Source organism: Nocardia heshunensis (assembly GCF_054782115.1).
In genome coordinates this window covers 56,209-113,064 of sequence record NZ_BAAGTC010000004.1, presented here as the reverse complement: position 1 = coordinate 113,064, position 56,856 = coordinate 56,209, and the positions used below count along the sequence as shown (strand labels likewise).

At 68.5% G+C, this 56,856-nt stretch carries 52 protein-coding genes and 1 riboswitch (1 of these 53 only partly in view); of the genes, 32 read left to right on the top strand and 20 right to left on the bottom strand.

Annotated elements, in window-relative coordinates; genetic code table 11:
- Nucleotides 1–19: 19 nt before the first annotated feature.
- Entirely contained in the window at nt 20–802 is a 783-nt protein-coding gene (locus ACYVN4_RS13180) for a site-2 protease family protein (protein WP_460720772.1), read from the bottom strand.
- A 58-nt stretch (nt 803–860) separates the two neighbouring features.
- A complete protein-coding gene (locus ACYVN4_RS13175; protein WP_460720771.1) occupies nt 861–1,520 on the bottom strand; it encodes a hypothetical protein in 660 nt (219 codons plus the stop codon).
- Between the two features lie 325 nt (nt 1,521–1,845).
- Between ACYVN4_RS13175 and ACYVN4_RS13170 the strand changes: the two genes are divergently transcribed.
- Complete coding sequence (locus ACYVN4_RS13170; protein WP_452399556.1) at nt 1,846–3,135, top strand: adenylosuccinate synthase; 1,290 nt, start codon at nt 1,846–1,848, stop codon at nt 3,133–3,135.
- 81 nt (nt 3,136–3,216) lie between these two features.
- On the opposite strand, the gene yczR is transcribed toward ACYVN4_RS13170, so the two are convergent.
- Nucleotides 3,217–4,704, bottom strand: a complete 1,488-nt coding sequence (yczR, locus tag ACYVN4_RS13165; RefSeq protein WP_460720769.1) for a MocR-like transcription factor YczR — start codon at nt 4,702–4,704, stop codon at nt 3,217–3,219.
- A gap of 62 nt (nt 4,705–4,766) precedes the next feature.
- Between yczR and ACYVN4_RS13160 the strand changes: the two genes are divergently transcribed.
- Entirely contained in the window at nt 4,767–5,069 is a 303-nt protein-coding gene (locus ACYVN4_RS13160) for a hypothetical protein (RefSeq protein ID WP_460720767.1), read from the top strand.
- A gap of 52 nt (nt 5,070–5,121) precedes the next feature.
- Nucleotides 5,122–5,682, top strand: coding sequence for a methylated-DNA--[protein]-cysteine S-methyltransferase (locus tag ACYVN4_RS13155; protein ID WP_460720765.1), 561 nt, complete (start codon nt 5,122–5,124; stop codon nt 5,680–5,682).
- A gap of 66 nt (nt 5,683–5,748) precedes the next feature.
- On the opposite strand, the gene ACYVN4_RS13150 is transcribed toward ACYVN4_RS13155, so the two are convergent.
- The 5 genes from ACYVN4_RS13150 to ACYVN4_RS13130 form a co-directional block, all read right to left on the bottom strand.
- Nucleotides 5,749–6,108, bottom strand: a complete 360-nt coding sequence (locus ACYVN4_RS13150; RefSeq protein WP_379358524.1) for a hypothetical protein — start codon at nt 6,106–6,108, stop codon at nt 5,749–5,751.
- An 82-nt stretch (nt 6,109–6,190) separates the two neighbouring features.
- Nucleotides 6,191–7,201: a hypothetical protein gene (locus ACYVN4_RS13145; protein ID WP_460720763.1), complete on the bottom strand. Its 1,011-nt coding sequence runs from the start codon at nt 7,199–7,201 to the stop codon at nt 6,191–6,193.
- A 301-nt stretch (nt 7,202–7,502) separates the two neighbouring features.
- Nucleotides 7,503–8,405, bottom strand: coding sequence for a hypothetical protein (locus ACYVN4_RS13140; RefSeq protein ID WP_460720761.1), 903 nt, complete (start codon nt 8,403–8,405; stop codon nt 7,503–7,505).
- A 212-nt stretch (nt 8,406–8,617) separates the two neighbouring features.
- Nucleotides 8,618–11,233, bottom strand: a complete 2,616-nt coding sequence (locus ACYVN4_RS13135; protein WP_460720759.1) for a helix-turn-helix transcriptional regulator — start codon at nt 11,231–11,233, stop codon at nt 8,618–8,620.
- 65 nt (nt 11,234–11,298) lie between these two features.
- Nucleotides 11,299–12,120: an MmyB family transcriptional regulator gene (locus ACYVN4_RS13130; protein WP_460720757.1), complete on the bottom strand. Its 822-nt coding sequence runs from the start codon at nt 12,118–12,120 to the stop codon at nt 11,299–11,301.
- Between the two features lie 101 nt (nt 12,121–12,221).
- On the opposite strand from ACYVN4_RS13130, the gene ACYVN4_RS13125 reads away from it, so the two are divergent.
- Nucleotides 12,222–12,764 (top strand): YceI family protein, encoded by a 543-nt coding sequence (locus ACYVN4_RS13125; RefSeq protein WP_460720755.1) that lies wholly within the window; start codon nt 12,222–12,224, stop codon nt 12,762–12,764.
- A 69-nt stretch (nt 12,765–12,833) separates the two neighbouring features.
- Here ACYVN4_RS13125 and ACYVN4_RS13120 read toward each other — a convergent pair whose 3' ends face one another.
- From ACYVN4_RS13120 to ACYVN4_RS13110, 3 genes are all read right to left on the bottom strand, one after another.
- Complete coding sequence (locus tag ACYVN4_RS13120; RefSeq protein ID WP_460720753.1) at nt 12,834–13,931, bottom strand: CaiB/BaiF CoA transferase family protein; 1,098 nt, start codon at nt 13,929–13,931, stop codon at nt 12,834–12,836.
- Nucleotides 13,932–14,030: 99 nt separating this feature from the next.
- Nucleotides 14,031–14,897 carry an amidohydrolase family protein gene (locus ACYVN4_RS13115; protein ID WP_460720751.1) on the bottom strand — a complete coding sequence of 289 codons (867 nt, stop codon included), beginning with the start codon at nt 14,895–14,897 and terminating at the stop codon, nt 14,031–14,033.
- Nucleotides 14,898–15,025: 128 nt separating this feature from the next.
- Nucleotides 15,026–16,432: an FAD-dependent oxidoreductase gene (locus tag ACYVN4_RS13110; protein ID WP_460720749.1), complete on the bottom strand. Its 1,407-nt coding sequence runs from the start codon at nt 16,430–16,432 to the stop codon at nt 15,026–15,028.
- A 221-nt stretch (nt 16,433–16,653) separates the two neighbouring features.
- Between ACYVN4_RS13110 and ACYVN4_RS13105 the strand changes: the two genes are divergently transcribed.
- From ACYVN4_RS13105 to ACYVN4_RS13085, 5 genes are all read left to right on the top strand, one after another.
- Complete coding sequence (locus ACYVN4_RS13105; protein WP_460720747.1) at nt 16,654–17,097, top strand: Rv0361 family membrane protein; 444 nt, start codon at nt 16,654–16,656, stop codon at nt 17,095–17,097.
- A gap of 62 nt (nt 17,098–17,159) precedes the next feature.
- Nucleotides 17,160–17,275: riboswitch (SAM riboswitch) on the top strand.
- Between the two features lie 14 nt (nt 17,276–17,289).
- The gene (locus ACYVN4_RS13100; protein ID WP_379358504.1) at nt 17,290–17,712 is read left to right on the top strand and encodes a rhodanese-like domain-containing protein; all 423 of its coding nucleotides are present in this window, start codon (nt 17,290–17,292) and stop codon (nt 17,710–17,712) included.
- Nucleotides 17,709–18,923, top strand: a complete 1,215-nt coding sequence (locus ACYVN4_RS13095) for an O-succinylhomoserine sulfhydrylase (RefSeq protein ID WP_460720745.1) — start codon at nt 17,709–17,711, stop codon at nt 18,921–18,923. The genes ACYVN4_RS13100 and ACYVN4_RS13095 overlap by 4 nt, the downstream gene beginning before the upstream one ends.
- A 101-nt stretch (nt 18,924–19,024) precedes the next feature.
- Nucleotides 19,025–19,669, top strand: a complete 645-nt coding sequence (locus ACYVN4_RS13090; protein WP_460720743.1) for a type 1 glutamine amidotransferase family protein — start codon at nt 19,025–19,027, stop codon at nt 19,667–19,669.
- Complete coding sequence (locus tag ACYVN4_RS13085) at nt 19,666–20,121, top strand: MarR family winged helix-turn-helix transcriptional regulator (protein ID WP_460720741.1); 456 nt, start codon at nt 19,666–19,668, stop codon at nt 20,119–20,121. Before ACYVN4_RS13090 ends, ACYVN4_RS13085 begins: the two co-directional genes overlap by 4 nt.
- On the opposite strand, the gene ACYVN4_RS13080 is transcribed toward ACYVN4_RS13085, so the two are convergent.
- Nucleotides 20,118–20,876, bottom strand: coding sequence for an HAD-IIA family hydrolase (locus ACYVN4_RS13080; RefSeq protein WP_379359575.1), 759 nt, complete (start codon nt 20,874–20,876; stop codon nt 20,118–20,120). The two genes, ACYVN4_RS13085 and ACYVN4_RS13080, sit on opposite strands and share 4 nt — an antisense overlap.
- Before the next feature lie 299 nt (nt 20,877–21,175).
- Between ACYVN4_RS13080 and fgd the strand changes: the two genes are divergently transcribed.
- From fgd to ACYVN4_RS13065, 3 genes are all read left to right on the top strand, one after another.
- Nucleotides 21,176–22,183, top strand: coding sequence for a glucose-6-phosphate dehydrogenase (coenzyme-F420) (fgd, locus tag ACYVN4_RS13075; protein ID WP_460720739.1), 1,008 nt, complete (start codon nt 21,176–21,178; stop codon nt 22,181–22,183).
- 297 nt (nt 22,184–22,480) lie between these two features.
- Nucleotides 22,481–24,562 (top strand): phosphate acetyltransferase, encoded by a 2,082-nt coding sequence (pta, locus tag ACYVN4_RS13070; protein ID WP_460720737.1) that lies wholly within the window; start codon nt 22,481–22,483, stop codon nt 24,560–24,562.
- Nucleotides 24,559–25,755 (top strand): acetate kinase, encoded by a 1,197-nt coding sequence (locus tag ACYVN4_RS13065; protein WP_460720735.1) that lies wholly within the window; start codon nt 24,559–24,561, stop codon nt 25,753–25,755. The genes pta and ACYVN4_RS13065 overlap by 4 nt, the downstream gene beginning before the upstream one ends.
- A 288-nt stretch (nt 25,756–26,043) precedes the next feature.
- Here the strand turns inward: ACYVN4_RS13065 and ACYVN4_RS13060 are convergent, their stop codons facing one another.
- The 3 genes from ACYVN4_RS13060 to ACYVN4_RS13050 all read right to left on the bottom strand — a co-directional run bounded on the left by ACYVN4_RS13060 (nt 26,044) and on the right by ACYVN4_RS13050 (nt 30,892).
- Complete coding sequence (locus tag ACYVN4_RS13060) at nt 26,044–28,473, bottom strand: serine/threonine-protein kinase (RefSeq protein WP_460722614.1); 2,430 nt, start codon at nt 28,471–28,473, stop codon at nt 26,044–26,046.
- 104 nt (nt 28,474–28,577) lie between these two features.
- Nucleotides 28,578–29,564 carry a glutamate ABC transporter substrate-binding protein gene (locus ACYVN4_RS13055; protein WP_460720733.1) on the bottom strand — a complete coding sequence of 329 codons (987 nt, stop codon included), beginning with the start codon at nt 29,562–29,564 and terminating at the stop codon, nt 28,578–28,580.
- Complete coding sequence (locus ACYVN4_RS13050; RefSeq protein ID WP_460720730.1) at nt 29,561–30,892, bottom strand: hypothetical protein; 1,332 nt, start codon at nt 30,890–30,892, stop codon at nt 29,561–29,563. Before ACYVN4_RS13050 ends, ACYVN4_RS13055 begins: the two co-directional genes overlap by 4 nt.
- 156 nt (nt 30,893–31,048) lie before the next feature.
- Between ACYVN4_RS13050 and ACYVN4_RS13045 the strand changes: the two genes are divergently transcribed.
- Nucleotides 31,049–31,738, top strand: a complete 690-nt coding sequence (locus tag ACYVN4_RS13045) for an NUDIX domain-containing protein (RefSeq protein WP_460720728.1) — start codon at nt 31,049–31,051, stop codon at nt 31,736–31,738.
- Between the two features lie 4 nt (nt 31,739–31,742).
- Nucleotides 31,743–33,926, top strand: coding sequence for a molybdopterin-containing oxidoreductase family protein (locus tag ACYVN4_RS13040; RefSeq protein WP_460720726.1), 2,184 nt, complete (start codon nt 31,743–31,745; stop codon nt 33,924–33,926).
- 141 nt (nt 33,927–34,067) lie between these two features.
- Here the strand turns inward: ACYVN4_RS13040 and thiE are convergent, their stop codons facing one another.
- Nucleotides 34,068–34,769 (bottom strand): thiamine phosphate synthase, encoded by a 702-nt coding sequence (gene thiE, locus ACYVN4_RS13035; RefSeq protein WP_460720724.1) that lies wholly within the window; start codon nt 34,767–34,769, stop codon nt 34,068–34,070.
- Between the two features lie 153 nt (nt 34,770–34,922).
- On the opposite strand from thiE, the gene ACYVN4_RS13030 reads away from it, so the two are divergent.
- The 6 genes from ACYVN4_RS13030 (at nt 34,923) to ACYVN4_RS13005 (ending at nt 40,280) form a co-directional block, all read left to right on the top strand.
- A complete protein-coding gene (locus ACYVN4_RS13030; RefSeq protein WP_460720722.1) occupies nt 34,923–36,113 on the top strand; it encodes an FAD-dependent oxidoreductase in 1,191 nt (396 codons plus the stop codon).
- Nucleotides 36,110–36,322, top strand: a complete 213-nt coding sequence (thiS, locus tag ACYVN4_RS13025; protein ID WP_460720720.1) for a sulfur carrier protein ThiS — start codon at nt 36,110–36,112, stop codon at nt 36,320–36,322. The genes ACYVN4_RS13030 and thiS overlap by 4 nt, the downstream gene beginning before the upstream one ends.
- Nucleotides 36,315–37,079, top strand: a complete 765-nt coding sequence (thiG, locus tag ACYVN4_RS13020; RefSeq protein ID WP_379358474.1) for a thiazole synthase — start codon at nt 36,315–36,317, stop codon at nt 37,077–37,079. The genes thiS and thiG overlap by 8 nt, the downstream gene beginning before the upstream one ends.
- A gap of 128 nt (nt 37,080–37,207) precedes the next feature.
- Nucleotides 37,208–38,152 carry an ABC transporter ATP-binding protein gene (locus ACYVN4_RS13015; RefSeq protein WP_460720718.1) on the top strand — a complete coding sequence of 315 codons (945 nt, stop codon included), beginning with the start codon at nt 37,208–37,210 and terminating at the stop codon, nt 38,150–38,152.
- Nucleotides 38,152–38,967 carry an ABC transporter permease gene (locus tag ACYVN4_RS13010; protein WP_460720716.1) on the top strand — a complete coding sequence of 272 codons (816 nt, stop codon included), beginning with the start codon at nt 38,152–38,154 and terminating at the stop codon, nt 38,965–38,967. The genes ACYVN4_RS13015 and ACYVN4_RS13010 overlap by 1 nt, the downstream gene beginning before the upstream one ends.
- 314 nt (nt 38,968–39,281) lie before the next feature.
- Nucleotides 39,282–40,280, top strand: coding sequence for an adenylate/guanylate cyclase domain-containing protein (locus ACYVN4_RS13005; RefSeq protein WP_460720714.1), 999 nt, complete (start codon nt 39,282–39,284; stop codon nt 40,278–40,280).
- Here ACYVN4_RS13005 and ACYVN4_RS13000 read toward each other — a convergent pair whose 3' ends face one another.
- Nucleotides 40,281–40,439 carry a hypothetical protein gene (locus tag ACYVN4_RS13000; RefSeq protein WP_452398639.1) on the bottom strand — a complete coding sequence of 53 codons (159 nt, stop codon included), beginning with the start codon at nt 40,437–40,439 and terminating at the stop codon, nt 40,281–40,283.
- Between the two features lie 146 nt (nt 40,440–40,585).
- Here ACYVN4_RS13000 and ACYVN4_RS12995 point away from each other — a divergent pair, with 146 nt between their 5' ends.
- From ACYVN4_RS12995 to ACYVN4_RS12965, 7 genes are read left to right on the top strand one after another with little or no spacing between them, the layout of a single operon-like run.
- A complete protein-coding gene (locus ACYVN4_RS12995) occupies nt 40,586–42,301 on the top strand; it encodes an acyclic terpene utilization AtuA family protein (protein ID WP_460720713.1) in 1,716 nt (571 codons plus the stop codon).
- Nucleotides 42,302–42,312: 11 nt separating this feature from the next.
- Nucleotides 42,313–43,461 carry an acyl-CoA dehydrogenase family protein gene (locus tag ACYVN4_RS12990; RefSeq protein ID WP_460722612.1) on the top strand — a complete coding sequence of 383 codons (1,149 nt, stop codon included), beginning with the start codon at nt 42,313–42,315 and terminating at the stop codon, nt 43,459–43,461.
- Complete coding sequence (locus ACYVN4_RS12985; protein ID WP_460720711.1) at nt 43,458–45,062, top strand: acyl-CoA carboxylase subunit beta; 1,605 nt, start codon at nt 43,458–43,460, stop codon at nt 45,060–45,062. Before ACYVN4_RS12990 ends, ACYVN4_RS12985 begins: the two co-directional genes overlap by 4 nt.
- Before the next feature lie 8 nt (nt 45,063–45,070).
- A complete protein-coding gene (locus tag ACYVN4_RS12980; RefSeq protein WP_460720708.1) occupies nt 45,071–47,059 on the top strand; it encodes an acetyl/propionyl/methylcrotonyl-CoA carboxylase subunit alpha in 1,989 nt (662 codons plus the stop codon).
- 3 nt (nt 47,060–47,062) lie between these two features.
- Entirely contained in the window at nt 47,063–48,226 is a 1,164-nt protein-coding gene (locus ACYVN4_RS12975) for an acyl-CoA dehydrogenase family protein (RefSeq protein WP_460720706.1), read from the top strand.
- Nucleotides 48,226–49,008 carry an enoyl-CoA hydratase family protein gene (locus tag ACYVN4_RS12970; protein ID WP_460720704.1) on the top strand — a complete coding sequence of 261 codons (783 nt, stop codon included), beginning with the start codon at nt 48,226–48,228 and terminating at the stop codon, nt 49,006–49,008. Before ACYVN4_RS12975 ends, ACYVN4_RS12970 begins: the two co-directional genes overlap by 1 nt.
- A 23-nt stretch (nt 49,009–49,031) precedes the next feature.
- Nucleotides 49,032–49,646, top strand: a complete 615-nt coding sequence (locus tag ACYVN4_RS12965) for a TetR/AcrR family transcriptional regulator (RefSeq protein WP_460720702.1) — start codon at nt 49,032–49,034, stop codon at nt 49,644–49,646.
- On the opposite strand, the gene ACYVN4_RS12960 is transcribed toward ACYVN4_RS12965, so the two are convergent.
- Nucleotides 49,564–50,010 (bottom strand): DUF4345 domain-containing protein, encoded by a 447-nt coding sequence (locus ACYVN4_RS12960; RefSeq protein ID WP_460720700.1) that lies wholly within the window; start codon nt 50,008–50,010, stop codon nt 49,564–49,566. The two genes, ACYVN4_RS12965 and ACYVN4_RS12960, sit on opposite strands and share 83 nt — an antisense overlap.
- 102 nt (nt 50,011–50,112) lie before the next feature.
- Between ACYVN4_RS12960 and ACYVN4_RS12955 the strand changes: the two genes are divergently transcribed.
- Nucleotides 50,113–50,688, top strand: a complete 576-nt coding sequence (locus ACYVN4_RS12955; protein ID WP_460720698.1) for a TetR/AcrR family transcriptional regulator — start codon at nt 50,113–50,115, stop codon at nt 50,686–50,688.
- A 4-nt stretch (nt 50,689–50,692) separates the two neighbouring features.
- Here ACYVN4_RS12955 and ACYVN4_RS12950 read toward each other — a convergent pair whose 3' ends face one another.
- Complete coding sequence (locus ACYVN4_RS12950; RefSeq protein ID WP_460720696.1) at nt 50,693–51,829, bottom strand: GTP-binding protein; 1,137 nt, start codon at nt 51,827–51,829, stop codon at nt 50,693–50,695.
- A 71-nt stretch (nt 51,830–51,900) separates the two neighbouring features.
- On the opposite strand from ACYVN4_RS12950, the gene thiD reads away from it, so the two are divergent.
- From thiD to ACYVN4_RS12930, 4 genes are all read left to right on the top strand, one after another.
- Entirely contained in the window at nt 51,901–52,752 is an 852-nt protein-coding gene (thiD, locus tag ACYVN4_RS12945) for a bifunctional hydroxymethylpyrimidine kinase/phosphomethylpyrimidine kinase (RefSeq protein ID WP_460720694.1), read from the top strand.
- A gap of 76 nt (nt 52,753–52,828) precedes the next feature.
- Nucleotides 52,829–54,073, top strand: coding sequence for a bifunctional glycosyltransferase family 2/GtrA family protein (locus tag ACYVN4_RS12940; protein ID WP_460720692.1), 1,245 nt, complete (start codon nt 52,829–52,831; stop codon nt 54,071–54,073).
- Nucleotides 54,074–54,239: 166 nt separating this feature from the next.
- Nucleotides 54,240–56,258, top strand: coding sequence for an ArnT family glycosyltransferase (locus tag ACYVN4_RS12935; protein ID WP_460720690.1), 2,019 nt, complete (start codon nt 54,240–54,242; stop codon nt 56,256–56,258).
- Nucleotides 56,259–56,424: 166 nt separating this feature from the next.
- Nucleotides 56,425–56,577 (top strand): hypothetical protein, encoded by a 153-nt coding sequence (locus ACYVN4_RS12930; RefSeq protein WP_460720688.1) that lies wholly within the window; start codon nt 56,425–56,427, stop codon nt 56,575–56,577.
- On the opposite strand, the gene ACYVN4_RS12925 is transcribed toward ACYVN4_RS12930, so the two are convergent.
- Nucleotides 56,574–56,856, bottom strand: partial view of an alpha/beta fold hydrolase gene (locus tag ACYVN4_RS12925; RefSeq protein WP_460720686.1) — the 3' portion only. 506 nt of this gene lie beyond the right edge of the window; only the last 283 of its 789 coding nucleotides appear in the window; its start codon lies beyond the right edge, outside the window — the gene reads right to left on this strand; its stop codon occupies nt 56,574–56,576. The two genes, ACYVN4_RS12930 and ACYVN4_RS12925, sit on opposite strands and share 4 nt — an antisense overlap.

The following is a 56,856-nucleotide window of genomic DNA, read 5'->3' as shown; positions in this document are numbered from 1 at the left end:
CGGCCCATCCACCAGATCCTCAGGACCAGAAGCGAACCAGCCAGTAGCCGTTCGACCACCAGTGCTCCGACAGTCCGGACAGGTCGTACAGGCTGCTGACCCCGTTGAAGAAAGCGTCGCGGACCTGCGGGGTGAACAGCAGCGCAAACAGGATCAGAATGCCGTACGGCTTGATCTGATCCAGTGACCGCCGCGTCTGATAGCTCAGCGACGGCTCCAGGATTCCGTAGCCGTCGGTCCCCGGAATCGGAATGAGGTTCAACACGGTCGCCGTAATCTGCAGGAACGCAAGGTAACTCAGTCCGTACCAGAACGCCGAGTGGTGGAATTCATTGCCCCACAGCCGCACGACCACCAGCAGCACGATCGCGCAGACCGCGTTCACGGCCGGACCGGCGCCACTGAGAATCCGCTGCGTGCGCGGACTGAAGTTGTGCGACTGCACGTACACCGCGCCACCCGGCAGCGCGAAGCCACCGATGGCGATGAACACCAGTGGCAGGCCGATCGACAACAGCGGATGGCTGTACTTGAGCGGATTCAGCGTAAGGTACCCGCGCATCTCCACCTCGCGGTCCCCGGCCCGCCACGCCACGTACGCGTGCGCGAACTCGTGCAGGCACACCGACACGATCCAGCCGGCCACGACCAGCAGGAAGACCCCGAATTTCGACAGCGTCGAATCGTATTCGGCGTCCCAGGCCAGCGCTCCGCCCGCCAGCGTGATCGCCACGACCAGCAGAAACACGGGACTCGGCCGGATCGCTCCGGTCGCCCGTCCCACTGCGCGCGGGTAATTCACCTCGGTACTCCCAACTGGTCGGCTCGTTCGTTCCGCCGACTCCCATTCTGGGGGTGAATCAGCGAACCAGCAGCCAAGGCTCGTGGTGTCGATAGAACGTGGAGCGCTTCACCACCCGCTCGCCGGTGATCCCGTCGCGGGTGACGATCGCGCCGCTGGTGCCCAGCTGCATGGCCCGGCCCTCCACCCAGCGCTTCTTGCGCAGTCCGCGCTGCACCGTGGCGTGCAGGCCCGGCATCTCCAGCATCGGCGAAACCTGCAGTGCCGCGACCTTTCCCGTGAACAGTCGGGTGTCGTCGACGTACGCCTCGCCCTCGAGTTTCGCGCCCGCCTCGCCGACGATGGTGGCGCGGCCGATCAGCACGGTGCCGGTGTCGTCGCGAATCAGCGGGGTCTCGCGCGGCTTGCCTTCCAGCGCGCGCTTGGCGGCGGCCGAGCCGGTGCCGGTGTCGTAGGCGCGGGATCCGTAGGTGCGGTCGATGGGCACGTAACCGATTTCGACGCCGAGGCGTTCGGTGCGCATCAGGTGGGTCAGCACGGCGGCCAGGCCGGCGTCCTCACCGAGCACGATGAGCCGCGGCAGGCTGTCGGCCGCCATCACCGGCAGCAGCTCGTCCAGGGTGTTCGTGTCCGGGATGGCCGCGGTCTGGGTGAGTGGAAGAGAGGCCAGCGCAATGGGTACGGGCGCGCCGTCGCAGCGGAGAACATGGGTACTCAACTGCCGAACACCCTCCTCAGGCCTGCCAACACGTGTACCCCTCAGTGCGATCCGTCGGACCCCCGTCGTCCCTCTCCCCGTGCCACCATAGCTCTGTCCCAACAGCCACGCTGTCCCCGCTGCGCATCCGTTACCGTGCCCGATTTGTCCCGGGCTGTGCCGCCTCGCTCGGCAGGTCCACACCGGGCGCTGCCGCGAACTGCGGGTATGCCCTTCCGGGTGACATGTGACCCATCCCGTAAAGTGTCCCTACGGCCACCGCCTTCTGACGGCGGGTGCTGCAGCAACAGAGGTGCTGCGCGTCGAACCCGTAGGAGACACTCACATGCCGGCAATCGTGCTGATCGGCGCCCAGTGGGGCGACGAGGGCAAGGGCAAGGCAACCGATCTGCTCGGCGATCGGGTCCAGTGGGTAGTTCGATACCAGGGCGGCAACAACGCGGGACACACCGTGGTGCTGCCCAATGGTGAGAGCTTCGCCCTGCACCTGATTCCGTCCGGAATCCTCACTCCCGATGTGACCAACGTCATCGGCAATGGCGTCGTGGTCGATCCGGGCGTGCTGCTGGCCGAACTCGCCGGTCTGGAAGAGCGCGGTGTGGACACCTCCCGCCTGCTGCTCTCGGCCGACGCGCATCTGATCATGCCGTACCACGTGGCCATCGATAAGGTCACCGAACGCTTCTTGGGCAACAAGAAGATCGGCACCACCGGTCGCGGCATCGGCCCCTGCTACCAGGACAAGGTCGCCCGCGTCGGCGTCCGGGTTGCGGACGTGCTGGACGAGAAGATCCTCACCCAGAAGGTCGAGGCCGCACTGGAATTCAAGAACCAGGTGCTGGTGAAGATCTACAACCGCCGCGCGCTGGATCCCCAGCAGGTGGTGGACGAGGTGCTGGAGAAGGCCGAGGGCTTCAAGCACCGCATCGCCGACTCGCGCCTGCTGCTCAACCAGGCGCTGGAGCGCGATGAGATTGTGCTGCTGGAGGGTTCGCAGGGCACCCTGCTGGACGTCGACCACGGCACCTACCCGTACGTGACCTCGTCCAACCCGACCGCCGGTGGCGCGGCCGTGGGCGCGGGCGTCGGCCCGAACAAGATCACCACGGTGCTCGGCATCCTGAAGGCGTACACCACCCGCGTCGGCTCCGGCCCGTTCCCGACCGAACTCTTCGACGAGTCCGGCACCTACCTGGCCAAGACCGGCGGCGAGGTCGGCGTCACCACCGGCCGTGCCCGTCGCACCGGCTGGTTCGACGCCGTGATCGCCCGCTACGCCACCCGCGTCAACGGCATCACCGACTACTTCCTCACCAAGCTGGACGTGCTCTCCAGCCTGGACACCGTCCCGATCTGCGTGGCCTACGAGATCGACGGCGAACGCGTCGAGCAGATGCCCACCACCCAGACCGACTTCCACCACGCCCGCCCCATCTACGAAGAGATGCCCGGCTGGTGGGAAGACATCTCGGGTTGCCGCACCTTCGAGGAGCTCCCGGCCAACGCCCAGGCGTACGTCAAGCGCCTGGAAGAGCTGTCCGGCGCCCGCGTTTCGTGCATCGGCGTCGGCCCGGGCCGCGACCAGACCATCGTCCGCCACGACATCATCGGCTGAGTGAGCCGGTCGTACTGAGGCGCTGAACAATTCGGCCCCACCGCGTATGACGCGGTGGGGCCGAACCTATTCCGAGGCGTATCAGTACGTGATGAGCGGGGCCAGGGGGTCGGCCGCGTGCGGGGTCAGGCCGTTGTACGCGGCGGCGATGGACTTCACGGCGAGGCGGATGTCGGGTTCCTCGTGGGTGAAGGGGAGGCGGATGAAGCGTTCGAACGCGCCCTGGACACCGAAACGTGGTCCGGCGGCGAGCAATACGCCGTGATTGGGGGCGGTGGCGGCGAGGGCCGTGGAGACCGGGGTCGGGAGTTGCGCCCACAGGGACATGCCGCCGGTGCCCTCGTTGACGCGCCAGTCGGGGAGTTCCTCGGCGAGGGATTCCAGCAGGACCGCGCGGCGGGAGCGGAGTTGGGCGCGGCGGGTGGTGAGGATCTCGTCGGCGTGGCGGAGCAGGTGGACGGTGGCCAACTGATCCATGACCGGGGTGCCGAGGTCGACGGTGGAGCGGGTGCCCAGGAGCTTGGTGATAAGGGCCTGATTGGCACGCACCCAGCCGACCCGCAGGCCACCCCAGAAGGACTTGGAGGCCGAACCGATGGTGACGATCTCCGAGCCGCGCGCGAAAGCGGCTGCCGGGGGCGGGGATTCGATATCGGACAGGTTCAGGTCGACCATGGATTCGTCGACGATCACCGTCATGCGCGTCTCGCGGGCGATGGCGGCCAGTTCGGCGCGGCCCTCGGCGTCGAGCAGGTGGCCGGTGGGGTTGTTGAAGTCCGGGATCAGGTAGGCGACGCTCGCGGCGGTTTGCCGTGCGGCACTGCGGATTCCGTCCAGGTCCCAGCCGTCGGGGCGCATCGGCACCGGCACCGGGCGAGCGCCGACATCGCGGATGGCCTCGATCGCGTTCGGATACGTGGGGTGCTCGATCAGCACCCGTTCGGCCGGAGTCGTGAGCACATTGAGCAGCAGGCGCAGACCGTGCTGCGCGCCGAGGGTGATCAGGATCTGATCCGGTTCGGTGGGCAGGCCGCGATCGGTGTAGCGGCGGGCCAGCGCCTCCCGCAGCATGAGCACGCCCACCGGGTCCATGCCGTGCGTGCCCAGATAGGTCGGCAGGCCCTGCAGCGCAAAGGAATACGCCTCGGTCATCTGCGGTGGGGCGGCCATGGCGGCATAGGTCATGTCGACGGTGGCCAGTTCCGGCTGCGCCATCATGGCCAGAATGCTGCGCGCCGGTTTCGCGCCGTCGTGCACCACGGTCGGCGGCAGCGCCACTGTGCTGCGCGAACCCTGCCGGCTGATCAGGTAGCCGTGCTCGCGCAGCAGCGTGTACGCCGAGGTGACGGTGGTGCGGCTGACCTCGAGGGTGGTGGCCAGATCCCGTTCGCTGGGTAGCGCCACGCCCAGTGGCGCGCGACCGTCGTGGATGAGCAGCCGGATGCTCTCGGCCAGTGCCACGTATGCGGGCCGCGTCGCGCGCTTGTTGTCGGTGGCCGCGGCTTCGTCGTTCCGCCACCGGCCCAGGTCGCGCGTCAGGCTGGCCGCGCCGATCACTCGTGTCGCCATAAAGGCCAGTATTAGGGCACTGGATATTTTATTCAAGTCCAGGGGGAGGCCACTATGGGCCTATGGTCGCTCTGCTCGTCTCCCTCCTGGTTGTCGCCGCCTTCGCCGGTCTGGTGTACCGGTATGCGCCCAAGTCCGATGAGCGCTGGGGCATCCTGCTCGAGCGCTATCGCCCGCATGGCCCGATGTCGGACTGGTCGGTCGCCGAATACGAAGCGTCCCGCCAATATTCGGACCTGGCCGCCATCGCCACCCAGCGCCCCGACCACTGCCCGCCGACCCCGGTCCGCCGCTTCCGGCGCGCCGCCCCCGCGGTCGCGGCCCTGTCCACCATTCCCTGCCGCGGCGAGTCGGTCCAGTTCTAGCGAACTGGCCTGGATTTCGAAAAGTGTCGGTGCCACCGTGCACACTGGCCCTATGTCCGCCCCGGCCCGCCCCCAGGCGTCGGCGTCGCTCTTCGACACCGCGATCGGCATCTGCGCCATCGCCTGGAGCGCCACCGGCGTCCTGCGCTTCGCCCTCCCCGACCCCGACCCGGCGACCACCCGCACCTACATCCTGCGCAATCACCGCCTGGTCGAAATCCACGAGGCCGACCCCACCCCCGACATCGCCGAGGCCATCACCCGAATCCAGGCCCACCTCACCGGCGACCTCGACGACCTCCGCTGGATTGCCCTGGACACCACCCGCTTCAACGATTTCGACCGAGCCGTCTACGAAGTCACCCGAGCCATCGATCCGGGCCACACCCTCAACTACGGCGCGGTAGCCAACGCCATCGGCGCACCTGGCGGAGCCCAAGCCGTAGGCCAATCCTTGGGCCGCAACCCGATTCCCCTGATCATCCCCTGCCACCGAGTCCTAGCCGCCGACCACGCCCTTCACGGCTTCTCCGCCCCCGGCGGCATCACCACCAAACAACACCTACTCGAAATAGAACGCACCCCCGGCTTCGGCGAACCCACCCTGTTCTGAGCATGGACGCATACGAAAACGCCCGCCCCGACAAGATCGGTGCGGGCGTCCTCACGAAATCAGCGGTCAGTTCTCGGTTCTGATGACGTGGTTCCAGTCCAGCTCCGGGTGAACCAGGACGTTGAGGTCCAGCGGCATGACCCAGGACCGAGTGCAGAACACCCACACGTCCGAGCCGGGGGTGAAGGTCATCCGCCCCGTGACCGGTCCCCGCAGGACGCCGCTCGTCGGCGCGCTGTTGACGAAGGGCGGTTGCAGACTCCAGCCGCCGCAGGTCCACGACTCGTCGGGTGCGATGTCGGCGCGGATAACGCCGCCCGGCTCGGTCGAGATGACCGGCGCGGTGGCGGAGGCGGCCTGGGTGGCGAGCCCGCCGCCCGCGACCATGGCCCCGGCGATCGCGGCCATGCGTAGTGCTGTCCTCATGAGATTCCTTGTGTTCGTGGATCGTTGCAGGTCTCGGACGGGCGGTGCGGCGAAAGCTGTTTCACCGCACCACATCCGTCAGCTACAGGGCGCCGCCGAGGAAGCCGCCGACTGCGCCACCAGCGACGCCACCGGCCAGGCCGCCGGCCGCGGCGGCGGGGAGACCTGCCACGGCCGCACCGGCCGCGGCGCCGACGCCGCCGCCGATGAGCGCGCCGCCGATCATGCCGCCGGGGATGTCGATCGCCGCGAGTCCCGGCGCGACCACCACGGCGGCCGAGCCGAGCCCGAAGCCGATGGCGGTGCCGATGACAGCACCGGCCGTGCCGCCGACGGCCGCGCCGACCAGCGCCGCCGGGACGCCCGCGCCGACCGCGCCGAGGCCCGCGCCGATGGCTGCGCCGCCGAGGGTGCCCGCGGCGATCTTGTCGGAGCGGCTCGGGTTGACGCCGATGGAGTTGAGGCCGGTGGCCAGGCCCGCTTCGGTGTTGGCGGCGAGGCCGTTGGCGCCATCGAGGATGTTGTCGGGGACCTGATCCGGTGCGGGGGTGGAGAATTCGCCGATGCGCAGGGTGCGCGGGGGCGGGGCGATCGGCAGGACCGGGGTCACCGTGGTGGGGGCGTGCAGGGTTTGGAAGTCGACCGCCGGGGCCGCCTGGACATTGGGGACCGGGCGGAAGTTGGCGGGGATCGGGTAGTCCGCCTGCGGCTGCGGCTGGGGCTGTGCCTGCGGCTGATTCGGCGCCGTGACGCCCGGCTGCACCGAGTTCGGGCGAGAGCCCGGGTGGTCACCGGCCGGGGCGGCGACGCCAGGCTGGATGGCGCTCGGGCGCTGGCCGGGGAAGGGCGAGTCGGCGACGGCGCCGGTACCCGCCCCCGGGGCGATGCCCGAGTCGGCGGAACCGGTGCCGGGCTGCGGATTGCCCTCGGGGGCGGTGGCATTGCCAGGCTGCTGGGTGGGGCTCGCCTGCGGGGCGGCCGACTGGGTCGCGCCGCCTGCCACCTTGGCGGGCTGATCATTCGAGCTGGAGCAGGCCACGGCCAGGGTCATGGCCAAGGGGATGGTGCCCGCGACGATCGCCCGTCGAGCCACGCTGCTGTGCATTCCACGATGCCGACGCGTCACGCCGAAACACCAACCTTCCGAACATATTTCGCTTACCGGCCCGAGGGCCGACCTTTCATGCCGGTGATTCGCTCCGGCTGCGGGGCGCGGCGTGCTCACCGCGCCAACGTTTTCGGTTCTCGCAGGTCAGACCACCGGAACGGGGGTGCGAAGTTGTGCGCCGGGGTAACCGGCCCAGTCCGTCGGACACTCGTGCCCGGTCGGTGATTCGCCCCAGGCCGCGTCGGTACGGCAGCTCAGGCGGTGAGGCTCCTGTTCGCTGCCGGTATCAGGGCGCGACGTTCATGTCGGCGCCGCCGATGGCCGCACCGGCGATGCCGCCGCCGACCGCGCCCAGCACCGCCATCGGAATGCCGACCGCGGCCGCGCCGATCACGCCGCCCGCAACCGCGCCGACGGCCGCGCCCACGCCCAGTCCGATCAGCGCGCCACCGCCGATGACCGGCACGGCGGTGGGTGCCGCGATGGCCGCACCGAGTCCCGCGGTGGCGGTGCCCGCGGCAATGGCGGTGCCCGCGACGATGGCGGTGCCGATACCGGCCCCGATGCCCGCGCCCACGCCGGCGCCGATGAGGCCGCCGCCGACTGCTCCACCGGCGGCACCGCCGATCGCGGCGGGGATACCCAGCAGCGCCGCACCGGTGACGGCACCGGCCGCGGTCATGGCCGCGATCTTGTCGGAGCGTGACGGGTTGACGCCGACCGACTGCAGCGCGGTGGACAGTCCGGCCTCGGTGTTGGCGGAGAAGTCGTTGACCGGGTTCAGGATCTCGTCCGGCAGCTGATCGGGAGCCGGGGTGTAGAAGTCGCCGATGCGCACCGTGCGCGGCGGGGGAGCGATGGGCTCGACCGGTGCGACGGGCTCGGGCGCGTGCAGCGACTGCCAGTCGATGGCGGGGGCGGGCTCGGTTTCGGCCGGGACCGGGCGATGGTTCTGCGGCACAACGTAATCGGCCTGCGGGGCGGGCTGCGGGGCCGGTTGGGGTGCGGCCGGGGTGACGGTGGTGCCGGGCTGGCGCGAGTTCGAGTCGGCGGGCGCGGACTGGCCGGGGCTGGTTGTCACGCCGGGCTGCGGGACGGCCTGGGCGGCCGACGCGCAGGCGATGGCGATGGCCAGTGGCAGGATGCCGACGGCGGGACGGATGGCGTGGCGGAGCACGCCGGTATTCATTTCTCGATGCCGACGGATCACGCCAGAACACCACCCTCATCAGATTGTTTCGACCCCCGTGTGACCCTCGACGGGCTCACACTGTGCCGGATGTTAACTGATTGAGAGTTGGTTGCTCTAGTCCGAACTTTTGCCTGGATAGCGTGACGGTGGACGGCGAGACATATCGCACAATTTGCAGGTAGAAAGGTTTCTATGGCAACCGGCGGGGATCACGCCTCTGATTTGCCGGAAGATGTCCCGCCGCGCATCAATTCGGCCAAAGCCTCCCGATCGGTGACATCGAGCTTGATGCATGCCCGGTAGAGATGCCCCTCCACGGTCCGCACCGACACCGTCAGCCGGTCCGCGATCTGCCGGTTCGACAGCCCCGCCACCACCAGATTCGCGATCTCCCGTTCGCGCGCGGTGAGCGGCAACGGCTGCGCGGACTCCCGCAGCGCCGGGGTCGAGGCCCCACCGCAGGCGGCGGCCAGCCGGTTGGCGGTGGCCGCGGATTCCAGCAGCCGCCGCCGGTCCCCGGCCCGCTCGTGCGCGGAAGCCGCCTGCGCGGCCGCGTCGGCCGCCGAGAGCAATGCCCCGATCGATTCGAATTCCGCTGCGGCGGCATCCAATCCGGGCCCGTCGTGGGCCGCCACCGCGACCGCGTGCCGGGCCTGCACCTGGACCAACCGGCCGTCGATGCGGGCGGCGAGGTCCGCGAGCCGTCCGGCCACGGTGTGATCGCCGAAGCGGGCGGCGGTGTGCAATGCCATGGCCTCGACCGCATGCTGATGCGACCGAGCCGCCTGGTCGGCGGCCCCGATGGCGAGCCGGATGGCGGGTGTCGCGGTGCCTTCGGCGGCGGCCTGCATGGCCTTCGCCAATTCCATCAGCGCCCCGTAGACGGCGCTGTGCCGGCCACCCCGGAAGGTCGCCGCCGCAATGGCTTCCGCGGCATCGGCGGGCCGCCCGATCGCCGAATACGCCTCGGCCAACCGCAGTTGCGCGGGGAACATCCAGGCCGCCGCGCCCTCCGCGGTGAGCGCGGCGAGCGCCTGTTCGAGATTGTCGATGCCCTGCGGGAATTGGCCCTGCGCCACATCCACGGTGCCCTGCAGGATCTTGGCCATGCCCCAGGCCAGATATTGGCCGGGCGAGGAGAACGGATAGGGCGTACTGGCGCACCGGCGGGCGGCGTCCAGCTCACCGGTGAAGGTGAGGGCCAGCACTTCCGCGTGCGCGAACATGAAGCGGTTCAGGCCGTCGATGTGCGATTCGATGGCGTGTCCGCGGGCCGCGTATTGCCGGGCGGCGTCACCGCGACCCATCAATGCCAGCGACAGCCCGCCGCCGAACGCGGCCCAGAACACCGCCCAGGGCGGTGCGTCCGGCATGGACATGACGGGTTCGGAGAGATTGAACGCCTCTTCGATCCGGTTCTCGTTGACCGCGCACGCGGAGGCCAGACCATCGAGTGTCGCAATGATTTTCGGGTGCTTGACTCGGGTGCGCACGGATTCCAGCACCTCGTCGGCCCGGTCGGCGTCGCCCATGGACCACAGCAGGTTGGCCACCCGGGTGCTGCCCCAGCGCGCGAGCTGCACCTCGTTCATCTGGTCGGGATCGAATCCGGCCAGGGTGCGCTCGGCCTCGATGCGATGCCCTTGCCACAGCAGCGCCCGCGCCAGCAGATCCGCGGCCTCGACCCCGCCGCGTCTTTCCACGGCCGCCCGCGCGAATCGTTCTCCCAGGGGCAGATTCGCCAGGGCGATAGCGTCGGCGGCCGCCGCCTCGAACAGTTCCAGATCCGCGGATTTGTCGCTGTCCAAGGCCAATTCGGCCAGCCGGATGCGCTCGTAGGAGGAGTTGATGGGCCGATCCTTCAACGCCGAGTACAGCCGCCCGCGCAGTCGCCGCGCCGACGCAATGCCCAGCCGCCGTCGGATCACCTCACCGAACAGCGGATGGTTGTAGCGCACCAGCAGCTGGTGACTGTTCTCGACAATCCTGATGAGACCACGGGTTTCGGCGGATTCGACGGCTTCCTCGCCCGCGATCTCCGACAGCACGTCCAGGTCGATGGGCTCGCAGAAGGTGAGCAGTTCCAGTACCCGCAGCACGCTGTCGGGCATCTGTTCCACCCGATCCTCCAGCAGCGCAGCCAATTCCGAGGTGACCGCCGCGCGCCCGCGCAACTGCCACACCCCGTTGACCTGCCGCAGCGTCCCCGCCTCGAGCGCGCCTTCGACCAGGTGTCGTAGGAAAAGCGCGTTGCCGCCGGAGGATTCCCACATCAGGTTGGCGGTGAAGCCTTCGAGCTGCCCGCCCAGCATGGATTCCACCAATTCCACGCTCTGCCTTTGCGTGAACGGTTTCAGGTCCAGCCGCAGCAGGTGCCCGTCCTTCCACAGCGAGGTCACCGCGTCGGGCACCTGCACTCCGCTGCGCACGGTGCACACGATGTGGGCGGCCCGGTCGATGGCCAGTTGCAGCAGCAGGGTGGCCGAGAGTTGATCGAGCAGATGCGCGTCGTCGACGCCGATGATGGTGTGCCCGTCGGCGAGCAGCGCCTCGCGCGCCGCGGCCATGAAGGTCACCGGATCGTGGGCGGTGTACACCCCCACCATGTGCGCGAAGACGCCGAGCGGAATGCTCCGGGCGGATTCCGTCCCCGCGACCCATCGAATGTTTCCCCCGACGGCGGCGGTGGCCTGCCGCGCCAAGGTGGTTTTGCCGACCCCCGCGTCACCGGTGAGAACCGCCCCGACGAGGTCGTCGCCGGTGAGCGCCGCCCTGATCGATTCGAGCTCGTTCTCCCGTTCGACCATCGGCCAATTCCGAGCCATGGGTCAACTGTAGTGCGCCCACGCTGCCCGAGCAGGGTTTACGAAGGGCCCGGCACCTGCGGTTTTTATTCGTTGACCAGCCGTAATCCGGGGGTGCGGGCCTGTCGGCGGTCGACCAGCCAGATGGCGACGGTCTGGTCGGCGGCCGGATCCAGGGTCTCCACCTCGACCTCGACCTCGCCCCGCAGTGGGTGCTGAATCTTCAGCACGACGGTCCGGAAGTCGGTGAGCCGGTGTTCGCGCCAGCGTTGCTCGAACTCCGGATGGCGGCTCAGGGTGGTAACCACGGCCTGGACGGACTGGTCGTCCGGGAAGCGGGTGGCGGCCGCGCGCAGCGCCGAGGCGGCCATATCGGCGACCGTATCCCAGTTCTGGAAGACCTTTCTGGCGGTCGGATGCGCGAAGACGTAGATGGCGAAGTTGCCGTGCGCCTCCTCCTCGAACATGCCGAGCGGTTCGGCGAAATCGCGGAAGGAGGGGTTGCCGTGCAGCAGGTTGAGCCAGCGTCCGAGCACGAAGGCGGGTGTCGGCTGCAGCGCGTCGACGACCGCCTGGATGGTTTCCGAGACCTGTTCGCGGGCCTGTCCCGCCGACGGGCAGTTGGCCTTCTGTTCCAGGCCCAGGGCCAGCTTGCCGAAGTGGTGCTTCTCGATCTCGTTGAGCCGCAAGGCATCCGCGAGTGCGGCCAGCACGGCGGTGGAGGGGTTGCTGTCGCGTCCCTGTTCGAGCCGGGCCAGGTAGTCTGCGCTGACGCCCGCGAGCGCGGCGACCTCTTCGCGCCGCAGTCCGGGCGTGCGCCGCCGGCGACCGGACGGCAGCCCGACCTCCTCGGGCTGCAGCGCGGCGCGGCGCGCGATCAGGAACTCGGCGAATTCGGTACGGGACACCTCTCCATAGTGCCTGGTCCTGGTTCCGTTATCCCAGCCCTGCCAGTCCCCGGATAACCACGGCCTGGCTAAGCGGACCGCAGTCCACTTAATCTCATGGCATGACGACTTCCGAGCAGACCACCCTCGCCCCCGGCGCCTGGACCCTCGACGCCAACCACTCCTCGGTCAACTTCACCGTGAAGCACCTGGGCATCTCCAAGGTTCGCGGCCGCTTCAACCGCTTCGAGACCGGTTTCGTCGTGAACGACGCCGGCGAGGCGGCCATCGAGGCCACCATCTACTTCGACTCCTTCGACACCGGCAACGAGATGCGCGACGGCCACGTCCGCAGCGCCGACATCCTCGATATCGCCAACCGCCCGCACCTGACCTTCCGGGTCCCCGAGGCCGTCGCCCTCTCCCCGGAGTTCGAGGTCACCGGTGAGGCCACCATCGGCGGCGTCACCAAGCCGGTCACCCTCGACGTCGAGTGGGGCGGCGTGCAGGTCTTCCCGCAGGACAACAAGGAGCACGCCGGTTTCACCGCGTCGGGTTCCATCAAGCGCAGCGACTTCGGTGTCGCCCCCGGCATGCCGAACGCCATGCTGAGCGACAAGATCGCCATCGAGCTCGACATCCAGCTGGTTGCCCCCGGGGCCTGATCCCTCCGCTTCGGAAAGTCAACGCCCCCTGTGGAATCCACAGGGGGCGCTCGGCTGTCTCGGGAAAGATCAGTCGGCCCAGACGGTTTCGATCGGGGTGCCCGCGTTCGGCGGCGGGGTCGGCACGGCCGCCGGGGTGCGCGAGAAGCGCGGGGCCGGGGCGTGCTGCACGACCCCGTCGATCTCGACCAGCCCGGTCCGGGCCTGGATGTGCGGATTCTGTTCCGCCTCGGTGAAAGTCAGCACGGGGGTGGTGCAGGCGTCGGTGTTCTCGAAGATCGCCCACCACTCGTCGCGGGTCTTGGTCTTGAACTTCTCGGTGAACAGCTTGCGCAGCTGATCCTGGCCCGCCGGGTCGAGCTGGTGCGGCAGCCCCTCCGGCGAGATCTCCAGGCCGACAAGCAGTTCCGCGTAGAACTGCGGTTCGATGCAGCCCACCGCCATGTATTTGCCGTCGGAGGTCTCGTAGGTGTCGTAGAAGGCCATGCCGGTGTCGAGCAGATTGGTGCCGCGCTCATCCGACCACAGGCCCATGCCCTTCATGCCCCAGATCATGTGCGAGAGGGCCAGCGCCCCATCGATCATGGCCGAGTCGATGACCTGGCCCTTGCCGGAGTTCTGCCGCTCCACCAGCGCGGCCAGAATGCCGAAGACCAGGAACATGGAGCCGCCGCCGAAGTCGCCGACCATGTTCAGCGGCGGCACCGGCCGTTCGCCCTTGCGGCCGATGGCATTCAGCACGCCGGTCAGCGAGATGTAGTTGATGTCGTGCCCGGCGCGGTCGGCCAGCGGACCGTACTGGCCCCAGCCGGTCATGCGGCCGTAGACCAGGCGCGGATTGCGTTCCAGCGCGGCGTCGGGCCCCAGTCCCATGCGCTCGGTGACGCCGGGCCGGAAGCCCTCGATGAGCACGTCGGCCTTCTCGATGAGCCCGAGCACCTTCTCGATGTCGGCCGGATCCTTGAGATTGGCCTCGACGATGGTGCGGCCGCGCCACTGCGGGCGTTCCATGAATCCGGGGAACTGTCCCGGCCGCTGCACCCGCACCACGTCCGCGCCGAGATCGGCGAGCAGCAGTGCCGCGTGCGGACCGGGGCCGATGCCGGCCAGTTCAACAACCCGGACGCCCGCGAGCGGGCCCTGCTTGGCGGTGGATGGAGTGCTCACGCCCTACCTCGGTTCATCGTCGAATCCAGTGCACCGGGCCACCTGGCCGGTGTTGACGTACTGACAATAACGCGGAACCGGGGAACGGCCGAGGGGGGATCAGTGATCCACGATGGGGAGCGGGAGGGTGTCCGGGGGCGGGAGTTTGGGCAGCTCCGAGCGCGGCAGCCGCAGCGTCGGCAGCTCACCGGCGGCCATCCGCATGGTCGGGTCCTCGAGCGCGCGCTCCTTGGCGGGCAGCCCGTAGAAGGTCCGGGCGTTGTCCTCGAGCACCCGATGCAGGTCCGAGCCGACGGCATCGCCGAGCACCGAGAGGTCGGTGTCGCGGAACGGCCGTCCCGCGCGGGTGCCGGGCAGGTCGGTGCCGAACATCAGCGCCTCGGGATTGACGGTGTGGATCTTGCGCAGCGCCGAGCCCACATTCATCGACACCCGCCCGAAGCCGGACGCCTTCACCTTCGCGCCTCGATCGACCAGGTTGAGCAGGTACGGCAGGCAGTCGTCGGACATGCCCAGATGGTCGATGGACAGCTTGGGCAGTTTGGTGATGACCGGTTCCAGCGAACCCAGCATGGTTCCGTCGATATAGAGCTCCACATGCCAACCGGCCAGTTCGTAGGCCCGCAGCGCCAGCATGGTGAGCCCGACGATGTCCCCGCCGGCGCGCTTGAGGTTGAACCGGATGGCTCGCACCCCGGCCCGGTTCAGGTCGATGATCTGCTGGTCGGGGGCGTCCACCGGGAGCATGGTGACGCCCACCCAGCCCTCGCCGAGCGCGTCCAGCGCCGCCAATAGATAGCTCTGATCGGTGCCCTGGAAGGACCCGCTGACCACGGCACCACCGTCGATATCGAAGCGGGACATGCGCTTGCGATAGTCGGCGATGGTGTACGGGTCGGGCAGGTAGCCCTCGTTCTCGACCAGCGGGAACCGCGGATCGAAGATGTGGAGATGGGCATCGAACACGTGATCAGCATGCCTCAGAACGGTGACATGTGTGGACAACCTTGTCCGACAAGCGGATTCGCGCTGGTCAGGGCATCCTGTCCAGCGCTGATCCGGAAATCCCGACGGGTCGGGAAACCTTGTCGGGCTCAGAGCACCTTGTCGGGCTCGGAGGCGGCGAGCATCTCGTCGCGCTCGACGACCTTGACCCGCTCGCGGCCCTGCGGCTCGCCCAGCGCGCGCTCGTGCGCGTCGAGGCGGTACCAGCCGGCCCAGGTGGTGAACGGAATGCCCTTGCCCTCGAGGAACTCGGTGACGGCCTCACGCTCCGGCCGCGGGGCCGGGACGAAGTTCGCGGCATCGTCGAGCAGGCAGGCGATGGTCTCGTTGGCGTCGCCCTTGGTGTGGCCGATGAGGCCGACCGGGCCGCGCTTGATCCAGCCGGTCACGTAGGTGGCGGGCGCATAGCGATCCGCGCCGTCCGCGTCCTCGTCGACCAGAACGCGGCCGGCCTCGTTGGGGACGGTTCCGGCCTGGTCGTCGAAGGGCAGGGCCGGGATGTTCTGCGACAGGTAGCCGACCGCGCGGTACACGGCCTGGATGTCCCAGTCCTTGAACTCGCCGGTGCCCTTGCAGTTTCCGGTGCCGTCGAGCTGGGTGCGCTCGGTGCGCAGGCCCACGACCTTGCCGTCCTCGCCCAGGATCTCCGAGGGGTTCTCGAAGAAGTGCAGGAACAGCTTGTGCGGGCGGTTGCCGACATCGCGAATGGCCCACTGCTCCAACGTGTTGCAGATCATGTCGACCTGCTTGGAGTGCCGGCGGGCGGCCTCGGAGCCCTCGTCGTAGTCGATGTCCTCGGGATCGACGATGACCTCGATGGTCGGCGAGTGGTCGAGTTCGCGCAGCTCGAGCGGGGTGAACTTGGCCTGCGCGGGACCACGACGGCCGAAGACGTGGACCTCGAGCGCCTTGTTGGCCAGTAGGCCCTCGTAGACGTTCGGCGGGATCTCGGTCGGCAGCAGCTCGTCACCGGTCTTGGCCAGCACGCGTGCCACATCCAGGGCGACATTGCCGACGCCGAGCACGGCGACCTTCTCCGCCTCCAGCGGCCAGGTGCGCGGCACGTCCGGGTGGCCGTCGTACCAGGACACGAAGTCCGCGGCGCCGAAGGAGCCGTCGAGCTCGATGCCCGGAACCTCCAGGGCGCGGTCGGCATTGGCGCCGGTGGAGAAGATGACCGCGTCGTAGAACTGACGCAGGTCCTCGAGGGTGATGTCGACGCCGTAGTCGATATTGCCCAGCAGGCGCACCTGGTCCTTGTCGAGGACCTTGTGCAGCGCGGTGATGATGCCCTTGATGCGCGGGTGGTCGGGTGCCACGCCGTAGCGGATCAGGCCGAAGGGCGCGGGCATGCGCTCGTACAGATCGATGCTGACCCCGTCGAACCCGGCGGGTGCGTCGGACTTCATCAAGGCATCGGCGGCATAGATACCGGCCGGTCCTGCGCCCACGATCGCAATGCGTAGCGGGCGGGTCGCTGCACTCTGTTCGGTCATTTTTCCGCGCACCCTTTGGGTCGAAACTAACTTGCCGTCAAAACTTAGCCGTCGTTCTTAGCTTAGGCTAAGTTGACGCCCTGGCTTCGGTGACCATCGTCGGCCCCCGACGCTGCAGCGTTGCTGCGTTGTCCTGCTATTCCCGCGCCTGGGGCGGAAATTCTGCTGATTCTATGCGATGGCTTTCCGGGTCCCTCGCACCGACCAGGCATGATCTACCCATGAGCGACGCCGAGGAGACAGCCGAGGAGACAGTCCAGTTCGATCAGAACGAGACGCGGAGCATGTGGCCGTTCCTGGTCGCGGCCGGTCTCATCGCGTTCGTGATCCTGGGCATCGTGATCGCCACGCTGGTGTCGCCGGTTGAGAAGAATGTCACAGATACCGATCGGCTCTCGGCGCCCGCGGGCAACTTCATCAAGTACCGCAGCGACAACGGCAAGTACGAACCGAGCTTGGCCTGCAAGGGATTCGACGAGAACACCTCGCCGCTCAAGATCGCCGTCGAGACCGGCGGCCCGATCAGCTTCGACGCGCTGAAGGATCCCGTCATCGACGGCGACAAGGCCACAGCGCAGGTCAGTTTCAGCGCCGGTGGCGCCCAGACCACCTCGACCTGGCACTTCACCAAAGAGAATTCTCGCTGGTTGGTCTGCAGTTCGTGACAAGGTCCGAAGTCCGGCGAAGCGTTTGACACGAGTGCCGGTTTTTCGGCACTCTCATCCCAGGTCATGAGTATCAGCGCCAAGCCCCGGCTCGCTGATCGGCAACCCTCCTCCGCGGTGGGGTGCTCCGGGTGACGACCTGGCCACGCACCGAGCAGCGGTGCGGCAAGTGCGGATTCACAGGAGGTACAGGTGAACTACGCGGGTGACATCACGCCGAAGCAAGCGTGGGAGTTGTTGCGCGACAATCCGGATGCGGTGCTGGTGGATGTCCGCACCGAGGCGGAATGGCGTTTCGTCGGGGTGCCCGACACCAATGGCATCGGCCGGCCGACCGCGCTGATCGAATGGGTGGACGCCACCGGCGCGCCCAACGCACGGTTCGTGGACCAGTTGCGGCAGGCGCTCGCCGCCCGCCCGCAGGATTCGGACGCACCGGTCCTGTTCATCTGCCGCTCGGGTCAGCGCTCCATCGGCGCGGCCACCGCGGCCACCACCGTCGGCATCTCCCCGTCCTTCAATGTGGTCGACGGGTTCGAGGGTGCGCTCGACGGTCAGGGTCATCGCGGCAGCACCGGCTGGCGCGCCGACGGACTTCCGTGGAGGCAGTCATGATCACCGGCGGTTCCTTCGACAAGCCGCTCCCCGAGGGCGTCGGCCCGGCCACGCAGGCCGTGCGCGGCGGCACCCGGCGTTCCGGCTTCGACGAGACCTCCGAGGCGCTGTTCCTCAATTCGGGTTTCGTCTACGAGAGCGCCGAGGCGGCCGAAGCCTCGTTCACCGGCGATATCCAGCACTTCGTCTACTCCCGCTACGGCAACCCGACGGTCGCCATGTTCGAGGAGCGGCTGCGCCTGATCGACGGCGCCGAAGCCTGTTTCGCGACCGCCTCGGGCATGTCCGCGGTGTTCACCGCGCTGGGTGCGCTGGTGGGCGCCGGTGACCGGCTGGTCGCGGCGCGCAGCCTGTTCGGCTCCTGCTTCGTGGTGGCCAACGAGATCCTGCCGCGCTGGGGCGTGGAGACCGTCTTCGTCGACGGCGAGGATCTGGACCAGTGGGAGCAGGCGCTGTCGGTGCCGACCACCGCGGTCTTCTTCGAGACCCCGTCGAACCCGATGCAGACCCTTACCGATGTGCGCGCGGTCTCCGATCTCGCGCACGCGGCGGGCGCGAAGGTGGTGCTGGACAACGTCTTCGCCACCCCGCTGCTGCAGCGCGGCTTCGATCTGGGCGCGGACATCACCGTCTACTCGGGCACCAAGCACATCGACGGCCAGGGCCGGGTGCTCGGCGGCGCGATCCTGGGACCGCAGGACTACATCGACGGCCCGGTCAAAAACCTTATGCGCCACACCGGTCCGGCGCTGAGCCCGTTCAATGCCTGGACGCTGCTCAAGGGCCTCGAGACCATGCCGCTGCGGCTGCGTCAGTCGGTGGATTCGGCGCTGAAGATCGCGCAGTTCCTGGAGGATCACCCGGCCGTGGCGTGGGTGAAGTACCCCTTCCTGTCTTCGCACCCGCAGTACGAGCTGGCCAAGCGGCAGATGTCGGGCGGCGGCACGGTGATCACCTTCGAGCTGAAGGCTCCCGAGAACGAGGCCAAGAAACGCGCTTTCGAGGTGCTCAACCGCTTGCGCATCATCGACATCTCCAACAACCTCGGTGACGCGAAGACCCTGATCACCCACCCGGCCACCACCACGCACCGCGCGATGGGCCCGGAAGGCCGTGCGGCCGTGGGCATTACTGACGGGGTCGTGCGCATCTCCATCGGCCTGGAAGACGTTGAAGACCTGCTGGGCGACCTGGACCACGCCCTGAGCTGACGAATATCGACATGGCCGGAACCCAGCGGGTTCCGGCCATTTGTCGTTTCCGGGGGGCCCAACCATTGACAGTATGCTGTCAAATATGACAGCATACTGTCATGATAAAAACAGTTCACATGGCCGTGTACGACACCTTCTCGGACTGGGAGGTCGGGCACGCCACCGCGCACATCAACCGCGAGCTGTGGCACCGTGAGCCCGGCACGTGGCAGGTGAAAACCGTTGGGGTCAGCGCTGATCCGGTCACCTCGATGGGCGGCATGCGGATCCTGCCCGACGTCGTCCTGGCGGATCTGCAGCCCGCCGACAGCGCGATGCTGATCCTGCCCGGCCTCGCGACCGAGTTCGATCCGGCGAGTCCGATCACGGCTTTCGCGGCCAAGGCCCGGGAGTTGCTGGCCGCCGGGGTCCCGGTCGCGGCCATCTGCGGCGCGACCTTCGGGCTGGCGCGCGCGGGCCTGCTCGACGATCGGCCCCACACCAGCAATGACCCGGGATACCTTGCCGCCAGCGGGTATTCGGGTGGCGCGCACTACGTCCCCGAACCGGCCGTGACCGACGGCGATCTCATCACCGCGACGGGCACGAAGCCGGTGGAGTTCGCCCGGGAGATCTTCGCCCGCCTGGACATCTACGAGCCCGAGGTGCTCGCGGCCTGGTACAAGCTGTACGGAAACAATGATCCCGCCGGGTTCTACGAGCTGTTCGAATACGAGCAGCGTCGCGCGGCGGCGGGGCGATGACTCGCACCGATCAGCAACTCTTCGCCACCGCGGCGGTCACCTCGTTCAAGTTGAACGGCCAATTCCTCGCGGTCGCCGAGGAATTGGCCAAACCCGCGGGGATCACCGTGGCGTGGTGGCAGGTGCTGGGCGCGGTGATCCGCGAGCCCTTGCCGGTTGCGGGCATCGCGCGCGAGATGGGCATCACCCGCCAGAGCGTGCAGCGGGTGGCGGATCTGCTGGTGGACAAGGGATTCGCCGAGTATCGGCCGAATCCGGCGCATCGCCGGGCCAAGCTGGTGGCCATCACCGATGCGGGGTACGGCGCGGTGCGGCAGATCGATCCCCAGCATGCGGCCTTCGCGAAACGACTGGTGGCGCAGGTCGGTTCGGAGGAGCTGGCGCGCATCGTGGACGCGCTGACGACCCTGTCGGTCGCCCTCGAAGCGCTCGAGGGCGACCGCACGGATTAGGGCGCGAACGGGTCCTTGGTCTTGCCGACCAGGGCGGCGACCGACGGCAGGATGGTGGTCGGGCGGTAGGGGAACTGCTCGACCAGGGCGGGGGTGGAGATGCCGGTGGTGACGAGGATGGTGCGCATGCCCGCTTCGAGGCCGGCGATGACGTCGGTGTCCATCCGGTCGCCGATCATGACGGTGGACAGCGAGTGTGCACCGATGCGGCGCAGCGCCGAACGCATCATCAGCGGGTTGGGCTTGCCGACGTAGTAGGGCTTGCGGCCGGTGGCCTGGGTGATGAGGGCCGCGACCGAGCCGGTGGCGGGCAGGATGCCCTCGCGGGAGGGGCCGGTGGCGTCCGGATTGGTGGCGATGAAGCGCGCGCCCGCCGCGACCAGCCGAATAGCGGTGGTGATGGCTTCGAAAGAATAGGTGCGGGTTTCGCCGAGCACCACGTAGTCCGGCTCGGAATCGGTGAGGATGTAACCGATTTCGTGCAGTGCGGTGGTGAGGCCGGATTCGCCGACCACGTAGGCGGTGCCGCCGGGGCGCTGGTCGTTGAGGAAGGTGGCGGTCGCCAGCGCGGAGGTCCAGATCGACTCGACGGGGATCTCGAGGCCGGTGTGCTTGAGCCGGGCCTGGAGGTCGCGCGCGGTGTAGATCGAGTTGTTGGTGAGCACCAGGAACGGAATGTCGTTGTCGCGCAATTCGGCGAGGAACTTGTCGGCTCCCGGAACCATGTGATTCTCGTGTACGAGGACGCCGTCCATGTCCGTGAGATAGCTGAGGATCGGTTCTGCGCTCGAGTTGGTCACGTGCGTATTCTCCGCTATCCCCGGACCGAACGCTCATATATTCCTGCTCTGATTGACCGGACGACCGGTCTCATCCCCGGAATACGGTCCCCCGACCCGGGGTTCGAGGACTTGGGTGTGACCCCTGCCGCACCGCCTCCCACCACGGGACCTAGGGTGCGAGGTAAGTCCGTTTGCGGCGTCATGAGTCGCAGGCGACCGGCGGGAGGTTGGCCCGCACAACCCAAGCGCAGCAAGGCGACAGGAGTGCCCAGGTGAAAGACCTCAAGCTCGGTTACAAGGCGTCCGCGGAGCAGTTCGGCCCGCGCGAACTGGTGGAGCTCGCGGTGGAGGCGGAGGCGCACGGCCTCGACTCCGCGACCGTCTCCGACCATTTCCAGCCCTGGCGGCACAATGGCGGCCACGCCCCGTTCTCGCTGGCCTGGATGACCGCGGTGGGCGAGCGCACCAACCGTATTCAACTCGGCACCTCGGTGCTGACCCCGACCTTCCGCTACAACCCGGCGGTCGTCGCACAAGCCTTCGCGACCATGGGCTGCCTGTACCCGGACCGGATCATGCTGGGCGTGGGCTCGGGCGAGGCGCTCAACGAGATCGCGACCGGCTACATCGGCGAATGGCCGGAGTTCAAGGAGCGTTTCGCGCGCCTGCGCGAATCCGTGGATCTCATGCGGGCCCTGTGGACCGGTGAGCGCGTGGACTGGGAAGGCCAGTACTACAAGACCGTCGGCGCTTCCATCTACGACGTGCCCAAGAACGGCATCCCGGTCTACATCGCGGCCGGCGGCCCGCTGGTGGCCCGCTACGCCGGTCGCGCCGGTGACGGTTTCATCTGCACCTCCGGCAAGGGCATGGACCTCTACACCGAGAAGCTGATGCCCGCCGTCGCCGAGGGCGCGGCGAAGGTCGGCCGCACGGTCGACGATATCGACCGGATGATCGAGATCAAGATCTCCTACGACACCGATCCCGTTCTGGCGCTGGAGAACACGCGCTTCTGGGCCCCGCTGTCGCTGACCGCCGAGCAGAAGCACTCCATCACCGACCCGATCGAGATGGAGGCCGCCGCGGACGCGCTGCCGATCGAGCAGATCGCCAAGCGCTGGATCGTGGCCAGCGATCCGGACCAGGCCGTCGAGCAGATCAAGCCGTACCTGGACGCGGGCCTCAATCACCTGGTCTTCCACGCGCCGGGTCACGACCAGCGTCGCTTCCTGGATCTGTTCCAGAGCGATCTGGCCCCGCGCCTGCGCGCGCTGTGACCCACCTCGTCATCCCGGCACGTTTTTGGCCGGGATCCACACCCGCGGCGCATCAGCCTCGTCGTGTGGATTCCGGCCAAAAGCACGCCGGAATGACGAGGTAAATCCGGCCTCCGAGCGGGACATATGTCATGTGATTGCAGTCTCCCGCGCCCGGGGCGAGGCATGGGCGCGGCGGGAAACGGCCGGTAGAACGGGTCTTGACGAACTGATAGCGAATGTGCATAACCAAACGCGCTTGACGTGTTGCCACGCCGACGCGGAAATCGGCCAATAACGGTCGGTAGGCTTTCGCTCATGGCTGCCACACCGGTTTCCAGTGTGTACATCGCGTCCCCCGAGGGCGACACCGGCAAGTCGACGGTGGCGCTCGGTGTCCTTCAGGCGCTCGCCGCGACCACCCCCCGCGTGGGCGTGTTCCGGCCGATCACCCGTTCCGCGAGCGGACGCGATTACATCCTCGAACTCCTCCTCGAACATTCCACCTCCGATGTCGACTACGACCAGGCGGTCGGGGTGACTTACGAACAGGTGCACGAGGATCCGGACGCTGCGATCAGCGAGATCGTGATGCGCTATCACGCCGTCGCCAAGCAGTGCGACGCCGTGCTCATCGTCGGCTCCGACTACACCGATGTCGCCAGCCCCTCCGAACTGCGCTACAACGCGCGCATCGCGGTCAACCTCGGCGCGCCCGTGCTGCTGGTGGTGCGCGGAATCGGCCGCACCTCCGACGAATTGGGGCAACTGGTCGAGCTGTGCCGCGGCGAACTGAACGCCGAGCACGCCAAGCTGGTGGCCGTCATCGCCAACCGCTGCGAGCCCGAGCAGATCGAGGCAGACGCCGAAGTCCTGAAAAAGGTTGCGGCCGTACCGTCCTGGGCGCTGCCCGAGGTGCCGCTGCTGCAGGCCCCGACCATGGAGGAGCTGCGCGACGCGATCGGCGGCGAACTCTACAGCGGCGACCCGGAACTCATGCAGCGCGAGGCCCTCGATGTGATCGTCGGCGGCATGACCGCCGAACACATTCTCGAGCGCCTCACCGACGGCGTCGCCGTGATCACTCCGGGCGACCGCTCCGACGTGCTGCTCGCCCTGGTGAACGCCCATGAGGCGGAAGGCTTCCCGTCGCTGGCGGGCATCATCATGAACGGCGGCATGCTGCCCGAGCCGTCCATTGCCCGGCTGATGGCGGGCCTCAAGCCCAAGCTGCCGATCCTGTCCACCGATCTGGGCACCTTCGAGACCGCCAAGGCCACCGCTCTCACCCGCGGCCGGGTCTCGCTCTCCAGCATCCGCAAGGTGGACACCGCGCTGGCGGTGATGGAGGAGCGGGTCGATCCGCGAGAACTGCTGCGGCAGATCGAGGTTCCGATCCCGAACATCGTCACCCCGCAGATGTTCGAGTACCAGCTCATCGAGCGGGCCCGCAATGATCGCAAGCGCATCGTGCTGCCCGAGGGCGACGACGACCGCATCCTGCGGGCCGCCGGCCGCGTGCTGCAGCGCAAGATCGCCGATCTGACCATCCTCGGCGAGGAGGCCGCGATTCGCGGTCGCGCCGCCGAACTCGGCGTGGATATCGACGCCGCCGAGGTGCTCGACCCCAAGACCTGCCCGCTGCGTGACGAATTCGCCGAGGAATACGCCCGGCTGCGCTCGCACAAGGGCATGACGGTGGACCGCGCCCGCGAATTCATGGCCGACATCTCGTATTTCGGCACCATGATGGTGCACATGGGGGTCGCCGACGGCATGGTGTCGGGTGCGGCGCACACCACCGCGCACACCATCCGGCCGTCGTTCGAGATCATCAAGACGACGCCGGGCGTGTCCACGGTGTCGAGCGTCTTCCTCATGTGTCTCGCGGATCGGGTTCTGGTGTACGGCGATTGCGCCGTGGTGCCGGATCCGACCCAGGAGCAGCTGGCGGATATCGCGGTCTCCTCCGCGCTCACCGCCGCCCAGTTCGGCATCGACCCGCGGGTCGCCATGCTGTCGTACTCGACCGGTGAATCCGGCTCCGGCGCGGATGTGGACAAGGTCCGCGCCGCCACCCACCTGGTGCACGAGCGTGCCCCGGAGTTGTTGGTGGAGGGCCCGATTCAGTACGACGCCGCCATCGAACCGGCGGTCGCCAAGACCAAGCTGCCCAATTCCGAGGTGGCCGGTCAGGCTACGGTCTTCATCTTCCCGGACCTCAATACCGGGAACAACACCTATAAAGCGGTGCAGCGCAGCGCCGGAGCCGTGGCCATCGGGCCCGTGCTGCAGGGTCTGCGCAAGCCGGTCAACGACCTCTCGCGCGGCGCTCTCGTCGCGGACATCGTCAACACCGTTGCCATCACCGCCATTCAAGCCCAACAGGAGGCGCAATGAAGGTACTGGTGATCAACTCCGGTTCCTCGTCCATCAAATACCAGCTGCTGGAACCCGAGTCGGCCGACGTGGTCGCCTCCGGCGTCGTGCAGCGCATCGGTGAGGACGTCGAGAGCGACGTCGTGACCGTCGAACACAAGTGCGGCGGAGAGACTTTCGAGTACCGGGGCCCGCTCGCCGATCACGCGGCGGGGCTGCACGTGGTGTTCGATCTGTTCAGCGCCTCGGGCCAGGATCTGGCGCACGCCGATCTGGGCGCGGTCGGGCACCGGGTGGTGCACGGCGGCGAGGTCTTCTACCGGCCCACGCTGATCGACGACGACGTGGTCAAGGCCATCATCGACCTGTCTTCGCTGGCCCCGCTGCACAATCCGCCGAACGTCATCGGTATCGAGTCCGCGCGGGCGCTGCTGCCGGACGTGCCGCAGGTCGCGGTGTTCGACACCGCCTTCTTCCACGAGCTGCCCGCCGCCGCCAAGACCTACGCCATCGACGCGGAAACCGCTGCCGCGCACGGCATTCGCAAGTACGGCTTCCACGGCACCTCGCACGACTACGTGTCCGCGCAGGCCGCCGCGTTCCTCGGCAAGGACCGCTCCGAGCTGAACCAGATCGTGCTGCACCTCGGCAACGGCGCGTCGGCCTCGGCCATTCGCGCGGGCAAGGCGGTGGACACCACCATGGGTCTGACCCCGCTGGAGGGCCTGGTCATGGGCACCCGGTCCGGGGATCTGGATCCGGGCATCATCTTCCACCTGATCCGTACCGCGGGCATAGGGGTGGACGAGGTGGACGCCCTGCTCAACCGGCATTCCGGCATCAAGGGCATCTCCGGGGTGAACGACTTCCGGGAGCTGGGGCAGCTCATCGAAACCGGCCATCCCACCGCGACTTTGGCGTTCGACGTCTACATCCACCGGCTGCGCCGCTACCTCGGCGCATATCTGATCGACCTGGGCAAGGTGGATGCCATCACCTTCACCGCCGGTGTCGGCGAGAACGACGCCAAGGTCCGCGCGGCCGCGCTGGCGGGGCTGGAGAACTACGGCATCAAGATCGACACGGCCCGCAATACCGCGAAAGATCGCTCGGCCCGGCGCATTTCGACTGACGATTCCGCGATCGAGGTGCTGGTCGTGCCGACGAATGAGGAGCTCGCGATCGCCCGGGCCTCCGCCGAACTGGTCGGCTAGGAAGTCCCCGTCATTCCGGCGTGCTTTTGGCCGGAATCCACCACTGTGAGCGTTGGATCCCGGCCAAGAACATGCCGGGATGACGGGGCTGGTGGCCTTCACGAAAACATCACGATGCGATTGGCATTGTGAGAGCCGGACCTGGGAACCTCCCCCGGTCCACCCAACCGGAACCCGTGTCGCACCACGCACAACTGCGGTAGGGATCGTCAATTCCCTCGCCGATCCCGCCGTTCTCAGGCTGCCCCCGAGATCACCGCAGGCGACACGGGACTCCTCCGGTTTCTTCTAGAACCAGGATTTGGCGCGCACCGCGTTGGCCAGATCGACCAGCGCGTAGCGATGCGTGCGCGCGGGCGCGGAGCGCGCCAGCCCACGCAGCCCGGTCTCGATGCCGCGCCGCAGATCCCGCTCGGTGAACGGCGACCCGAACAGCTTGGAGCTGGGGGATTTCGGCCGCTTCCCGGCCTGCACCCAGCCCAGCGCGATGCCCAGCGTGAGAATCCGCAACTGCGCCGCGCGCCCCTCCCCGGGCGGCAGATTCTGCACTCGCGCCGCCGCCACCTGCAGCGTCGACTCGTCCAGATCCGCGGCGGGCGCGCAGGTCAGCAGCATGAGAATGGCCGTCATGCGGGCTTCGGAGTAATGGCGTGAGGCGGGCGGCACCTGATCGAGCGCGTGTACGGCCGCGGTGATGTTCCCCGCCGCCGCCAGCTGCCGCGCCAGTCCGAAGGCCGCGCTCACCACACCCCGGTCGGTGCGCCACACCGTGGCGTAGTAGTTCTCGGCGTAGGCCCGCCACTCCTCGGGATCGGGTGAATCCCAGTGCTGCAGAATGAGTTCCGCGGTGGCGGCCAAGGCCAGCTTGGGTGCGATCTCGCCGGGCAGCGCCTCGAGCACCGAGTTGAAGCGGGCGAAGGCTCGCTCGTATTCCAGTTCCAGCAGCTCGGTCATGCCCAAATACCAGTCGATCCGCCAGTCCGGGGCTGGTGGCTGCGGCTCGTCGCCGAGCCGGTCCAGCAGCATGCGGGCGGCCGCGGGCTCGTTCAGGTCCAGGTGAGCGCGGGCCTCGGCCAGCGTCACCTCCATCTCGAAGGTCTCGGGCGCGCCGCCGGGTTCGGCCGCCGCGCGCTGCCGGGCGTGCCGCAGTTCGTCGAGGGCGTGCCGGGGTTCGGGGTGGGCCGCGCCCGCCAGCAGCGGCGCGGACGGATCCCCGGAATCGATGATCGGCACCGGCAGCGCCGCCACCACGTCACCGGGCTGCAGCAGGGTGTCGCGGGGGATGCCGTCGATGATGCCGTCCGTCTGCGCGATCAGCTCGCCGGTGCCGAAACTGGTGCGTGGCGGGCTGAACAGGGTCGACAGCTGCGGATGCTCGTTGCCGGTCTCGACGGCCAGGATCTCGCGCAGCACGCCGGTGAGCTGGGTGCCCAGCAGCCGCGCGGACGCGAAGCGGCGCTCCGGGTCCGGGTGGGTGGCGCGCAGCAGCAGTCGGTAGAGGAACTGGTGCCGGGCCAGCACCGGCTCGTCCTTGGGGTCGGGGATGCCGTCGGTGTACGCGCCGCGCTCCATCGGCAGCTGCAGGGTGAGCACGGCCAGGGTGCGCCCGGCGGTGTAGATGTCGGAGGCCACCGTGGGTCCGGTGTGCGCGATCTCCGGCGCCTGATATCCCCTGGTGCCGTACAGGTTTCCGTACGCCTCGAACTGGCTGACCGCACCCATGTCGATGAGTTCCACCCGATCGGTGGTGATCATGATGTTGTCGGGCTTGAGATCGTTGTAGGCCAGCCCCACCGAATGCAGATAGTCCAGGGCCGGAAGGATTTCCAGCAGGTACGCGATGGCCTCGGTGACCGGCATCCGGTCGGGCGCATAGTGATCGAGCAGATCGCGCAGCGAATGCCCGCCCACGTACTCCATCACGATGAATCCGATGGGCGTCCCATCCGCGCTCGCGTGTTCCACGAAATTGTGGATCTTCACGATGCTCGGGTGCGCCACCTCGGCCAGGAACTGCCGCTCGGCCACCGCGACCGCCTGGGCCTCGGCGTCACCGGCGTGCAACAGGCCCTTGAGCACCACCCAGCGGTCGCTGACATTGCGGTCGATGGCCAGATAGATCCAGCCCAGCCCGCCGTGCGCAATGCAGCCCTGGATCTCGTACTGCCCCGCGACGCGTTCGCTGGGATGCAGCGAGGGTCGGAAATCGTAAGGCGCACCGCAGGTTTGGCAGGTGCCCGCGGTCGTCGACGGCCGGGTCGGCGTGGCCCGCCCGACCGGTTTGCCGCAGCGCCAGCAGAACCGCCGACCCTCGGCCACCACCGGATCGTCGAGCACCGCCGCTTCCGGATCCACCGGTTCGACCGTGGGAATCGGCACCAGCCCGGCGCCCAGCCGCCGCACCACCGGCCGCGGTCGCGTCATCCGTGCGGTCCGCTGGGACGGCCGGGTGGGCGTGCGCGGTTCGCCCTCCGCACCCGGGGCCGCCGCCGCATTGCTCGAAATGTCCGGCAGACCAGCAGGTTCGGCGACCGCTGGCGGCCTCTCCGCCTCGCGCGGGGTCATCTCGGTGCGCTGCGTGGCCTCGGTTTGCTCGGCTTCCGTGCTGTCACCGGCGGGTTCGGGCCGCGTCGTGATCTCGGTGCGCACCGGCCAGTGCGGGCCCGCGGCCTCGGTCCGGGCGACCGCCTGGGTGCCATCCGAATGCGGGCGCGGCATCGACGAAGTCGCCTGTGCCGCATCGTCCTGCGCCAGTTCCTCGCGCGTGGTGGCGCGGGTGTCGGCGGGTTCGGGTGGGGTCGGATCGGACGGTGTGGTCATCGTCAGTCCTGATACCTCGGGGGCGGCGGAATGGCGGCGTCACCCAGTTCGGTGGACAGCCAGCGCCGGTAGAGCCGATTCCAGGTGCCGTCGGCGCGAATGCGTTCCAGCGTGCCGTTCACGAAACGGACCAGATCGTCGGCGCCCTTGGAGATACCGATGCCGTACTGCTCGGTGCTCAGGTTCGGCCCCACCACCTCGGTCGCCGGATCCTGCTCGGCGAGCCCGGCCAGCACGGTGTCATCGGTGCTGACCGCGTCCACCTGCCGCTGCTGCAGCACCACCAGGCAGTCGGCCCAGCTGGGCACGGTGAGGATGGACGCGGCGGGCTGCTGGCGGCGGATCAGGTCCAGCGAGGTGGTGCCGCTGGCCACGCACACCCGCCGGCCCGCCAGATCGGTGAGCCCCTCGATGCCGGAATTGCGCACGGTCAGCACCCGCTGATGCGCCGTCAGATACGAGGTGGAGAAGGTGACCGATTGTCGCCGTTCGCAATTGATGGTCATGGTCTTCACCACCACGTCCACGGTGTGCTCCACCAGCGCCTTCTCGCGGTCGGCGGAGGATAGGATGCGGTATTCCACCGCGCCCGGATCGCCCAGCAGGTCCCGCGCCAGCTCGCGCGCGATATCCACGTCGAATCCGGCCAGCGTGCCGGTGCTCGGATCGCGGAAGCTGAACAGATTGCTGCCCGGATCCAGGCCGACCAGCAGCCGCCCGCGTGCCCGGATGGCATCGATGTCGGGCCCGCTGCGCACCCCGTTCGGCCGCAGCCCGGCCGTCGGATCCCCGCAGTCCGGGACCGGCGGCGGCGTGGTCTGGGTCTGTGCGACAACGGCTCCCGACGGCAGCGGCGGTTCGATATAGCTCGGCACCCGGGTCGACGGCGCGGGCGGCGGCGGACTCTCGTCACCACAGGCGGCGGTGAGCAGCACGGTCGCGGCGAGGGCGGCGAGCGGAATGGATCGGAGCGGTCTTCGGGTGATCATCGGTACTCCCGTAGTCGCGGCCACAGTCCGGCCGCGATCAGGACGGCGGCGGCGGTGCTGAGCACCAGCGCGCCGGGCCCGAGCAGGTCGAGGGTGCGGGCGGCATGGGATGTGTCGGCGCGCAAGGTGTTCCGGGTTTCGGCGATGCCCTCGCCGAGCGCGTTGTCGAGGGCATCGGTCTGGGCGGTGGCCTCGTTCGCGCCGGGGCCGGTGGCCACCGCGGCCGCGCCGATGAAGTCGCCCTTGGACAGGGCGTCGTTCATGCGCTGGTGGGCGGCGCGCCAGCGCTCCAGGGCGGCGGTGGCGGTCTGCACGTCGTTCGCGCCGGGTTGGTCGGATCCGTAGCCGGACAGGATGTTTCGCAGCTTGGCGATGGCCTGGTCGTAGGTGCGGTCGTAGTCGGCGCTGGTGTCGCGCCGCACCAGCTTGAGGGTTTCGGCGGTGCGGGCCTGCTGGGCCAGGATGCGGCTCTGGGTGAGCGCGGTGGTCGGGATGCTGCCCGCGTCGCGGGCATGGGTGGTGTCCACCGCGGAGATGAAGCCCGCGATCACCGTCCAGGCCAGCAGCACCACCATGGTCGCGGTGGCCAGCAGCAGCCCCAGGTTCAGTACCCGGTGCCAGCGCCGGAACAGGAACAGCTGTGCCCCGATCAGCGCCGCGACGGCCAGCAGCGGCAGCAGGATGGCGGGCCAGGGCGGCCGCACGTGACTGCGCTGGGTGGCGGCGATGGCGGCGGACCGATGCTCCTGCAATTCCTGCGCCTTCGGCAGCAGCGTCCCCTGCATCAGGTTGGACGCCTCGCTCAGATAGGCCGCGCCGACCGGCTGCCCGCCGCGATTGTTGGTGCGCGCGGTCTCGACGATCCCGGTGTACACCGGCAGTCCGGTGGCGATGCCGCTGCGCAGCTGCGTATCGGTGTCCCCGTCACTGCGATTGGACTGCGTCACCAGTTCCGCGGCCGCCTCGCCGATGGCCTGGTTGTAGCGGTCACGCACCGGTTTCGGTTCCAGCCCACCGGAAATGAAGGCGGTGCCCGCGGAGGCGTCGGCCACAGAGAGCGAGGTATAGAGCCGCTGGGCCGAATAGGCGTCCGGTTCGGACTCGCCCAGCAGGACGTCGAGGGCGTGTTGCCGGTTGGTCACCGCGGTGGCGGTGACGATGCCCGCGGTGACGCAGAGCGCCAGCAGGATCAGCCCGACGGCGATCAGTTTGGCGGGGGAGGACTGCGCGAACGACCGTATTTCGGTGGTCGCGAAGCGTTCCCGCCACGCCGCCGCGGCCGCGCGTGGGGACAGCTCGTCGAGCCCCAACTCCTCGGTGCGTGCCATCCTCACCTCCCACTGACCGAAATCGAACGACCGACTCGTTGCTTTCGGATGAGCTTATTGTGGACGTACCGCTGCCGTGACGCGGGAAGGCCCGCGGTGTGCCCACCCGAGTACGACGTGGGCGTGGCACGGCCGGTGAGCGATGGGATTGTGACTATGCGTGGTGACGGCGACGGTTGGGCGAAAAGTCCGGATGGCACCCGTCAATGGGGTCGCTACGGTGCTGCCGGATTGTTGCTGCGCGCCCCGTTGCTCGGTGGCGGCTCCGCTGTCCTGCTGCATCACCGCGCGGCCTGGACCCACCAGGGCGGCACCTGGGCGCTGCCCGGCGGCGCCCGCGACTCGCACGAGACCACCGTGCACGCCGCGGTCCGCGAGGCCGAGGAGGAGGCGGGCATCAAGCCGGGTTCCATTCGCGTGCGCGGCTCCCGGGTGACCGCGACCGCCCCGAGCGGCTGGACCTACACCACGGTCGTCGCCGATGCCCCCGACCGGCTCGCCACCCGCGGCAACAAGGAGAGTCAGGATCTGGTCTGGGTGCCCGAGGGCGAGGTCGAGGACCGGCCGCTGCATCCCGGCTTCGCGGCCGCTTGGCCACTATTGCGCGCCGCCCCCACCCGGATCAGCCTCGACGGCCTCGCCGACAGTGGTGCGGTGGCGGCCGCGTTGCCGCGCACCCTGGATCTGGCCGAGCAGGGCTTCGTCTGGCTGCACGCCAACGGTGATGGTGACGGGCGCACGGCCCGCATCGGGGTGGCCGAATCCGAGGCGACCGAATCCGGCTCGGAACAGACCGATTTGGCCGGAAATGTGTTGTTCCTCACTCTCGATCAGGTGTTGTCTTGATGAGGTGAGCACGCGCGAGGTTCCCACCTACTGCCGAATCTGCGAGCCGCTGTGCGGCCTGATCGCCACCGTGGAGGACGGCCGCCTGGTGCGGCTGCGCGCGGACAAGGACCATCCGCTCTCCCGCGGCAATGCCTGCCCGAAGGGCATCGCGTTCACCGAGCTGCAGAACGATCCGGACCGCGTGCTGTATCCCTTGCGGCGCACGGCATCCGGCGAGTTCGAGCGGGTGTCGTGGGATACCGCCCTCGACGAGATCGGCGAACGGCTGCGCGGGCTGATCGACGAGCACGGAATGGAAAGCCTCGGCTGGTATTTCGGCAATCCCTCCTCGTTCTCCTATTCACACACGCTGTGGATGCTGGGCTTTCAGTTGGCCGCGGGGCTCGAGCACGTGTACTCGGCGGGTTCGCAGGACGTGAACAACCGCTTCGTGGCCAGTCAGCTGCTCTACGGCTCGGCCACCTCGGTGCCGGTGCCGGATCTGGACCGCACCGACTTCCTGCTGATGCTGGGTGCGAATCCGCTCGTCTCGCACGGCAGCGTGCTGAGCGCGCCGCGCATTCGCGACAAGCTCACCGCCATCACCAAGCGCGGTGGGCGCGTGGTGGTGGTCGATCCGCGAAACACCGAGACGGCCAAGCTGTTCGAGCACGTGGGGGTGCGGCCCGACGGTGACGCCTGGCTTTTGGCCGCGCTGCTGCAGGTCATCTTCGAGGAGGGCCTGGAAGACAATCAGGCGTTGCGCCGCCAGGCCGCCGGTGCGCGCGAATTGCGCAATGCCGTCGCCCGTTTCACGCCCGAAGCCACCGCGGCGGTGACCGGCCTGGAACCCGATCGGGTGCGCGCGCTGGCCCGGGATCTGGCCCGTGCCAACGCTGCCGCCGTCTACGGCCGCACGGGGACCTGTCTGGGCCGCCACGCGACCCTGGTCGCCTTCCTCATCGACGCGCTGGCCCTGGTCACCGGCAATCTGGATCGGCCGGGCGGCTCGGTGTTCGGCAAGGAACTGGTGGCGGTCTCGAAACTCAACGCCCGCATCGGTTTCGTCGCCTACGACAAGCAGCGTTCCCGCATCGGCGGCTTCCCGGACGTGCTGGGCACCTTCCCGGCCGCCATCATGGCCAAGGAGATCACCACCCCCGGTCCCGGTCGACTGCGTGCCCTGTTCACCTCGGCGGGCAATCCGGTCTCCTCGGTGCCCAACGGCCGCGAATTGGCCGCCGCCCTCGAACAACTCGACCTGTTCGTCTCCATCGACCTCTATGTCAACGACACCAACCGCACCGCCGACTACGTGCTGCCCGCCACCACGTTCCTGGAGCGCGACGACATTCCGCTCCCGTTCACCGCGCTCTCCCCGACCCCGTACACCCAGTACACCGAGCGGGTGCTGGAACCGTACGGTGAGGCCCGCGAGGAATGGCAGATCATCGACGCCATCGCCACCCGAATCGGCGTGCAGCCCTTCGCCGTCGGCCCCGCACGCCCGGTTGGCCGTGCCCTGAGCGCGCTGCGCCGCCGCATCCCCGGCCTGGTTTCGGCGCGGCCCACCCCGACCCTGCTGGCTGATCTGGCCCTGCGCACCGGCCCCTACGGCGACCTGTTCGGCCTGCGCCGCAACGGCATCAGCCTGCGCATGCTGCGTCGGCATCCGCACGGCGTGGTGCTGGCCGACAACATCACCACCGGTGTACTGCGAGAGGTGGTGCAGCACAAGGACGGTCGCGTTCGTCTCGATCCGGACGAGATCATCCTCGAGCTGTCCACGCTCACCGTGCGCCCCGCCGACCCGACCTACCCGCTGCGCGTCATCGGCCTGCGCGAGCTGAAATCCCACAACTCGTGGATGCACAATCTCGAACCGCTCATGCGCGGCGACCGTGAGCACGCCGCCCGCATCAACCCCAAAGACGCTGCGGTGGCGGGCATCTCCGATGGCGACCGCTGCAAGGTCACCTCCGCGCACGGCTGCATCGAGGTCACCGCCCGCCTCACCGAGGACATGGTCGAGGGCGCGGTCGCCATCCCACACGGCTGGGGCCACCACGGCGGCTGGCAACTCGCGAACGCCGCGGGCGGCGCAAACGTCAACGACCTGATGTCCACCGACATCGCCGACGTCGAACAACTCGCGGGCATGTCCAACCTCAACGGCGTCCCGATCCGCCTCGATCCCGTCGGCTGACCGCACCTCGCCCGTCATTCCGGCGTGCTTTTGGCCGGAATCCAACGCGCAGCGGGTACTGATGCTGTGGGTGTGGATCCCGGCCAAAAACGCGCCGGGATGACGAGGGGCTGGCCCGGGTGAGCGGGTGGAGGGGCGTGTCTAGTTGTCGTTCTCGAGGATCCGCTGCTTGATCGCTCGCGCGGCGGCGGTCGGGTCGCTGGCGTCGGTGATGGCTCGCACCACGACGATTCGGGTCGCGCCCGCGGCGAGCACCTCGGGCAGGCGGGCGTCGTCGATGCCGCCGATGGCGAACCACGGGCGGCGGGTGTGCGAGTCGGCCGTCGAGCGGACCAGTTCCAGTCCGGCGGGCGTGCGGCCCGGCTTGGTCGGGGTGGCGTAGACCGGGCCGGTGCAGAAGTAGTCGATGTGTTCGTCCACCGCGGCGAGTCCGGCCTGCGCGCGGTTGTTGGTGGAGCGGCCCAGCACCACGTCGGGGCCGAGGATCTGGCGCGCGTACCAGGGCGGCAGATCGTTCTGGCCCAGGTGCAGTACGTCCACGCCCGCGGCCAGCGCGATATCGGCGCGGTCGTTGCAGGCGACCAGGGCGCCGTGGCGGCGGGCCACGGCCTTCAGCTCGGCCAGCGCGCCCAGCTCGCCCTTGGCCTCCAGCGGCCCGAACTGTTTCTCCCCGCGCGAGCCCTTGTCACGCAGCTGGATGATGTCGACGCCCCCGGCCAGGGCGGCCTCGGCGAACTGCGCCAGGTCGCCGGTGTCGCGGCGCGCGTCGGTGCACAGGTAGAGCCGTGCGGTCGCGAGACGCTCCCGAGGGGATACCGGTCGGTTCGGGTGGGAGGGTTGCACGGCCTCGACGGTAGTCGCGCTACGGTGGTTGAGTCGAAACGACCCGTGGGAGCGCACTCGGCGCGGAGCTGCGCGACGCTCCCGGTGAATTTTCTGTTTCGAAGGCTATATATGCAGGTCCCGGAGGTGCCGGGACGAGTTAGGTGGATTCACATGCGGACTCTGGCCGTCGTCGGCGGCGGTGTGATCGGACTGTCGGCGGCCTGGCGGGCCGCCGGAGCGGGCTTTACCGTCACCCTCTTCGACCCGGCCGTGGGCTCCGGCTCCTCCTGGGTAGCGGGCGGCATGCTCGCACCCCTCTCGGAGGGCTGGCCCGGCGAGGACGCCGCCCTCGAATTCGGCGCCGCCTCCCTGGCCCGGTGGCCGAAATTCGCCGCTGACCTGCGTGAACTCGCGGGCATCGAGGTCTTCGTCGCCGACCAGACCATGACCGTCGCCCTCGACGCGGCCGACGCCGCGGACCTGCGCACCATCGCCCATTTCGTCAACGCCCACGACCTTCCGATGCTCGCCGCGAAAGATATATCTGGCGACGGTGATTCGGATCTCGCGGACGACACCGATGCCGCCGCCCGCCTCCGCCTGCTGGATCGCGCCGGGGTGCGCGCGGCCGAACCGAGCCTGGGTCGCGGCGTCCGCGCCGCCCTGCTCGCCGTCGCCGAACCCGCGGTCGACAACCGGGCCCTGGTGACCGCCCTGCGCGCGGCCTGCGTCGCCGCCGGGGTCGAGTTCCGGGCCGAGCGCGTCGAAGTCCTCGCCGACCTCCCGCACGATCGGATCGTGCTGGCCACCGGCGCGGCCGCCGCGCAGCTGTGGCCGAGTCTGCCGATCCGCCCGGTCAAGGGCGAGATCCTGCGCCTGCGCCGCCGACCCAGCGCGCCGCCCCCGCCGCGCCGAGTGATCCGCGCCCGCGTGCACGGGCGCCCCATCTACATCGTTCCTCGCGGCGACGGAATCGTCCTGGGCGCAACGCAATACGAGGTCGGCTTCGACACCGAGGTCACCGCGGCGGGCGTCCGCGACCTGCTCACCGACGCCGAGATCGTCTTCCCGGGGCTCGGCGAGTACGAGTTCGCCGAGGCCACCGCGGGATTCCGGCCCGGTTCCCCCGACAATCTGCCGCTCGTCGGCCACCTCGACGACCGCGTGATCGTGGCGGCGGGCCACGGCCGCAACGGCATTCTCGACACCCCGGTCACCGCCGACGCCGTGCTCGCGCTGCTCGAGGGCGAGCCGCTGCCCGCGGCGCGGGCAGCCGATCCGCGCCGCTTCCCGTCGGTCGCCGCATCCGGCGTACCCGAATCATCCACTGCCGCATCGCTTTATCCAGGAGGAGTTCGATGACCGCAATTCCGGTCGGCGTCACCGTGAACGGTGAGGACCACGTGTTCCCCGACCCGCTGTCCGTGCGCGACCTGCTGAATCGGCTGAACCTGCCGAGCCAGGGCGTCGCGCTGGCCATCGACGGCGCGGTCTTCCCCAAGTCCCGCTGGGACGAGCCGGTCGGCCGGGGCTGGGAGATCGAGGTGCTGACGGCGGTGCAGGGTGGCTAGCGCGATCGAGCCCCTGGTCATCGCGGGCCGCGAGTTCGGCTCGCGCCTCATCATGGGCACCGGCGGCGCGGACAACCTGGCCGTGCTCGAGGAGGCCCTGCTCGCCTCCGGCACCGAGCTGACCACGGTCGCCATGCGCCGGGTGGACGCCGCGGGCGGCACCGGCGTGCTGGATCTGCTCAAGCGCCTCGAGATCGCCCCGCTGCCCAATACCGCGGGCTGCCGCGGTGCCGCCGAGGCCGTGCTGACCGCACGGCTGGCCCGCGAGGCTCTCGAAACCGATTGGGTGAAGCTGGAAGTCATCGCCGACGAGCGCACCCTGCTCCCGGATGCCATCGAATTGGTCTCCGCCGCCGAGCAATTGGTGGACGACGGTTTCACCGTGCTGCCCTACACCACCGACGACCCGGTGCTGGCCAAGCGCCTCGAGGACATCGGCTGCGCCGCGGTCATGCCGCTGGGTTCGCCGATCGGCACCGGCCTGGGCATCAGCAATCCGCACAATATCGAGATGATCGTGGCCGCCGCCGGTGTCCCGGTCATCCTCGACGCGGGCATCGGCACCGCCAGCGATGCCGCCCTGGCCATGGAACTCGGCTGTTCGGCAGTCCTTTTGGCGACCGCGGTCACCCGCGCCCGCCAGCCCGCGCTCATGGCCGCCGCCATGGCCCGCGCGGTGGAGGGCGGTTGGCTGGCCCGCCAGGCCGGTCGCATCCCGAAGCGTTTCTGGGCGCAGGCTTCCTCGCCCGGCTTCTGATTCGCCCACGAATCCCGGCCCGGATTCTGAACCCCGGGTCGGGTCCGGGCGTAGTCATCCCTGAGGATGAGCGACGCGCGACCATTTAGCGATAGTGCGCGCTCGATACATGGGGAAGACTGGTCGCCATGATCGAACTGAGAGGCCTGACCAAACACTACGGGCAGACCGTCGCGGTGTCGGACCTGTCGTTCACGGTCCCGCCGGGCCAGGTGACCGGCTTCCTCGGCCCGAACGGCGCGGGTAAATCGACCACCATGCGCATGATCCTGGGGTTGGATCAGCCGACCTCCGGGACCGCGCTGGTCAACGGCAAGCCCTACCACGAGCTGAAGCGCCCGCTCGAGGAGGTCGGCGCGCTGCTGGACGCGAAGTGGGTGCATCCCAACCGTTCCGCGCGCTCGCATCTGCGCTGGATGGCCGCCTCCAATGACATTCCGGCCGCCCGGGTGGAGGAGGTGCTGCGCCTGGTCGGCCTCTCCGAGGTGGCGAACAAGAGCGCGGGCGGCTTCTCCCTCGGCATGTCGCAGCGGCTCGGCCTGGCGGGCGCGCTGCTGGGCGACCCGCAGGTGCTGCTGTTCGACGAGCCGGTCAACGGCCTCGACCCCGAGGGCATCCTCTGGATCCGCCGCTTCATGCAGCGGCTGGCCGGTGAGGGCCGCACCGTGCTGGTGTCGAGTCACCTGCTCTCCGAAATGGCGCAGACCGCAGAGCATCTCATCGTGATTGGCCGGGGTCGGCTCATTGCCGACACCACCACCAAGGATTTCATCGAGAAGGCGTCGGAACAGTCTGTGCGCGTGCGCAGTCCACAGTTGGATCAGCTGCGCAGCCTGCTCACCTCGAACGGTATGACGGTGCGTGAGGACGGTGCGGAGGCCGACGGCCCGGCGCTGGTCGTGGCCGGTGTCACCAGTGACGCGGTCGGAAAGTTGGCCGGTGCCAACGACATCACGCTCTACGAGCTGTCGCCGCAGCGCGCCTCGCTGGAGGAGGCGTTCATGCGCATGACCGGCGGCGCGGTGCAGTACCACGGCGAAGGCTTCGAACAGGTTATGGGAGGTGCGCTCTGATGGGAGTGCTCGCGGCGGAAAGAATCAAGCTCACCTCGACCAAGTCCCCGGTCTGGTGCACCGTCCTGCTGGTGGTGTTCGCGCTCGGGATCGCGGCCCTGTTCAGCCTGGCGTTGAACGCGTCCTGGACCAACTACCAGGACCAGTTGTCCCAGGGCAAGGCCACCACGGACGCGCCCTACGCGGAGAACGCCCTGGCGGGCCTGGGTATCACCGGACTGGCACAGGGAATGCCCGGGTTCGGCTACCTGATGGTCATGATCCTGTCGGCTTTGGCGGTGACCAGTGAGTACCGCTTCGGGACCATCAAGTCGACCTTCCTGGCAATCCCGAATCGGACCGCGGTCCTGCTTACCAAGGCGGGTCTCATCGGTGTTGCTATGGCGTTGCTGAGTTTGGCGCTGGCCTTCGTCGGCTTCTTCATCTTCAAGGGGATGGTGACCCACGACGCGGGCGTCAAACTGAGCCTGAGCACGGGCGATCTGCGGGTCTTCTACGCGGTGCCGCTGTTCATCCTGCTGGTCGTGTTCCTGGCGGTCGGCGTGGGCGCGCTGGTGCGGCAGTCGGCCGGCGCGCTGTCCATCCTGATCGTGTGGCCGGTGATCATCGAGCCCATGGTCGGCGCGTTCGGCCATATCGGCCGGGAGATCCAGGCGCTGCTGCCCTTCCAGAACGCGGGCCTGTTCCTGGGCACCGTCGACGCCAAGTCCACGTACTGGCACTGGGGCCCGTGGGGTGGCCTGATCTACTTCGCGATCTTCTCCCTGATCGTGTTCGGGGCCGCGCTGTTCGTGGTGAACAAGCGCGACGCCTAGCTCGTGATCTTGGTGTAGAGAAAAACCCTGCCCAGGGAGCCGCGTGCCACTGCCCGGCCCGCGGCGCGCATCGGCCCGATACGGAATCCCGTATCGGGCCGATGTCTTAGGGGGCGAGGTAACGATGTGTAAAAGGTTTCGGTTCCGGCCGGAATCGTCTAGCCGTCGAACTGGACGGTCGGTAGCATCGCCTCAGCAACCAAAGCACTCAAACATCGGCGGGTCCAACGTTGTGGCCGTCAGCACCGATCGGGAGGTGTCAGGTGGCAGTTATTAATCCATCCCACGACGGAACCCTGGGATACGCTCTGGGCGTGAGCGAACGACCCACCGACGGCGGTGAACGCGCCCCGGACGCGAACCGAACCGACGGACTGGGAACCGATCGCAACCGTTCGCGCGATACGAACGGCAACCGGGCGCGGGAACCCCGCATCGACCCGGATGTGGTCATCCCCTTGATACCCGCGGAACTCTCCGACGACGTCGACGAGTCCGAGGGGCAGCAGCGGCGACGTGGCCGCTTTCCCGGCCAGCTCTCGGCCATCATGAATGCCGCCAATCAGCGTGGCGACATCATCGGCGCGATCCGCAAGGCCCGCGAGAATCTGCCCGGCGATCCGGCCTTCGGTGATCCGCTCTCCGTGTCCGGGCCGGGCGGCGTCCGCGCCGTGGCCCGCGCCGCGGACAAGCTGGTCGGCGATTCGCCCAGCGCCGCAAAGGAATTGGGTCTGGGTGCACTCCAGGTCTGGCAGGCCATGCTGGAACGGGTCGGCCGCGGCCGCGGCACCCAGGAGATCACCATCATGTTCACCGATCTGGTGGCCTTCTCGAGCTGGTCGCTCTCGGCCGGTGACGAGGTGACGCTGGATCTGCTGCGGCGGGTGGCCAAGGCCATCGAGCCGCCCATCAATGATCGTGGTGGCCAGGTGGTCAAGCGCATGGGCGACGGCGTGATGGCCGTGTTCCCGTCCGCCGACCGCGCGGTCAAGGCGGCCGTGGCCGCCAAGGAGAACCTCTCGGCGGTGTCGGTGGACGGTTACCGCCCGCAGATGCGCCTGGGCCTGCACACCGGCAGCCCGCGCGAAATCGGCGGGGACTGGCTGGGTATCGACGTCAATATCGCCGCACGCGTCATGGAGGCGGGCGGCAACGGCAACACCATGCTGTCGGGCGCGACTCTCGATGTGCTGAGCCCGGAAACCCTCGAGGAACTCGGCCTGGGCGTAAAGCCATACCGCCGCAGCTTCTTCGCCGCACCCTTGAGTGGAGTCCCGGAAGATCTCCGCATCTTCCGCCTCGAAGCCGACTGACTATTTCGTCATATAGAGGACCGCGCCCACGGCGGCCAGCACTCCGCAGACGCCGAGCGCAATGGCCACGGGGCGCGAGTTCTTGAACAACGAATACGCCCCGCCGAGCAGGAATCCGGCGAGGGCGAGCAGGACGATGGCGGTGACGTCAGTGGACACGCGATCAGTCTGCCTGACGGTTGCCGCCGCGCCGCGCACCGGTCGTGACCTGGCCATTCGATAAATAACAAGCACGCGGGCTTGCTTTTTTCCGACCCTGATGTGACCCTGTACACGACTGCAGCGGTGCACAGGGAGGCCCTTCCATGAGTCAGCTCGCCGATACTCCGGACCTCATCCGGATAGGCAACTGTTCCGGGTTCTATGGCGATCGCGCGAGCGCCATGCGGGAGATGCTTGAGGGCGGGCAGCTCGATGTGCTCACCGGCGACTATCTGGCCGAGCTCACCATGCTGATCCTGGGCCGGGATCGCATGAAGGACGCGAACCTCGGCTATGCGAAAACCTTTGTGCGGCAGCTGGAGGACAGTCTCGGACTGGCGCTGGACAAGGGCGTCAAGATCGTCACCAATGCGGGCGGGCTGAACCCGGCCGGGCTGGCACAGCGGGTGCGGGAGGTGGCCGAGAAGCTCGGTCTGGCACCGAAGGTCGCGTATGTGACCGGTGACGACCTGCTGACGCGGGCCGGTGAATTGGGGCTGGGCGCACCGCTGACCGCGAACGCCTACCTCGGTGCGTGGGGTATCGCCGAATGCTTGACCGCGGGCGCGGACATCGTGGTGACCGGGCGGGTCACCGACGCTTCGGTGGTGGTCGGTCCCGCGGCCGCCCACTTCGGCTGGGGCCGAACCGATTACGACGCGCTGGCGGGCGCGGTGGTGGCGGGACACGTCATCGAGTGCAGCACGCAGGCCACCGGCGGCAACTTCGCCTTCTTCACCGAGATCGCCGATCTGGGGCGGCCGGGCTTCCCGATCGCCGAGGTGCGGCGCGACGGCAGCAGCGTCATCACCAAGCACGAGGGCACCGGCGGCGCTGTCACGGTGGACACCGTGAAAGCCCAGCTCATGTACGAGATCCAGAGTGCGCGCTACGCCGGGCCGGATGTCACCACGCGCCTGGACAGCATCCGGGTGAGCCAGGAAGGTTCGGACCGGGTGCTGATCAGCGGCGTGACCGGCGAGGCCCCGCCGCCGCAGACCAAGGTCTCCACCAACACCATCGGCGGCTTCCGCAACGAGATGGAGTTCATCCTCACCGGCCTGGACATCGAGGCGAAAGCCGCACTGGCGCAACGACAGCTGGAATCCTGGCTGACCGTGCGCCCGGCCGGGCTGGAATGGACCCTGGCCCGCCTGGACCGTCCCGACGCGGACACCGAGGAGCAGGCCAGCGCGCTGCTGCGCTGCGTGGTCCGCGACCCGGACCCGAACAAGGTGGGCCGCAACTTCTCCAGTGTCGCAGTCGAATTGGCGCTGGCCAGCTTCCCCGGCTTCTCACTGACCTCCCCGCCCGGCAACGGCGGCCCCTACGGCGTGTTCACGCCGGGCTACGTGGACGCCAAGGAGATTCCGCACACGGCGGTGCTGGCCGACGGCTCCGAGGTGGCGATTGCCCCGGCGGGGGAGACCCTCGAACTGGATGCGGTCGCCGAACCGGCCCTGCCGCAACCGCTTCCGGGCGGTGCCACGCAGCGTGTCCCGCTGGGCACCATCGCGCTGGCCCGTTCCGGTGACAAGGGCGGCAACGCCAATATCGGCGTCTGGGTGCGCACCGAGGAGCAGTGGCGCTGGCTGGTGCACACGCTCACCGTCGACGAGCTGCGCCGCCTGCTGCCCGAGACCGCCGAACTGCCCGTCACCCGGCACGTGCTGCCGAACCTGCGGGCGCTCAACTTCATTGTCGAAGGTCTGCTCGGGGAGGGCGTCGCCTATCAGGCCCGCTTCGATCCGCAGGCCAAGGGGCTCGGGGAATGGCTGCGGGCCCGGCACATCGAGATCCCTGTGGAGCTGCTGCCATGAGCAACGGATACGTGGACCCCTGGACGACGCCCGAGCGTCGCGAATTGCGTGCCACCGTGCGCGGATTCGCCGAACGCGAGGTGCTGCCCTACCTGGACGGCTGGGAGCGCGAGGGCTTGCTGCCGCGCGAGCTGCACAAGAAGGCGGGTGCGCTGGGGCTGCTGGGCATCCAGTTCCCGGAAGCCGCGGGCGGTTCCGGCGGTGACGGCATCGACGCGGCCATCGTGGCCGAGGAGATGCACTACGCGGGCGGCTCGGGCGGCTTGTTCGCCTCGCTGTTCACCTGCGGGATCGCGGTGCCGCACATCATCGCCTCCGGGAATGATGAGCACATCGAGCGCTGGGTCAAGCCGACGCTGGCGGGTGAGAAGATCGGGTCGTTGGCGATCACCGAGCCGGGTGGCGGTTCGGATGTGGGTCATCTGCGGACCACCGCCGTGCGCGACGGGAACGACTTCATCGTCAACGGGTCCAAGACCTTCATCACCTCCGGCGTGCGCGCCGACTTCGTGGTGACCGCGGTGCGTACGGGTGGCCCCGGTGCGGCCGGGGTTTCGCTGCTGGTGGTGGAGAAGGGCACGCCCGGGTTCACGGTCAGCCGCAAGCTGGAGAAGATGGGCTGGCTGTGCTCGGATACCGCCGAGCTGTCGTATGTCGATGTGCGGGTGCCGGTTTCGAACCTAGTGGGCCCGGAGAACAGCGGATTCGCGCAGATCGCACAGGCTTTCGTGAGTGAGCGGGTGGGGTTGGCTGTGCAGGGGTACGCGCACGCCCAGCGCTGCCTGGACCTGACCCTGCAGTGGACGCGCGATCGCGAGACCTTCGGTCGGCCGCTGATCAGCCGTCAGGCCGTGCAGAACACGCTGTCGGAGATGGCGCGTCGCATCGATGTCGCCCGCGTCTACACGCATCATCTGGCGGAGCGGGCCGCGCGGGGTGAGACCGATCTGATCGCCGAGGTGTGCTTCGCCAAGAACACGGCCGTGGAGACCGCGGAATGGGTTGCGCACCAGTCGGTGCAGCTCTTCGGCGGCCTGGGCTACATGCGCGAGGCCGAGGTCGAACGGCACTACCGGGATGTGCGCATTCTCGGTATCGGCGGCGGCACCAACGAGATTCTGACCAGCCTTGCGGCCAAGCGATTGGGGTTCCAGTCTTGAGCATTCTGCGCACATCCGTCGATGCGAATTCGGCGGACTACGAGTCCGCCGCCGTGGCCATGAGCGCCAAGCTCACCGAGGTCGAGGCCGAGTACGCCAAGAACATCGCGGGCGGCGGCCCGGACAAGATGGCCCGGCATCGCAAGCGCGGCAAGCTGACCGCGCGCGAGCGCATCGAATTGCTCATCGACGAGGATTCGCCGTTCCTGGAGCTGGCCCCGCTGGCCGCCTGGGGCAGTGACTTCCATGTCGGCGGCAGCGTGATCGCCGGTATCGGCATTGTCGAGGGCGTCGAATGCATGATCGTCGCGCCGGATCCGACCGTGCGCGGCGGCACCTCGAACCCGTGGACGCTGCGTAAGAACCTGCGCATGAACGACATCGCGCTGGAGAACCGGCTGCCGGTGATCGGGTTGGTGGAGTCCGGCGGTGCGGATCTGCCGACGCAGAAAGAGGTGTTCGTCCCCGGCGGGCGCATGTTCCGGGATCTGACCCGGCTCTCGGCCGCCGGAATCCCCACCATTGCACTGGTTTTCGGCAACTCGACCGCCGGTGGCGCGTACATCCCGGGCATGTCCGACTACACGGTCATGATCAAGGAACGCTCCAAGGTGTTCCTGGGCGGGCCGCCGCTGGTGAAGATGGCGACCGGTGAGGAGTCCGACGACGAATCGCTGGGCGGCGCGGAAATGCATGCCCGAGTGTCGGGTCTGGCCGACTACCTGGCCGTGGACGAGCAGGACGCGATTCGCCTGGGCCGGAGCATCATCCGGCGGTTGAACTGGCAGAAGCAGGGCCCGGCGGCGCGGCCGCTCGAGGAGATCATCGAGCCGGTCTACGACCAGGAGGAGCTGCTCGGCATCGTGCCGGGTGACCTCAAGATCCCGTTCGACCCGCGCGAGGTCATCGCGCGCGTGGTGGACGGCTCCGACTTCGACGAGTTCAAGCCGCTCTACGGCTCCAGCCTGGTCACCGGTTGGGCCGAACTGCACGGCTACCCGGTCGGTATTCTCGCCAACGCGCGCGGCGTGCTGTTCTCCGAGGAGGCGCAGAAGGCGGCCCAGTTCATCCAGCTGGCCAATCAGAAGAACACGCCACTGCTGTTCCTGCACAACACCACCGGCTATATGGTCGGCAAGGAGTACGAGCAGAAGGGCATCATCAAGCACGGCGCGATGATGATCAACGCGGTCTCGAATTCGAAGGTGCCGCACATTTCGCTGCTCATGGGCGCGTCCTACGGCGCGGGCCACTACGGCATGTGCGGGCGCGCCTACGATCCGCGCTTCGTCTTCGCCTGGCCGAGTGCCAAATCCGCCGTTATGGGCGGTGCGCAGCTGGCGGGCGTCATCTCCATCGTGGGCCGGGCGGCCAACGAGGCACGCGGTATCCCGTTCAACGAGGAGCAGGACGCCGGGCTGCGCGCCATGATCGAGGCGCAGATCGAGGCCGAGTCGATGCCCATGTTCATGTCGGGACGCCTCTACGACGACGGCATCATCGACCCCCGCGACACCCGCACGGTCTTGGGAATGGCGTTGTCCGCCATCCACAATGCCCCGATCAAGGGCGCCGAGGGCTTCGGCGTCTTCCGGATGTGAGGCCAGCAATGGAGATTACGAACGTTCTGGTCGCCAACCGTGGCGAGATCGCGCGCCGGGTCTTCGCGACCTGCCGCCGGATGGGCATCGCGACCACCGCGGTCTATTCGGACGCGGATGCCAACGCACCGCACGTGGCCGAGGCCGACGCGGCAATTCGCCTGCCGGGCAACACTCCCGGCGAGACCTACCTGCGCTCCGAGCTGATCATCGAGGCCGCGTTGGCCGCCGGGGCCGATGCGATTCACCCCGGCTACGGATTCCTCTCCGAGAACGCCGAATTCGCGAAGGCCGTGCTGGCGGCCGGGCTGACCTGGATCGGCCCGCCGGTCGCGGCCATCGAGCAGATGGGCTCCAAGGTCGAGTCCAAGAAGATGATGGACGCTGCGGGCGTGCCTGTCCTCGAGCAGCTGGATCCGGCCGAGGTCACCGCCGACATGCTGCCCGTGCTGATCAAGGCGTCGGCCGGTGGCGGCGGGCGCGGCATGCGCGTCGTGCGCGAATTGTCCGAGCTGACAGCGCAGATCGAGGCCGCGCAGCGCGAGGCGGCCTCCGCCTTCGGCGATCCGACCGTGTTCTGCGAGCGCTACCTGGAGACCGGCCGCCACATCGAGGTGCAGGTCATGGCCGACACCCACGGCACCGTGTGGGCGGTCGGCGAGCGGGAGTGCTCCATCCAGCGCCGTCATCAGAAGGTCGTGGAGGAGGCCCCGTCCCCGCTGGTCGAGAAGATCGATGGCATGCGGGCGCGGCTGTTCGAGGCGGCCCGGCTGGCGTCGGAAGCCATCGGTTACGAGGGTGCGGGCACCGTCGAATTCCTGGCCGACGAAAAGGGCGACTTCTTCTTCCTGGAGATGAATACCCGTCTGCAGGTGGAGCATCCGGTCACCGAGCAGGTCACCGGACTGGATCTGGTGCGGTTGCAGCTGCAGGTGGCCGCCGGTCGTCCGCTGCCCGCCCGGCAGCCGGAAATGCGCGGGCACTCCATCGAGGTGCGCCTGTACGCCGAGGATCCCGCGTACGACTGGCAGCCGCAGTCCGGCACCGTGCACAAGATCGAGATTCCCGGCACGCTGGGCGAATTCACGGTCCTGACCGAGCCGGGCGTGCGCCTGGACAGCGGCATCGTGGACGGTTCCGTGGTCGGCGTGCACTACGACCCGATGCTGTCGAAGGTCATCTCCTTCGCCGAGACTCGCGACGAGGCGGCACATCTGCTGGCAAGCGCCCTGCAGCGCGCCGAGATTCACGGTCTGGTCACCAACCGCGACCTGCTGGTGCGGGTGCTGCGGCACCCGGCGTTCCTGGCGGGCGACACCGATACCGCGTTCTTCGCCACCCATGACCTGGAAAAGCTCTCGGCCCCACTGGTTTCCGAGGCCGATGAGCAGCTTTCCATCATCGCGGCCGCCCTATCGGATGCCGCGGTGAACCGCACGAAGGCGCGCGTCGGCGCGGGCCTGCCCGGCGGCTGGCGCAATCTGCCGTCGCAGCCGCAGTCCAAGTCCTACGAATCCCGGCTGACCGGCAAGCACGAGGTGCGCTACCGCATCACCCGCGCGGGCCTCGAGGTCGAGGGCCGCGACGGTCTCGAATTGGTCGAGGCCACACCGGATTCCGTGACCCTGCTGGTGGCGGGGGAGCGCGGCCCGGTGCGTCGCCGCTTCGCCGTCGCCCGCTACGGCGACCTGGTGGCGGTGGACTCCCCGCTCGGCCCGGTGTCCGTGCGCCGACTGCCGCGTTTCGAGGATCCGGCCGATCAGGTGGCGGAGGGCTCGCTGCTCGCGCCCATGCCCGGCGCGGTGATCCGCCTGGGCGCCGCGACCGGTGACCGCGTCGAGAAGGGCCAGCCCATCCTGTGGCTGGAGGCCATGAAGATGGAGCACACCATCGCCGCCCCCGCCGCGGGCATCCTCACCGAATTGAACGTATCCGCCGGCCAACAGGTCGAAGTCGGCACGGTCTTGGCCGTGGTCCACAGCGAAGAGCAGGAGTAGTCCATGAGTTTCATCGAGACCGAAGAGCAGAAGCAGCTGCGGGCCGCGGTGGCCAAGCTGGCCGCCAAGTACAACTTCCGCGACTACGCCGGACCCAAGGCGCGCCGCAACGAGCCCTTCGACGAACTGTGGGACGAGGCGGGCAAGCTCGGCTTCCTGGGCGTGAACCTGCCCGAGGAGTACGGCGGCGGTGGCGCGGGCATCTACGAACTCGCGCTGGTGATGGAGGAATTGGCCGCGCGCGGTTGCGGCCTGCTGCTCATGGTGGTGTCCCCGGCCATCTGCGGCACCATCATCACCAAGTACGGCACCGAGCCGCAGAAGCAGGAGTGGCTGACCAAGCTGGCCGACGGCAGCGGCAAGATGGTCTTCGGCATCACCGAGCCGGACGCGGGCTCCAACTCGCACAAGATCACCACCACCGCCCGCCGCGACGGCGACGACTGGATCCTCAACGGCCGCAAGATCTTCATCTCCGGCGTGGACCAGGCCGAGGCCGTGCTCATCGTGGCCCGCAGCGAGAACGCCAAGACCGGCAACCTGCAGCCCGCCCTGTTCATCGTCCCCACCGACGCCCCCGGCTTCGTGAAGACGAAGCAGGAAATGGACATCATCGAGCCGGACAACCAGTTCACGCTGTTCCTCGACGACGTCCGGCTGCCGTCCACCGCCCTGGTCGGTCAGGAGGATGCGGCCATCGCGCAGCTGTTCGCGGGCCTCAACCCGGAGCGCATCATGGGTGCGGCCATGGCGGTCGGCATGGGTCGCTACGCCATCGACGCGGCCGTGGCCTACGCCAAGGAGCGTGCGGTGTGGAAGGGCGCGCCGATCGGCTCGCACCAGGGCATCTCGCATCCGCTCGCGCAGGTGAAGATCGAACTGGAACTTGCCAAGCTGATGATGCAGAAGGCCGCGTTCCTCTACGACTCCGGCGACGACTTCGGTGCCGCCGAGGCCGCCAATATGGCGAAATACGCTGCGGCCGAGGCCAGTATCAAGGCCCTCGACCAGGCCATCCAGACGCACGGCGGCTCCGGTCTGACCTCCGACGTGGGCCTCGCGGGCATGCTGGCCGCCGCCCGCATCGGCCGCGTCGCCCCGGTCAGCCGCGAGATGATCCTCAACTTCGTCTCGCAGCACTCGCTGGGCCTGCCGAGGTCCTACTGATGAGCGAGGCGCACGACGGGCCGTTCGTCCGCTACGAGGTGGCGGACGGATTCGCTACCCTCACACTGGATTCCCCGCACAACCGCAACGCGCTGTCGTCGCGGCTGGTGTCGGAACTCCTCGAAGGCCTGCAGCGGGCGGCGGCCGACGACGCCGTCCGCGGCGTGGTGCTCGCCCACACCGGCAATACCTTCTGTGCCGGAGCCGATCTCAAGGAAGCGGTGGACGCCGATCCGGCGGCCGCCGCCGATATCCGCACCCGCTGGATGATCTCGGTGCTGCGTGACATCCTCGCCATGCCGAAACCGGTGCTGGCGCAGGTGGACGGCAATGTGCGGGCGGGCGGCATGGGCATCATCGCCGCCTGCGATCTGGTGGTCGCCGGGCGGGGCAGCAGCTTCGCGCTGACCGAGGTGCGAATCGGGTTGGCCCCCTTCATGATCTCGCTCACCCTGCTGCCCCGGATGACCGGCCGGTCCGCGGCCCGGTATTTCCAGACCGGCGAGACCTTCGACGCCGCCGAGGCCGAGCGCATCGGGCTGATCACGGTGGCGGCCGACGATCCGATCGCCGAGGTGGCTCGCCTGCGCGGGGAGCTGCGCAAGGGTTCCCCGCAAGGCTTGGCCGAGGCCAAGCAGCTGGTCAACGCGGATCTGCTGGTCACCTTCGACAGCAAGTCCGAGGAACTGGCCAAGCGGTCCGCGAGCTTCTTCGGCACCCCCGAGGTGATCGAGGGCATCACCGCGTTCATGCAGCGCCGCCCGGCGAGTTGGGCGGAATAGGCAACTCGGCAGAATAGGCACCCATGGCGACACCCCACGAACCCAAGCAGGACCGCAGCCGGGCCACCCGGCAGCGGCTGCTGGAGGCGACCATCGACTGCTTGGCCCAGACGGGCTGGGCGGCGGCGACGGTGGCCGTGGTCGCCGAACGCGCCGGGGTGTCCCGGGGTGCCGCCCAGCATCACTTCCCCACCCGCGAGGATCTGATCACGGCCGCCCTGGAGTACATGTTCGAATCCCGCATGGATCAGGTGAAGGCCGACGCCCTCGCCGTCACCGAGGTGGCGCAGGGCGCGGCCCGCACCCAAGCCGTGGTCGCGGGTCTCGTCGAGTCCTACACCACCCCGTTGTTCAAAGCGGCCCTGCAGGTTTGGACCCATGCCGCCGCCGACCCGGCCCTGCGCGAACGCATCGTGCCGCTCGAGGCCCGCTTCGGCCGCATCTCCCACCGCATGGCCGTCGAGGCCCTGGGCGTCGACGACTCCGACCCGGTCACCCACCACCTGGTCCAGGCGACGCTGGACCTGGCTCGCGGCCTGGGCCTGGCCGACGTTCTCACCGACGACTCGTTGCGCCGTAAGGAGATCGTCCAGCAGTGGGCAGCCACCCTGCACGCCGCTCTCCCGGTCCCGCGGTGACCTGCCGCAGCAGTGCCGAATAGACCGGTGGCGTAACGAGTTCCACGCCGATCATGGCGATGTAGAACCAGTGTGGCCAGCCCACGTACGCGACGGTCAGCAGCCGCACCACGCCGCCCGCGAAGAACACCAGCATGAGCAGGTGGATGAGCCCGGCATTGCGGTCGAGATCCCGTGCGGCCCAGATACATGCGATGCCGTAGGCGAGAAACAGCACCATCGAGAACCGGACATCGCCGTCCAAGGTGGCATTGGGGGTATTCGCCCCGATGATCGTGCTCGGTCCGATGAAGATGTGCGCCAAGGCGATGAGCACGTCGACGATGCCGAAAACAATGAGATACCAACGCAATACGGACTTCACGGCAGCCCCTCCTCCGCGAAACGGACCTTAGTGTACGTGTGTCAACTAAGCTGTCAGCGAGCGTAACTCCGCTAGTGCACACGCGTCAACTAGTGTGGGTTGATGCCCCCGCGTCGCCGCCTCGCCCCCGACCAGCGCCGCGCCGAACTGCTCGAGATCGGCGCGCGACTCTTCGCCGAGCTGCCCTACGAACAGGTCCAAATGGACCAGGTCGCCGAGCAGGCCGGTATCTCCCGCACGCTGCTCTACCGGCACTTCCCCAAGAAGAGCGCCCTCTTCGCGGCGATCTACCAGCGCGCGGCCGAATCCCTCCAGGACCGCGTCCACATCGATCCCGACCAGCCGCTCCCGGATCAGATCGCCGCCGGACTCGACACCCATCTCGAGTACTTCGCCACCAACCGCAACACCGTCCTGGCCGCCAACCGCGACCTAGCGGGCGACCCGGTCGTGCAGGCCATCGTCTTCGGCGATCACGCCGCCATGCACGACATCGTCCTCGCCGCCACCGGCCTGACCGGTCCGGAGCGCGACACCATGTCCGCGGTGGTCACCTCCTGGCTGATGTTCGTCCATACGCTCTGCCTGGAATGGCTCGAACATCAAACCCTCACCCGCGCCCAGGTCCGCCAGGCCTGCCTGGGCGCGCTCACCGGATCCCTTGCTGCCCTGTCCTGATCGGTCAGGCGTGGTTGTGGCTCGGGCCCCAAGCGGGAAAGGGGTCGGGGTAGGTGAGCCATTCGCGGTGGCCCGCAGCGAGTTCGGCGTCGGTGAGCAGGGCCGAGTTCAGCAGGTCGCGGACGTGGGGGCGGTCGAGTTTGATGCCGATGAAGACGATTTCCTGGCCGGGTGTCATATCGAGCGACTCCCAATAGGCGCCGGCCTCGAAGGTCAGGTTCGGGCCTGCCTGGGACCAGATGGCGGCCAGGTCCGGGCGGCTCGCGAGCCAGAAGAAACCCTTGCTGCGCAACAGCCTTTGGAGTTGGGCCAGGGCGGCGTCCAGGCGTTCGGGATGGAAGGGGCGGTCGGCGGTGAAGGTGAGGCTGCTGATGCCGTATTCCTCGGTTTCTGGGGTGTGGCCGCCCGCGAGTTCCTCGTCCCAGCCGTCGAATTGGGCCGCGAGGTCGGGGTTGTAGCGGCCGGTGTCGAGGATCTCGGCGAGGTCGACCACGCCGTGTGCGGAATGTACTACCCGCGCAGCGGGATTCAGCCGCCGGATGGTGGCCTCCACGGTGCCGAGGGCTTTTGCGCTGACCAGGTCGGTCTTGTTGAGCACCAGCACATTCGCGAATTCCACCTGATCGATGAGCAGGTCGGCGATGGTGCGCGCATCCCCGTCTCCCGCTTGCAGATTCCGTTCCGCGAGTGCCTGGCCCTTCACCACCTCGCTGAGGAAGGTGGAGCAGTCGACGACCGTGACCATGGTGTCGAGCCGCGCGAGTTCGCCGAGTCGGAAGCCATTCTCGAACTCCCACTCGAAGGTGGCGGCCACCGGCATGGGTTCGGAGATGCCGGTGGATTCGATGACCAGCTGATCGAAGCGGCCCTCCCGGGCGAGTGCGCCCACGGATTCGATGAGGTCCTCGCGCAGCGTGCAGCAGATGCAGCCGTTGGTGAGCTCGACCAGCTTCTCCTCGGTCCGGTCCAGGTGTCCCTGGCCCGCGACGAGCGCGGCATCGATGTTCACCTCGCTCATGTCGTTCACGATGACCGCCACCCGGCGGCCCTCGCGGTTGGCGAGGATGTGGTTGAGCAGGGTCGTCTTGCCCGCGCCCAGGAAGCCGGACAGCACGGTGACGGGAAGTGGGGCTGAAGTCATGTTGCTAATGATAACGGTTTTCAATTAGGGCGGCCGCTCGGGCGCGATGCGAGCCCACTAGGGTCTGTGACGTGGAACTCCTACCCCTCGCCCCCAATGGCACCACCCCGGTTCGCGCCCTCACCATCGCGGGCACCGACTCCGGCGGCGGCGCGGGCATCCAGGCCGACTCCCGCACCATGGCCTTGTGCGGCGTGCACGCGTGCGTGGCGGTGGCCGCGGTGACCGTGCAGAACACCCTCGGGGTGAGCGGGTTCCACGAGATTCCGCCGCAGATCGTGGCCGACCAGGTGCGAACCGTGGTGGGCGACATCGGGATCGGCGCGGCCAAGACCGGCATGCTGGCCTCCACCGCCATCATCGAGGCGGTGGCGGGCGTGTGCCGCGAGGTCGGCATCGGCCGCGACGGCGACATCCCGCTGGTGGTGGACCCGGTCGCCGCCTCCATGCACGGCGACGCGCTGCTGCACGCCGAGGCCCTGGACGCCATGCGGCACACCCTGATTCCGCTGGCCACCGTGGTCACCCCCAATCTCGACGAGGTCCGGCTGCTCACCGGCATCGAGGTGATCGACGACCCCTCCGCCCGCGCGGCCGCCGAGGCATTGATCGCGCTCGGGGCCCGCTGGGCCATCGTCAAGGGTGGTCACCTGCGCACCTCCGAACAGTCCACCGACCTGCTGTTCGACGGCGATGTCTTCCACGAACTCCCGGCGCGCCGACTGTCCACCGGCAACGACCACGGCGGCGGCGACACCTTGGCCGCCTCGATCTGCTGCGCCCTGGCCCACGGGTATTCGGTGCCGGACGCGGTCGCCTTCGCCAAGGAGTGGACCTTCCGCAGCCTGGAAGCGTCCTACGACCTGGGTAAAGGACACGGACCGGTCTCCCCGTTGTGGCGGCTGCATCTCGGCCCGGTCTAGCCCCTATCACAGGCTCCCAGGAAGCTCCCAGGCAGACCGCAGACTGGTGTGAGTTCGGTGATCGAAATTGGTCACTATGAGCGACACTCAGACCGCCGTGCGGGCGGCGGAACCCGCAGAAGCAGTGACCGCGCCCGTCGTGGATGTGGTCGTTCCGGTGTACAACGAAGAGGTCGATCTGGGGCCGTGCGTGCGCCGACTGCACGCCTTCCTCACCCTGAATTTCCCGTTCACGGCGCGAATCACGATCGCCGACAACGCCTCTACCGACAGCACCCTCGAGGTGGCCCGGCAGCTCGCCGACCAGCTCGACGGCGTGCGCGTGGTGCACCTGGACCGCAAGGGCCGCGGGCGCGCGCTGCGCGAAGTCTGGCAGTCCTCGGACGCGGAGATCGTCGCCTACATGGACGTGGATTTGTCCACGGACCTGAACGCGCTGCTCCCGCTGGTCGCCCCGCTGGTGTCCGGGCACTCGGACGTCGCCATCGGCACCCGGCTGGCCTCCTCCTCGCGAGTGGTGCGCGGACCCAAGCGCGAAATCATCTCCCGCTGCTACAACCTCATCCTGCGGGCCTCGCTGCAGGCCAAGTTCTCCGACGCGCAGTGCGGCTTCAAGGCCATGCGCGGCGATGTGGCCAAGCTGGTGCTGCCGCTGGTCGAGGACGGCGAATGGTTCTTCGACACCGAACTGCTGGTGCTGGCCGAACGCATCGGGCTGCGCATCCACGAGGTGCCGGTGGACTGGATCGACGACCCGGACTCCCGGGTGGACATCATCGACACCGCCCGCAAGGACCTGCAGGGCGTGTGGCGCGTCGGCCGCGCGCTGACCACCGGTCGCCTGCCCATCAACGAGTTGCGCGCGGCCATCGGCCGGGAGCCGCTGGTGGAGGGCGTGCCGCTGGGCATGGTCGGGCAGCTGGTGCGGTTCGGCATCGTCGGCGTCACCTCCACCCTGGCCTACCTGCTGCTGTACGTGGTGTTGCAGGGCGTCATGGGCGCGCAGGCGGCCAACTTCCTGGCGCTGCTGGTCACCGCGATCGGCAATACCGCCGCCAACCGTGCGTTCACCTTCGGGGTGCGCGGCGGCAATCAGGCGGTGGCACACCACTTCCAGGGTCTGATCATCTTCGGTGTCGGTCTCGCGCTGACCAGTGGCTCGCTGTACACGCTGCACCACTGGGCGCCGGACGCGGCCGTGCATCTCGAGCTACTGGTGCTGGTGATCGCCAATCTGGTTGCCACCCTGTTGCGTTTCGTGGGTCTGCGCTGGGTGTTCCGCAATGCCGGGAAGCATCCGGTGCCCCAGGTGGTCAAGTGACCACGATTTTCCCCGCGCCCCGTGCGCTCTCCGATGACGGATTCCGGCTGCTGCACGTCGATTTTCCCGGTCGCTGCGACCACGGCGACCTGCCGTGCTGGATGACGGACGCTGATACACCCGAGCACGGCACACCCGCGCCACGAGACGACCGAGGAGGCGAACGATGACCGCGACACTGACCGAACGGCCGATCGCCCCGCCCCCGGACGCCCCGCCCGCGCCGCGCGCCGATCGCCGCGAATACCTGGCCCTGGCGGCCCTGCTGCTCGGCACCGGCATCGCCTACCTGTGGAATCTCTCCGCCAACGGCTGGGCCAACTCCTTCTATGCCGCTGCCGTGCAAGCGGGTTCGGTGTCGTGGAAGGCCTTCTTCTTCGGCTCCTCGGATGCCGCCAACTCGATCACCGTGGACAAGACGCCACTCTCGTTGTGGCCCATGGAGCTCTCCGTCCGCATCTTCGGCCTGCACAGCTGGAGCATGCTGCTGCCGCAGGCGCTGCTCGGGGTGGCGTCGGTGGCGCTGCTGTGGGCGGTCGTGCGCCGCAATTTCGGCGCGAGCGCCGGACTGCTCGCGGGCCTGGTGCTGGCCGTGACTCCCATTGCGGCCGTGATGTTCCGGTTCAACAATCCGGACGCCATGCTGGTCTTCCTCATGCTCGCGGCGGCCTGGGCCATGAGCCGCGCGGTGGCCGACGGCCGCACCCGCTGGCTGCTGCTGACCGGTGCCTTCATCGGACTCGGCTTCCTGGCCAAGCAGTTGCAGGTGCTGCTGGTGGTGCCCGCCCTGGCGCTGACCTACCTGATCGCCGGTCCACCCAAGCTCGGCAAGCGCATCGCGCAGCTGATCGGCGCGGCCGTCGGCATGGTGGCGGGCGCGGGCTGGTGGGTGCTGGTGGCCGAACTGTGGCCCGCCTCGGACCGCCCGTATTTCGGTGGCTCGCAGCACAATTCGATCATCGAACTGACCCTCGGCTACAACGGTCTGGGTCGCCTCAACGGTGACGAGACCGGCAGTGTCGGCGGCTTCGGCGGCGGTGACATGCCGACCGGCGGTGGCGGCATGTGGGGCACGCCCGGCATCGGCAGACTGTTCGAGCCCGCCCAGGCCGGTCAGATCGCCTGGCTGATCCCGGCCGCGCTGATCGCGCTGGTGGTGGGACTCGTCCTGCGCGGCAAGGTGACTCGCACCGATTCGCAGCGCGCGACGCTGATCCTGTTCGGCGGCTGGCTGCTGGGCACCGGGCTGGTGTTCAGCTTCATGAAGGGCATCTTCCACCCGTACTACACGGTGGCGCTGGCCCCCGCGGTGGCGGCGCTGGTCGGCATCGGCGCGGCCCTCGCCTGGCAGCATCGCGACCTGCTGTGGGTTCGGCTCAGCGCCGCCCTCATGCTGGGCGCGACCGCCGCGACCGCGTGGATCGTGCTGTCCCGCAGCACGTCCTTCGTGCCCTGGCTGCGCTGGGTCGTGCTGGTGGGTGGCATCATCGCCACCCTGCTGTTGCTGATCCGCCTGCCCCGCAAGGCCGGACTGGCCGTCGCGGCGGCCGCGGTACTGGTCGGCCTGGCCGCACCCACCGCGTATGCGATCGACGGCATCGCCACGGCCCACTCGGGTCCGATGCCCTCGGCGGGTCCGATGATGATGGGCGGCTGGGGCGGTCACGGCGGCCCGCGTGGCGGCCACGGCATGCCGAACGGCCGCAACACCGACGGTGGACCCGGTGCTCAGCGTGGCAACGGCGGTCCCGGCGGGACTGCCGGAAACGACAGCGGCCCCGGCGGATTCGGCGGCGGCGCGGCCGGCAACATGATGATGGCGAGCAAGCCCAGCGACCGGGTCACCGCGCTGCTGCAGGCCGACGGCTCGGACTACACCTGGGTGGCGGCGACCGTCAGCTCCAACTCGGCGGCCGGATTCCAGCTGGCGACCCAGCTGCCGGTCATGCCGGTCGGCGGATTCAACGGCAGCGACCCGTCCCCGACGCTGGCCCAGTTCCAGGAGTACGTGCAGGTGGGCCGGATCCATTACTTCATCGCGGGCAGTCAGATGGGTGGTGGCGAGCGCGGTGGCAACACCAACGGTCAGAGCTCGCAGATCACCGCCTGGGTCAAGGCGCACTTCGACTCCCAGGAAGTGGACGGCATCACCCTCTACGACCTGACCGCACCGAAGACCGGATAACCGGCGGGCTTGCCACCGCCGCACGCAGAGCGCCCGCACTCACTCGAGTGCGGGCGCTCTGTCGTGCATCGGTGCGCTGTCGTGTCCGGGCTTTCCGGTCCGTCCCCATCGATCTCCCTCGCTCGTTAGAATTACTGTGACGCCCACCACAATTCAGGGATCGCGCATGAGCACGCCGTACCCCCTCAGCGATGAGCACCGAGAAGCCTTCTGGCGCAGGTCCGGCTGGGATCCGGCCCTGCCCGCCCTGGAGCGGGCGGCCATCGAACGTCGCTGGGACGATGAATCCATCGAGCTGGCTGAGATTTTCGGCTTCTAGCCGACGGTGGCACGGACGGCCTCCGCGACCGCGTGGAAGTCCTTGGACAGGATCTTGGAGTGGTTGCTGCCGACCTGGGCGTTGATGGTCAGGTTCGGGTTGACCGACAGGCACGGGGTCAGCGAGTCCCGCACCGCCGCCATTTCCGCCTCTGTCGCACCGAGGTTGGCGCCATTGGCGACCACGTAGCGGACCGGGACGGTGAGCCGTTCCAGCACCGGGGCGAGTGCGGCGCAGAGCAGATTGAGTTCGATATTGACCTCGGCGTGCTGCTCCGCG

Bases quoted from the DNA above. Each gene is read 5' to 3' on its own strand.
- ACYVN4_RS13095 (WP_460720745.1), top strand. From the start codon at position 17,709: ATGATCACCGGCGGTTCCTTCGACAAGCCGCTCCCCGAGGGCGTCGGC.
- ACYVN4_RS12970 (WP_460720704.1), top strand. From the start codon at position 48,226: ATGAGCGAGGCGCACGACGGGCCGTTCGTCCGCTACGAGGTGGCGGAC.
- ACYVN4_RS12965 (WP_460720702.1), top strand. From the start codon at position 49,032: ATGGCGACACCCCACGAACCCAAGCAGGACCGCAGCCGGGCCACCCGG.
- ACYVN4_RS13155 (WP_460720765.1), top strand. From the start codon at position 5,122: ATGTCCGCCCCGGCCCGCCCCCAGGCGTCGGCGTCGCTCTTCGACACC.
- ACYVN4_RS13160 (WP_460720767.1), top strand. From the start codon at position 4,767: ATGGTCGCTCTGCTCGTCTCCCTCCTGGTTGTCGCCGCCTTCGCCGGT.
- ACYVN4_RS13125 (WP_460720755.1), top strand. From the start codon at position 12,222: ATGACGACTTCCGAGCAGACCACCCTCGCCCCCGGCGCCTGGACCCTC.
- ACYVN4_RS12930 (WP_460720688.1), top strand. From the start codon at position 56,425: ATGAGCACGCCGTACCCCCTCAGCGATGAGCACCGAGAAGCCTTCTGG.
- ACYVN4_RS13055 (WP_460720733.1), bottom strand. From the start codon at position 29,564: ATGATCACCCGAAGACCGCTCCGATCCATTCCGCTCGCCGCCCTCGCC.
- ACYVN4_RS13050 (WP_460720730.1), bottom strand. From the start codon at position 30,892: ATGGCACGCACCGAGGAGTTGGGGCTCGACGAGCTGTCCCCACGCGCG.
- ACYVN4_RS13065 (WP_460720735.1), top strand. From the start codon at position 24,559: ATGAAGGTACTGGTGATCAACTCCGGTTCCTCGTCCATCAAATACCAG.
- ACYVN4_RS13085 (WP_460720741.1), top strand. From the start codon at position 19,666: ATGACTCGCACCGATCAGCAACTCTTCGCCACCGCGGCGGTCACCTCG.
- ACYVN4_RS12995 (WP_460720713.1), top strand. From the start codon at position 40,586: ATGAGTCAGCTCGCCGATACTCCGGACCTCATCCGGATAGGCAACTGT.
- pta (WP_460720737.1), top strand. From the start codon at position 22,481: ATGGCTGCCACACCGGTTTCCAGTGTGTACATCGCGTCCCCCGAGGGC.
- ACYVN4_RS13030 (WP_460720722.1), top strand. From the start codon at position 34,923: ATGCGGACTCTGGCCGTCGTCGGCGGCGGTGTGATCGGACTGTCGGCG.
- thiS (WP_460720720.1), top strand. From the start codon at position 36,110: ATGACCGCAATTCCGGTCGGCGTCACCGTGAACGGTGAGGACCACGTG.
- ACYVN4_RS13090 (WP_460720743.1), top strand. From the start codon at position 19,025: ATGATAAAAACAGTTCACATGGCCGTGTACGACACCTTCTCGGACTGG.
- ACYVN4_RS13060 (WP_460722614.1), bottom strand. From the start codon at position 28,473: ATGCCGCGCCCGCATTCGGATGGCACCCAGGCGGTCGCCCGGACCGAG.
- ACYVN4_RS12955 (WP_460720698.1), top strand. From the start codon at position 50,113: ATGCCCCCGCGTCGCCGCCTCGCCCCCGACCAGCGCCGCGCCGAACTG.
- ACYVN4_RS13150 (WP_379358524.1), bottom strand. From the start codon at position 6,108: ATGAGGACAGCACTACGCATGGCCGCGATCGCCGGGGCCATGGTCGCG.
- ACYVN4_RS13015 (WP_460720718.1), top strand. From the start codon at position 37,208: ATGATCGAACTGAGAGGCCTGACCAAACACTACGGGCAGACCGTCGCG.
- ACYVN4_RS13135 (WP_460720759.1), bottom strand. From the start codon at position 11,233: ATGGCTCGGAATTGGCCGATGGTCGAACGGGAGAACGAGCTCGAATCG.
- ACYVN4_RS13170 (WP_452399556.1), top strand. From the start codon at position 1,846: ATGCCGGCAATCGTGCTGATCGGCGCCCAGTGGGGCGACGAGGGCAAG.
- ACYVN4_RS12950 (WP_460720696.1), bottom strand. From the start codon at position 51,829: ATGACTTCAGCCCCACTTCCCGTCACCGTGCTGTCCGGCTTCCTGGGC.
- ACYVN4_RS13110 (WP_460720749.1), bottom strand. From the start codon at position 16,432: ATGACCGAACAGAGTGCAGCGACCCGCCCGCTACGCATTGCGATCGTG.
- ACYVN4_RS13045 (WP_460720728.1), top strand. From the start codon at position 31,049: ATGCGTGGTGACGGCGACGGTTGGGCGAAAAGTCCGGATGGCACCCGT.
- ACYVN4_RS13080 (WP_379359575.1), bottom strand. From the start codon at position 20,876: ATGGACGGCGTCCTCGTACACGAGAATCACATGGTTCCGGGAGCCGAC.
- ACYVN4_RS12980 (WP_460720708.1), top strand. From the start codon at position 45,071: ATGGAGATTACGAACGTTCTGGTCGCCAACCGTGGCGAGATCGCGCGC.
- ACYVN4_RS12940 (WP_460720692.1), top strand. From the start codon at position 52,829: ATGAGCGACACTCAGACCGCCGTGCGGGCGGCGGAACCCGCAGAAGCA.
- ACYVN4_RS12975 (WP_460720706.1), top strand. From the start codon at position 47,063: ATGAGTTTCATCGAGACCGAAGAGCAGAAGCAGCTGCGGGCCGCGGTG.
- ACYVN4_RS12935 (WP_460720690.1), top strand. From the start codon at position 54,240: ATGACCGCGACACTGACCGAACGGCCGATCGCCCCGCCCCCGGACGCC.
- ACYVN4_RS13105 (WP_460720747.1), top strand. From the start codon at position 16,654: ATGAGCGACGCCGAGGAGACAGCCGAGGAGACAGTCCAGTTCGATCAG.
- ACYVN4_RS13140 (WP_460720761.1), bottom strand. From the start codon at position 8,405: ATGAATACCGGCGTGCTCCGCCACGCCATCCGTCCCGCCGTCGGCATC.
- yczR (WP_460720769.1), bottom strand. From the start codon at position 4,704: ATGGCGACACGAGTGATCGGCGCGGCCAGCCTGACGCGCGACCTGGGC.
- ACYVN4_RS13010 (WP_460720716.1), top strand. From the start codon at position 38,152: ATGGGAGTGCTCGCGGCGGAAAGAATCAAGCTCACCTCGACCAAGTCC.